This is a genomic window from Novimethylophilus kurashikiensis (genome assembly GCF_003112435.1).
In the GTDB taxonomy this organism is placed as follows: domain Bacteria; phylum Pseudomonadota; class Gammaproteobacteria; order Burkholderiales; family Methylophilaceae; genus Novimethylophilus; species Novimethylophilus kurashikiensis.
In genome coordinates this window covers 461372-514653 of sequence record NZ_BDOQ01000002.1, presented here as the reverse complement: position 1 = coordinate 514653, position 53282 = coordinate 461372, and the positions used below count along the sequence as shown (strand labels likewise).

Genomic DNA, 53282 nt, shown 5'->3' with positions numbered 1-53282 from the left:
GCGTCACTTCGCATAATGTATATTATGTTAAATAATGGATGCATGGAAAATAACTAGCATTCATTCCGGCGAATCAACACCCTCTCTTGTCTTTACGTCTAGCCAGTTGGGATATCAGGGGTTAGCCGGCTGCATCCCTTATAATGTCGATATCACTTCACCTTCGGCTTTATGCCGATTCATGGAAAATATCGCATGGCTACCCAGATTGAACGCTTCGACCAGTTGGACCTTTCCAGCGGGCTTCTAAAATCCCTGGAGGAAATCGGCTACGAGACGCCTTCGCCTATCCAGGCGGCTTGCATACCGCCGTTGATGGATGGTCGGGATATTCTGGGACAGGCGCAGACCGGTACTGGCAAGACGGCGGCTTTTGCGTTGCCCTTGCTTGAAAACCTTGATTTAAGCGATTTGCGCCCGCAAGTCCTGGTTCTGACACCTACACGGGAACTGGCAATTCAGGTGGCCGAAGCATTCCAGAGCTATGCGCGACATTTGCCCGGTTTTCACGTGCTGCCGATCTACGGCGGTCAGAGCATCTTCCTGCAATTGCGCCCCTTGCAGCGCGGCGTGCATGTCGTGATCGGGACCCCTGGCCGGGTTATGGATCATATTGAGCGCGGCAGCCTGCTACTTGAGCATTTGCGCACCCTCGTCCTGGACGAGGCTGATGAAATGCTGCGGATGGGTTTTATCGACGACGTGGAATGGATCCTCGAACATACGCCTTCGAGCCGTCAAACCGCCCTGTTCTCGGCCACCATGCCGGACCCGATCAGGCGTGTTGCACACAAGCATTTGCGCGACCCGCTGGAGGTCAAGATCAAGAGCGCCACCTCGACCGTCGAAGCCATTCGCCAGCGATATTGGCAAGTGAGCGGCCTGCATAAGCTGGATGTGTTGACGCGTATCCTGGAGGTGGAAAACGAATTCGAAGCGGCGATTATTTTCGTACGCACCAAAACTGCCACGGTCGAACTGGCTGAAAAACTGGAAGCCCGCGGTTATGGCGCAGCAGCATTGCATGGCGACATGACCCAGCCGCTACGCGAGCGCGTCATTGAGCAACTCAAGGAAGGCTCGCTGGATATCGTCGTGGCGACCGATGTGGCGGCGCGAGGCATCGACGTCTCGCGTATCACGCACGTCATTAATTACGACATTCCCTACGATACCGAATCTTATGTGCACCGTATCGGCCGTACGGGGCGCGCAGGCCGGACCGGCAACGCTATCTTGTTCGTTTCGCCACGCGAAATGCGCATGCTCAAGGCCATCGAGAAAGCCACCAAACAGAAAATCGAGCCTTTGGTACTGCCAACGCTGGAAGCCGTAGAGAACCGCCGCATTACACAGTTCAAGCAACAAGTGCTGGACGTGATCAATACGGAAGGCCTGGAATTCTTCGGCGAGGTTGTGGCTCAGATTGAGCAGGAACAGAACATCAGCGCCCATGAGATCGCCGCGGCGCTGGTGTGCATGGTGCAGAAAGAGCGCCCTTTGCAGCTGGTCGATAAAAAGGCGCCGAAGGCCGAATTTGCACCGGAGCCACGCGAAGAGAGAAAGGAAAGGTTCGATAAAAAACAGCGTACTAAAGGCGATTTTTCACAAGTCAAAATGGTGCTCTATCGCCTCGAAGTCGGCCGCAACCAGGATGCCAGCCCCAAAGATATCGTCGGCGCTATCGCCAACGAAGGCGGTATCGAAAGCAAGTATATTGGACGTATTGCCCTGTATGACGACTACAGTACGGTGGAACTACCCGACGGCATGCCCAAGGAAATCCTCATGCAACTCAAGAAGGCCCGCGTGCGGCAGCGACCGATGAACCTGAGCTTGGCGGAACAAAGCGGTGATTGGCGCGAGGAAAAACCGCGCAAGCAAAAATACGAAGGGCGCCGCGACGAGCAGCGCCCTGGAGCTGATACCCGAAAAACTTCTGACAAGAAGAAGTTTTCGGATAAGAAAAAATTCAATAAGCGCTGATTTACTGCTTCAATTCCAACGCGATCTGGTTGCCCAGCGCCTGGGCACCGATCTTGTTGGAAAGGCCGAGTGCGTTTTGCAACAAGGACTTCGCCTGTTCCGTATTGCCGCGAGCCCGTTCCATGCGGCTTTGATACAGCATGGTGCGCGCTTGCCAATAATCGCTGCCCGCCCCCTGCGCCAGCTTGAAGGTCTCGTTGAGTTCACGTTCGGCGCGGGCAAAATCCTTGGCCTTGGTGGCGATTGCCGCTAGTTCTACGCGAGCGTTGAGGTAGTGGTCGGCGTCCCCGCTTCGCTCTTCCATCAATACGCTCTTCAGTTGGTATTCGATAGCCTTGTCGTGCTCGCCTAATTCACTGTAGGCGGAAGCAATCAACTGATTGCATTCGGAGCGCTCATTATCGTTGGCAGCACTGGGGGCTGCTTTCAAGAAACGTTCCAGCGCTCCCTTGGTATCTCCTTTCGATTGAAGGAGTTGGCCGCCTTCATTCAGGTTAACCATGATGCCCTGCTGCTGCTTGATCTGCTGAGCAATTTGCAAGCTGCGGTCGTAACTGGCTAGGGCTTCATCGGCCTTTTCGGCACCTTGCAGTGCCCGTGCCTGGAAGGTCACGGCAAGCATCTGCTGAAAATCATCCTTGGTCGCCTTCTCGGCCTCGGCAAACGAGGTGACAGCGCGTATAAAATCATTGCTGGCGAGTTGAGCCTTGCCGCGGCACATCACGCCATCATAATCTTTGGCTTGTTTTCCAGCTTCAGCAGCGCGAGCGAAGTCCCCGGTGTTAAGCGCTTTCTGGCAAGCCTGACCAGCATCATCCGCCAGCACAATGTTAGGTAACGCTGCAAGAAAAATCAGCAATGCCTTGTTTTTAATCATAAGTATTGCGTCCAATCGTGGTCGCCCGACCCTACCGCAAAGAAATGCGGGTTGAGCAGCGACTCCTTCAGGTTGTATTTGAACGGCTGCCCATCCATGCCGACCAGCCTGCCGCCGGCTTCTTCCAGGACGCATTGCGCGGCCGCCGTGTCCCATTCCGAGGTCAGCCCCAGGCGGGGATACACGTCGGCGCGCCCTTCTGCGACCAGGCAGATTTTGAGCGAGCTTCCCATGCTGATGAGGATATGCGGGCCCATGCGGTCCAGAAACCGCAGCAACTCTTCGCTGGCATGCGAACGGCTACCAGCAACTGTCACCTGGTAGGACTCGAATTCGCGAGCCTTGATCGGCTGCGGCGGCTTGTGGCCGAACTGCCGGAACGCGCCGTATCCCTTGGCTGCATAAAACAGCAGGTTGAGGGCCGGGGCGTATACCACGCCCATCACCGGCTGGTGATGCTCGATCAGCGCAATATTGACCGTAAATTCGCCGTTTCGTTTAATGAATTCGCGCGTGCCATCCAGCGGATCGACCAGCCAGTATTTATCCCATTGCCGACGCGTGGCGAACGGAATGGCGGCCGACTCCTCGGAGAGCACGGGTAGATCGGGCACCAGGGCGGAAAGCCCGGCTTCGATGATCTTGTGCGCGGCCAGGTCGGCCTGGGTGAGCGGCGAATTGTCTTCCTTGCGCTGCACCTCGATGCCTGCCTGATAGTGCTGCATGATCGCCTCGCCTGCCTGTCGGGCAATGGCGATTACTTGTTCGATAGTCGTTTGCGGCATGGTCATGCGTTTCCCCCCAGCATTTCCAGCAATGCGGCTTCGTCGAGTATGGTAACGCCGAGCTCCTCTGCCTTGGCAAGCTTGCTGCCTGCCTCAGCCCCGGCCACCACGTAATCGGTTTTCTTGGATACGCTGCCCGCGACCTTACCGCCGGCGGCTTCGATTTTCTCCTTGGCCTCATCGCGAGACAAGGTCGGCAGCGTGCCGGTCAGGACCAGGGTTTTTCCGATGAAAACGCCGGATTGATTGGTCGCAGGCGCGCCCTCTTCCCAATGTACGCCCAGTTCGCGCAGTTGCCCGATGATGTCGCGGTTATGTGTTTCGGCGAAAAACTGCTGGATGGACTCGGCGACGATGGGTCCGACGTCCGACACTTGCTGCAAGGCCTCGATGTCAGCGTTCATGAGCGGTTCCAGCGCGCCGAAATGGCGAGCGAGATCCTTAGCCGTGGCTTCTCCCACGTTGCGGATACCCAGGGCATAAATAAATCGCGCCAGCGTAGTGCTGCGGCTTTTCTCGATGGCGTCGAGCAGATTCTGAGCGGACTTTTCGCCCATGCGCTCAAGACCGGCTAACGTAGGCAAGTCGAGGCGGTAAATATCCGAAAGCCGGTGAACATGGTCGTGATCGACCAGTTGCTCCACCAGTTTGTCGCCCAGTCCTTCGATATCCATCGCACGGCGGCCTGCAAAATGCAGGATGGCCTGCCGGCGTTGGGCGGCGCAGAACAACCCTCCGGTACAGCGCACGGCGGCCTCATCCGGCAGGCGAACGGCATGCGAACCGCACACTGGGCAGGCATGGCCGATGGCATCCAACAAATTGTAAGCCTGGGCATCATTCGGGCGTCGATTGAGGATGACCGAGACGACTTCTGGAATCACGTCCCCGGCGCGCCGTACGATGACCGTATCGCCGATTCGCACGTCCTTGCGGTCGATTTCGTCTTGATTGTGCAAAGTGGCGTTGGTGACGGTGACGCCGCCGACGAACACAGGCTGCAGTCGCGCCACCGGCGTAATGGCCCCGGTGCGGCCGACTTGAACGTCGATGTTTAGTACCGTCGTCATTTCTTCCTGCGCCGGGAACTTGTGCGCCACAGCCCAGTGCGGCTCGCGCGAGCGGAAGCCCAATTCGCGCTGCAACGCCAGGCTGTTAACCTTGTAGACCACGCCGTCAATGTCGTACGGTAGGCTGTCGCGTTTAGCCGCAACGGCTTCATGAAAAGCCACCAGGGCTTCCGGCCCCTTGCCTACGATGCGTTCCCGGCATACAGGAAAACCGAATGCCTGCAAGGCGTCCAGCAGTTCGCCGTGAGTGGCCGGGAGGTTCCAGCCCACGGTTTCGCCCAGCCCGTAGACGAAAAACGACAGCGGCCGCTGTGCTGCCAGTTTGGAATCGAGTTGGCGGATGCTGCCCGCCGCACCGTTGCGCGGATTGACCAGTGTCGCCTTGCCCTGTGCACGCTGGCGCTCGTTGTAGCGTTCGAAATCCGGGCGGCTCATGTAGACCTCGCCGCGTGCTTCCAGCACGGGGGGCACGTCGCCCTTCAAGCGCAGAGGAATCTGTCTAACGGTACGGATGTTGTGAGTGACGTCCTCCCCCACTTCGCCATCCCCACGCGTTGCGGCTTGGACCAGCAAGCCGTTTTCGTAGCGCAGGCTCATGGCCAAGCCATCGAACTTGAGTTCGGCCGCATACTCGATGGCCGGATCGGTTGGCTCAAGCCCGAGCTTCTTGCGAACCCGGAGATCGAAGGCACGTGCACCGTTCGCCGTGATGTCCGTCTCGGTCTCGATCGACAACATGGGCAACTTGTGGCGCACCGGTGTGAGCTCGGAAAGTACGGCACCCCCTACACGCTGGGTGGGCGAGTCCGTGGTTTGCAGTTCGGGATATTGCGCTTCCAGTGCTTGCAACTCGCGGAAGAGGCGATCGAATTCAGCATCCGGGATTTCGGGCGTATCCAGGACATAGTAGAGATAATTATGGCGCTCGATTTCCGCACGTAATTGCGCGGCTCGCTGCGCCGAGGCTTCAGGGACTGCCATGAGGCTCCGTCAGGTAAAAATCACGAGAATAAACGCAGTGCTGCCGAGCTGCCCGGTACGATATGGCGCGACAGCATGCGCGAATAGATGGCCTTGAGCTGCTGGCGAATCTTGTCGATTTCGCTGTCACCCAGCTGCTGTTGGTTCTCGTCGGTGAGCTTGGTCGCCAGCGCTGTTTCCAGCTTGCGCCCCAGCATCACCATCTGGTTGAACACTTCGATGCCGTTACCGACGCGCGGCACGTCCATCATGAGCATGACGCCGTTGAGCATCGAGGTACGCAGCGATTCCACGGTCAACGGGCGGCGATCCAGGCTGGCGAGCACGAAAAGCTCAGTGCCGTGCTCGTCAATGAAGTGGAAATAGCCGTCGTCCTTGAGCGTGAGGCCGCTCGCTTCTGCCAAGCCGCGCAGCTTTGTGCCGGCAAAAGGACCGCTGCCGCTGGAAAGCTGCAGGTTGATCATCACGTCCACGTCGATACAAAACTGGTCGAGGTCGCGCGCATATTGCAGCGGGTCGCCGTGCTCGCGCCATTCCAGCGCCCCGCCGACGCGTTCGGTGAGTTCTTCTACCTTTGCATGGAAATTGCGCAGGTCTTCGCCGTGTGCCGGACCGCCGCGATCAGCCAGTTGCAGCGCACAGATGATATGAGTGAATTCGGTCTGCTCGTGTTCCTTGGTCACGACATAAGCGTCGCCATTGGCGTCACGCCCCATCCAGCGCACGGATTTCTGAAATGCCGGTAGCGGCAGCAAGGCTTCGCGGATGGTCTGGCCGGTACAGATGCGGTTGGGCGTGATGATGGCGATGACGTCGATCTGCTCGTCTACATTGGACGGCAGCGCGATGTTTTGCACCGGCGGCGCTGTGGGGTTGCTGATCCAGGGATCGGGTTCGAGTTCGTCCGCGATGATTTCCGGTTCGGGGGCTGGGTCCAGCTTCAAGTCCAGTGGGGCTTCGTTCTCGATCTCTGTAATCACCGGTTCTTCGATGATCGCTTCCGGCACGACCTCTACTTTTACTGCAGAGATTTCTTCGTCCAACGCGCGAATCGCGGCGGGATCAATATGAAAGTCGTCGTCGAAATCTCGCTTGGATTTTTCAGCCACGACCCTGGGCTCGGTGGCCAGCTCATCCATGAGCACATCGTCGATAGGCCCTTCGAAACGGCGCACCATCTCGCGTTTGATGTTGCGCTCCTGCCACCAGTTGTACAGCAGCACCGCCAGGATTATAAGGGCACCGAAAGAGATCAGGCCGATTTGCAATTGACTCATGTTAAGGATTAACCCCGATTTTTTTGAGCAAAGCCATCATCAACAGATAGCACGCAAACATGATTGCCAGTGATATAGCCAAGCTCAACCAGAAGTTCATCCGCATGCGCAGCAGCCACGGCAATGCGATGAAAAACGAGAGCGACGGCAGCACCAGCCAGAAAATATCGATGGAAAGCGCGGCGATTTTTTGCGTGTCGCGCGTGTCCACATAAAGCCAGACTATAGCCAAGAGCGAGGTTAATGGCAAAGTTGCCAGCAAAGCGCTCATCCAGCCGCCGCGCTTGGCCAATTCGGAAATAAGCACGATCAGCCCAGCGGACATTAGTATTTTGACGAGAGTATACATCCTACGCGGCTTCGGCCATGCGCATGGCCTCCTCTACGTCGACTTCCACAACGCGCGAAACGCCGGACTCCTGCATGGTGACTCCCACTAGTTGCTGCGCCATTTCCATGGCGATCTTGTTGTGCGAAATGAAGACGAATTGGGTGAATTCGGACATTTTCTTCACCATCGCGCAAAAACGCTCGGTATTGCTGTCGTCCAAGGGCGCGTCCACTTCGTCCATCAGGCAGAACGGCGCCGGATTGAGGCGGAACAGCGCAAACACCAGGGCCAATGCCGTCAACGCCTTCTCGCCGCCGGAAAGCAGGTGGATGGTGCTGTTTTTCTTGCCGGGTGGCTGGGCGAAGACCTGGATGCCGGTATCGAGGATTTCATCTCCCAGCAGTTCCAGCCGCGCATTGCCGCCGTTGAAGAGGACAGTGAACAGCTCTGCGAAATTGCGGTTGACTTCTTCAAACGTGACTTGAAGGCGGCTGCGGGTTTCGCGGTCGATGCGACGGATGGCTTCTTCCAGCGTTTCGATGGCGGCGTTGAGGTCCTGAGCCTGCGCATCGAGATAACCGGCCCGCTCGCGTTCGCTGACCAGCTGTTCGATCGCAGCCAGGTTGACTGCGCCCAGCGCATCGATCTGGCGTTGCAGGTCTTCCGCTCGGCGCAGCATGTCCAAAGTCCGTGCGGCCTTGTCCAGCATGGGTTCCAAGGCCAATTCGTCCACGCCGCTCAATGCTTCTGCGCAGTGCTCGAAGTGCAGGCGAGCCTCCTGTTCGGCGAGGCGCGATTGCTCCAGCTTGTCGCGCAACGGATGCAGGGCATGCTCGGACTGCATGCGGCGGCGATCGACATCGAGCTGCTGGTTTTCAACGCCAGCCATCGCATTGCGCGCTTCAGCCAAGGATTCCTCGCGCTGTCGGCGAGTTTCCACGGCGCTTTCGAGCATGTGCTTCAATGCCACCAGATCGTGAGCGCCGCGCTGGGAAAGGGCTTCCTGCAATTGACTGTCCAGCCCGGATTTTTGTTCATTCAATACTTTTAAAGTATTTTTTATTTCATTGATTTTATTTATTATTGTGTTGCGTGAAAATTCTGCATCACGCGCATTGTGTTCGGCCTGACGCAAGACGTCGCGTGCTTGTGACAAGGTCCGATCCGCCTCGGTGAGTGCGTTGCGTTTCTCGTCGCGTTCCTGGCGGAGACGTCGCAGAGTTTCTTCCTGCTCGGCGTTGCCGGTTTGGGTTGCCAGCAGTTGTGCTTCGCCCTCCTCGATTTGCCCCGCAAGTTCCTGCAACTCTCGCGAAAACTGCATCAAACGTTCTTCGGCGTGCTGGCGCTGCTGACGTAGGCGCTGCACTTCCATGGTCAGGTTGTGTTGCTGCTGGCTGGCTTGCCTGTGCGACTGGCGTTGGTCGTTGAGGTCGCGGCGGGTTTGCGTGAGGCTGTCCTGCAAGGTCCTCAAGGCTTGTTCGGCTTCTGCGAGCGCCCCTTGTTGCGTGGGAAGCTGCTGTTCCAGCATCTCCAGTTCGCGCTGGCGTTCCAGCACGCCGCTCAAGGCCGAGCCCGGCGCATACAGCCGGGTGCTGGTACGGCTGACAAGATGGCCGTCGCGTGTCGCCAGCCATTCGCCGTCGCGCAGTTGGTCGCGGTGTTGCAGTGCTTCCAAATGACTGTCGCAGACATACACCCCGGCGAGCCAGTCGTGCACGATGACGCCGATATCGTCCGCGAGCGGTGTGACCAGCGTAGCCAGACGCGTCAGGCCATTGCCGTAATCATCGCGGGTCGCTGCCGGCGCCGGCGCGCAAAAAACAAATGGTGCGGGCGGCTGGCTTAAGTGTTCGATCTTCGCCAGCGTATCCAGCAGCAAGGCGTTGAGGCGTTCGCCCAGCACGCTTTCCACGGCGGTTTCCCAGCCGGATTCCACCCGGACGGATTGCCAGAAGCGCGAATGACGCGATAAATCGTGCCGGTTGAGCCAGTCGCCGAGCTTGGCATCGCCGCCGACCGCCTGCTGGATCTTGCGTAGCGTGCCGAGTTGGGCTTCCAGCTGGGCGATGCGGCGCGATTGCTCGTGCATGGCTTGCTGGGCTTGCTGCAACTGGGTTTGTGCATTGGATTCCTGCTCTTGCAGGGTGGCGATACTGGTTTCCAGTGCGGCGGCTTGCTGTTGCGCTTGTTGCAGCTGGTTTTCCTTGGCGGTCAGCATGCCGATATCGGGCAGCACAACGCTTCTTTTCTCGGTTTCGAGGCGTTGCTTGCGTTGCAGGTGCTGGTCCAGCTGGCGGCGTTGATGCTGCAGGTTGGCGAGGCCGACCTGCAAGGCCTGCTCGGCCTTGGCCAGCGAGGATTGGGCCGCGCCCATGGCTTGTTGTGCTGCGCGTTGTTGTGCTTCGCGCTCGGGCAGCGCCTGGCGGCTCGTTTCCAGGAATGCTTGGGTGGCGATGCAGCGCTGTTCGGCTTCTTGCTGCATGCTCTCCTGCCGGTGAAGTTCGGCTTCGCGTTCCTGTTCCTGGCCGGCGGCGCGTTCGCGTTGAGCGGAAAGATCGCGGTGCCGGGCATCGGCACGGTCCACGGTTTCCTGTGCATGGCGCAATTGCTGCTCGACGTTGCTGAGCGCGGCGCTGGCTTCGTACAACGCGACTTGCGCCTGCTGCAAGGTGTCGCTGTGTTCGGTGTGTTGCAGGCGGATTTGCTCCAGCTCGCGTTCGGCTTGGCGCAGCGCTGCGGTTTCCGCCTCGAGCTCGTTGACGCCGGCATCCACCCGGCGTTTGGCTTTTTCCCACTCCCCCGCGGCATGACGCTTCTTGAGCAGCCAGGTGAGCTGGTTGACGGTGTCGAGCTGTTGCTTGAGGGCATGGTAATGCTGGGCGACCTCGGCCTGCGATTCCAGCAGCGTGATCTGTTTTTCCAGCTCGCGCCGGATGTCATCGATGCGGACGAGATTTTCGCGGGTGTCGCGCAGTCGCAGCTCGGTTTCGCGGCGGCGTTCCTTGTATTTGGAAACGCCTGCGGCCTCTTCCAGGAACACGCGCATTTCTTCCGGCTTGGCTTCGACGATGCGTGAAATGGTGTTCTGGCCGATGATGGCGTAGGAAGCGCGAGTGCCGACGCCGGTGCCCATGAATAAATCGGTGATGTCGCGCCGACGGACCTGCTGGTTGTTGATGATGTAGCTGGAGTTGCCGTCGCGTTCGAGCACGCGCTTGACTACGATTTCGGCGTATTGCGACCATTGGCCTGCCGCGCCGCCCAGACTGTTGTCGAAGTGCAGCTCGACGCTGGCGCGGGAGACCGGCTTACGGTTGAGCGAGCCGTTGAAAATGACGTCCTGCATGGAATCGCCGCGCAGTTCTCGTGCGCTCGATTCGCCCAGCACCCAGCGAATGGCTTCCATCACGTTGGATTTGCCGCAGCCGTTGGGGCCGACAATGCCCACACGCTGTCCGTGCAGATGCAGCGTGGTGGGGTCGACAAAAGACTTGAACCCGGCGAGCTTGAGATGGGTGAGGCGCAAGGGCATTCCACGTGGGCAAGGATGCCGCATTTTAACGAAACCCTATGTGCGGGATCAAACGTTATTCCCGGAGGCCTTTTGGAAGAATAAACCGTTCGTGGATGACTTAAGGAGATGTGTCATGGCTCATGAACAATACGCGGCCTGTATAGAGGCATGCATTTTTTGTGCGGAAGCTTGCGAACGCTGTGTTTCTGCTTCTCGAAGCGATCCCAATCACCCCCAGATGACCCATTGCAACACGCTATGCATGGATTGCGCTGATCTATGCCGCATAACCTCCAACTATATGTCGCGGGACAGCGATTTCGTCGATCTGGTGTGCCAGGATTGTGCGGAAGTCGCCGAATCTTGCATGCAGGAATGCATGAAATTCGATACCGAATACTGCCGCGATTGCGCCGATGCCTGCCGTCATTGCATGGAGGAATGCCTCAGGATGGGGACCATGCCGTTCAAGCCGGCCTCATTGATGAACGGTCGTTCTTACAACCTCGTCATGTGACTTGGTTGGTTTTCATCGTATAGACTTTAATTGTATGGAGCCGCAGCGAAAATGCGGCTCTTTTTTTGCTCATTGATGGATTTGCTGATTCATATATGGGATGAATATGTCCTGAATTTAGAGTAATCTACAATTTTTATAAACATTCATTGAATATGAATCTTCTAAAAACCTTTACTGCCACGCCACACCGGATGTTCTTCTTCGGCGGCGTCATGCAGTCGGTGCTGATCATGCTATGGTGGCTGATCGATCTCGGCGGTCGTTACGGCGGATGGTATCCGCCAATCTCGTGGTCGGTAGCTCCACCCGATGCGCATGCGTTCCTGATGCTGTTCGGGTTCTTTCCGTTTTTCATGTTCGGCTTTCTCATGACGGTCTATCCGCGTTGGATGAACGGCGAGGAAGTCGAGCCGAAGCTGTATATCCGGGCTTTCGTATCGATGGCCTCGGGTATCGTGCTGTTTTATGCCGGCCTGGCGTTTAAACCCTTGCTGGCCTTGGCTGCTTTGCTGTTCCTTGGCGGCTGGATCGTCGGGTTGTATGCCTTGCTGCGTGTGTATTTTCGAGCCCAGCATCCCGACAAGCGCCATGCCAGCATTACTAGTGTGGTCCTGGGAGTCGGCTGGTTGCTGACATTGGCCTGGTTTGTCGGCGAACTGGGCGACCGCCCTGCCCTTGTCGCATTGGCTAAAACAGGCGGTGTATGGCTATTGCTGCTGCCCGTATTCTTTTCGGTGAGCCATCGCATGATTCCGTTTTTTAGCGGAAACGTCATTCCGAATTATCGAATCGTCCGTCCTTACTGGGCGCTTGGGCTGGTCGTGCTGGGCGCGTTGCTGCATGCAGTGATGGAGTTGAAGGGCGTCACGTCCTGGCTTTGGCTGGTTGATTTTCCCATGGCGGTAACGGTAATCTACCTCACAGTATCCTGGCGGCTGGTCGATAGCCTGAAGGTGCCGCTCCTCGGCATGCTGCACATCGGTTTCGCCTGGTTGGGCGTGGCCTTTGCGTTGTTCGGAGTGCAGAGCCTGGCATCGATGCTGGGCTATAGCATTCTTGGGAAAGCGCCGCTTCACGCGCTGGCTTTGGGCTATTACGCTTCGATGACCCTGGCGATGGTGACGCGTGTCACCTTGGGGCACTCGGGACGGCCGCTTGTAGCGGATCGCCTAGTATGGGGGATTTTCCTGGTGTTTCAGCTGGTCGTGCTACTGCGCGTGGCTGCAGAACTGCCTGGCGTGGGTTTTCTTGCACGCAGCCATCTCTTCCTGTGCGCGGCGGGCTTGTGGCTGGCTTGTTTCGGGCTTTGGGCAAGGCGATTTGCCATGATGTACTGGTTGCCGCGTAGCGACGGCAAGCCCGGATAACAAAAAGCCCGCCGAAGCGGGCTTTTTTTCTGGCTGGTGTTAGCGAATCCTGAACTGGGCAATGATGCGTTGCATGGTTGCAGCTAACTCATCGAGCTGATTCGCCGTATCGGCAGTCGCCTGGGAGGCGGCGCTGTTTTCTTCCGTCATCTGGGCAATGCGCTCGACCTGCTGGGCGATGCTCGTGCTGGCCGTGCTCTGTTCCTGCATCGCCAGCGCAATGTCGGACACCATCTGTACCGTTTGCTGCGCGCTTTCGCCGATTTCGTGCATGGCATGATTGGCCTCGTTGGCGCGTTCAACCCCGCTGTTGACGTGTAGCGCAACCGCTTGGGTGCCACTTACTGCGCGCTGGGCGCTAGCTTGCATCGCCGCAATACTCTTCGAAATTTCCTCGGTGGACTGCGCGGTGCGTTCTGCCAGCTTGCGTACTTCATCGGCCACGACTGCAAAACCACGCCCCTGTTCGCCGGCGCGTGCCGCTTCGATCGCTGCGTTGAGTGCCAGCAGATTGGTTTGCTCGGCCACTTCGCGGATGACCTGAATCACGGCGCTGATCTGCTCGCTGTTGGTTTCGAGTTGGTGAATCTCGTCGGAAGCCGATTTCATGGTTTCGGCGATCTTATGGATGTCCGCGACCGTTTCGCTAATCACTTGTTCGCCGTTGCGCGCCAGCATGCCGGATTTTTCCGCCAGTTGATTGGCTTCTCGCGTACGGTCGGCGATATGGCCGACGCCAACGGTCATTTGCTCTACCGTAGCCGCCATGCTTGAGGTCGACTCGCTTTGGCTGATGGCGCTTTGCGACAGCTGGTTGGCCGAAGTCGCAAGGCCTCCTGCCGATGAGGTCACACTGTCTGCGTTTTGCAAGATTTGAGCGAGGGTATCGCGCAATTTGGACGTTAATTTATTGAACGCCGTTACGGTCTCGCCTACTTCGTCCTGAATGATGACAGGTGCTTGGCGTGTGAGATCGAGATCGCGCTCGATGCTGCCGACAGTACGCTTGAGGTCGTTGAGCGGACCGATGATGCTCTTATAGATACGCCATCCCAGAACGATACCAAGCAAGCTTGCGATCAGGATAAGCGTTGGAACCAGCCAGAGCGCACGCGTGAAATTGTGTTTCGATTCGAGGTTGAACTGATCCGAAATCTTATGGTTGTATTCGATGACTGCTTCAACTTCCTTGCTGGCTTTTGCAAGCAAGGGCAGGTTCTTAACCATCTCATCTCGAGCCTCCGCCTTGCGGCCGGCACGTGAAATCGCCAGTACGTTATCGATGACACCCAAATACGTCTTGATGTCTCGATCCATTGTCGCCCATAGTTCCCTCTCGGGCCCTTCGCTGGCCATCTTTTTGCCGTAGACGTCGAGCTTTTGCAGCAATTCCTGCTTGTCGGATTGGATCTTGTGCTCGACTTCTTGCATCACGGCGGGATCGTCGAACAGCAGGTGTTTGAACGTCAGCGCGCGGGCATCCTGAAGATTGATCATCGTGCCGTAGATGTTCTGGTAGCTCGGTAAAGTATTTTCGGATAGGTATTCGCCGTTATCGCCTACCGCCTTGAGTTGGTACAGAGCGTACCCTCCAACCAGCACTAGGCATAACACGGAAGAAGAAATGAGGACTTGAAGGCGCGTTGAAATCGACATTCTGTTTATACCTTTTGACCCGAGAGCGCCATTCTATACTGACAATTTAAATCATTGAAAAATGATATCCGTAGTGACGTCGGCCTTATTAAGTATCGTTGCAGTGATAAAATATTGATTCTTCTTCTGCATTCTTTAATTCGCCTCATGTCTACCCTACCCAGCAAGTCGCTCGAAACTTTCGACAACCCGCAGCCGGAACGCGATTTCCACATCCATATGGAAATCCCTGAGTTCACCTGTTTGTGCCCGAAAACCGGCCAGCCGGATTTCGCTACCTTGATCCTGGATTACATCCCGGATCAAAAATGCGTCGAGCTTAAGAGCCTCAAGCTTTATATCTGGTCGTTCCGTGAAGAAGGTGCGTTCCACGAAGCCGTGACCAACCGCATCCTCGACGATCTGGTAGCAGCGACGCAGCCTCGCTTCATGCGCCTGACGGCCAAGTTCTTCGTGCGCGGCGGTATCTTCACTAACGTCGTGGCCGAGCATCGCCAGTCCGGTTGGCAGCCTTTGCCGCGCGTCGACCTCACGCAGTTTGAAACCCAATCCAATACTCGCGGCTGACGCCGTCTTTCTCGGCCTGGATTTCGGCACCAGCGGTGCCCGGCTGATTGCGCTGAATGCGGCGCTTCAGCCGATCTTCCAGGCGCAGCATCGTTTTACTGAAAACAACTGGCCGGAATGGCGCATCGCGCTACGCGGGCTCCTTTCTTCCATTCCTCTGCCGTTGCGGCAAGTCACGCAAAGCATCGCATTTTGCGGTACGTCGTCCACCTCTCTGATGTGCGGCGCACAAGGTACTCCGCTGTCCCCTGCCGTGCTTTATAACGAAACGCGGCAGGTGGCGTTGCCGCCAAAAGTGCCTCCACAGCATCTCGCTGCAAGCCCGAGTTCCAGCCTGACTAAATTGCTCTGGCTGGCTGAACGTCATCAAGATGCGCACTTTTTTATGCACCAGGCCGACTGGCTGGCTTTTCAGCTACATGGCCGGTTTGGGCTCAGCGATTATCACAATGCGCTCAAGCTAGGGTACGACGTCGAGCGGCTGGAATATCCTGCATGGTTAACAGAAATGCCGATCGCCCGGCTGTTGCCTTATGTATTGACCCCGGGAGCAGAGATGGGAGTCATACGGTCTAATTGGGTGGAGGATCTGGGTTTTTCCGCTCAATGTACAATCCGGGCAGGAACCACCGACAGCATTGCAGCCTTTTTTGCCAGCGGCGCACATCTGCCAGGCCAGGCCGTCACTTCGCTCGGGTCGACATTGGTGCTTAAGTTGCTGAGTAAAAATCGAGTCGAATCGGCGCAATACGGAATCTACAGCCATCGCTGCGGCGATTTGTGGCTGGCAGGCGGTGCTTCCAATTGCGGCGGGTTAGTCCTGGAGCGTATCTTCGGACGGGAGCGGTTAAATCAACTCAGCGCCGCTATCGATCCATCCCGGCCCAGCCCTTTGGAGTACTACCCGCTTCCCGGCATCGGCGAGCGGTTTCCAATTAGCGATCCGCAGAAACAGCCCGTTCTCGAGCCTCGCCCTGCGGACGATGTCGAATACCTCCATGGGCTGCTGGAAAGCCTGGCGCACGTTGAAGCGCAAGGTTATGCATTGCTGGAGTCCTTAGGGGCTACTCCGGTCAGTGAAGTTCTTACGGCGGGCGGCGGTGCGGCCAATCTTGCCTGGCAGATCATCCGCGAGCGTATCCTCGGCCGCTCCATCCGTCCCGCTCCTCATGCGGAAGCCGCAATGGGTGCGGCGCTGCTAGCGGCGCGTGGGACGCGGTTGCTATACTCGGCCGATCATTGAAAGGTTAGACAATGGCTGAACAATCCATGACTGACGGTATTTCCTTCGAAGCCACCTTGCCACTGGGGTGGGTGGCGGAAGATGTCGTGAGCCAGGCGCAAGCCGAGATGCGCAGTAATACTAACGCTGCATTGCTACGTGCGCTGGCGTCGCTGGAAGTACAGTCTGCGGAGCATGAGGGCGACAAGCAGGATGTTCTACAGAAGGCATTGGAACGAGTCGAATCCAAGCTAGACCTCGTGCTTGTGATGCTTGCCGGTGGCGTGCAAGGCTCATCCTTAATGCCTGCGGAAAAGCCGGTGACGCTTTATCCCCATGCCGCAAGATGGATGGAGTCTTCCGCGACGCTGCCGCAACCTGGGCAGCGCATTTTGTTGAGCATATACCTCAGTGCTCGCCTGCCCCAGCCGCTGCTCTTGTCAGCGGAGGTCAAAACCGTTGAAACAGGCAACGAAAAAAATGTTGTCACCGTGATATTTAGCGCATTGGACGAGGTTTCTGAAGAGTGGCTGACACGCACGATTTTCCGCTATCACAGAAGGGCCCTGCAGGCCCGCCGTCAGCCATGAAAGCGGAGTTTCATACAGAAAGTCGTTGACAAGGTAGGAAAGCATCTCTAATATGGCGGCTCTTTCGACGGGGGTATAGCTCAGCTGGGAGAGCGCTTGCATGGCATGCAAGAGGTCAGCGGTTCGATCCCGCTTACCTCCACCAACGAAAAAATGGTTCTTGGTCCCCATCGTCTAGAGGCCTAGGACATCACCCTTTCACGGTGAGTACCGGGGTTCGAATCCCCGTGGGGACGCCAAATTCTAGGGTTGCAGAAATGCAACCCTTAAATTTAGGTACAACACGCCATGTTTGTACCGAATTAGTTGTAGTAGCTGCGGAGTGGTAGTTCAGTTGGTTAGAATACCGGCCTGTCACGCCGGGGGTCGCGGGTTCGAGTCCCGTCCACTCCGCCAACTCCTGAGTGCATCACTGGATGCCTCGTTCTAGGGTCCCCATCGTCTAGAGGCCTAGGACATCACCCTTTCACGGTGAGTACCGGGGTTCGAATCCCCGTGGGGACGCCAATCATTCTTCTGGCAGTTTCTTCCGATTCCTCGCAGGAAAAGCCGGTTTCAATGGGTAACACGGTTGCCCCATGCGTTCCAACTGCGCATGTAAAAAGTCGTACCACAGCGGAGTGGTAGTTCAGTTGGTTAGAATACCGGCCTGTCACGCCGGGGGTCGCGGGTTCGAGTCCCGTCCACTCCGCCAACTCTTGAGCATCGCAGGATGCCTCGTTTCGGGTCCCCATCGTCTAGAGGCCTAGGACATCACCCTTTCACGGTGAGTACCGGGGTTCGAATCCCCGTGGGGACGCCACCTTAATTCCACGCGCACAAAAAACAGTTTCCCAGCCATTGCTGGCCGGGAATGTTCTTACTTTTTTTCTTCCGGGGTGACTTGTGTCGACGCAGCGGGCGGCGTCTGCCCCTTGTTCAGGGCCTCGATCTTCTTGTTCAGCATCAGCACTTCTGCCTGACTGATGTACGCCACTTCCTTGTTGCGCTGGATGCCGATCAGCGCAACCGCTAGCGCCAGCAATGCAAGGATGAATGTGGAAGCTACCCACAATCCCATCCGCTCCGGTTCGATAATGTGCTTGATGTCGGTCATTTTGATTGTCTCCTTAGGTTGACGAAAAAGTGCTGCGATAAAACGTATTGATGAATCACTTGAAATAATCCTGCCGATCGATCCAATCCTTCCCGATCAGCAGCCGTACCTTGATGTCGCTGCGTAAATCGTCGCGCTGGATCAGCGCCGGCTGGCCAGGCACCTTGGATTGCAGCAGCCGGGCATCGGCCTCGAAACCGCTTCGATACTGTATTTCCGATGTCTCACTATTGAACGGTTTCTGGTTGGTGATCCGCTGGGATGTATAACCGCCTTGCTTGAGATACCGACCTACGCGTTTTGCCATACCGGCCACGCCGTTGCCGTTGGAGATTTCGATGCGGATATCCCCGGCATTGGCCGCTTGAGGTGATTTAGCCTGGGGCAATGGTTCTGCCGGGCGCTGTTCGCGAATCTCGAATACTGCTGGGGCCACTTGAACGACTTCTACATTGCGTGTTTCCACACGAGTAATCTTGCCGGACACCATCTGTACCGGCGCGGAAGGCGCAGGCTCAGGTTGCGCCATGAGCGAGGCTTTTTCAGCGGGAACGACCACCGTCGCGGCCTCAGCCGATTTGCCGGCTTTTTCGTAGGCAAGCTTGAGATTACCCGCAGCACGGCGATTATCCGGATCGATCTCCACCGCCTGTTTCAGCGTGTCGATGCTTTCCTGGTAACGCCCTTGCAGGTAATAGGCATAGCCCAGATTGCTCAAAATATGAGCGGAACGCGGCGTCTGGACCAAGCCGTTCCTGAAAGCTTGTTCCGCCTCCTCGAAACGGCCTTGCTGTGAATAAATCACGCCCAACCCGTTATAAGCCTCGCTGTCGCTGGAGTCAGCGGCAATGGCTTTTTGATAAGCCGTAATAGCCTGGTCGTAACGGTTTTGGCCCTGGTAATAGCGTCCGAGTTGATAGAAGGAAGACGATGTGGCTGCATTCGATGTTGTCCCCACGGTCGGTTCGATGCGCAGATCGCTACCGTCCATGGGTTTGTTAGTTGCACAACCGCCCAGCAGTGCCAGGCAGCAAGCCATGGGAATGAGGTTGTTCTTTGCCATGATCCCCTCCTTTGCTAATGCCCGCCCAGTGTGGGCAGCAATACGCGGTAAATATTGATGAACGCCGGCCCAAGCAACACCAGGAGCAGCGATGGAAAAATGAAGAAAATCAGTGGGAACAGCAGCTTGAGCGGAATCTTGGCTGCCGATTCCTCGGCCCGAAGGCGACGTTTTGTGCGCAGGTTTTCCGAATGCACACGCAAAGAATCCGCAACGCTGGTCCCGAAACGGTCCGATTGCACCAGCATGGCGACCAGGGTGTCGATCTCTTCCACCCCGGTGCGCAAGGCCAGATTCCGCAACGCCCGTTCCCGGGTGCTTCCTGCGCGCAATTCCAGATTAACCAGATGCAGTTCTTCGCCCAGCACAGGGCTCTTGAAGCGCATTTCTTCCCCGACGCGCGCTAGTGCCGCATCCAATCCCAAACCTGCCTCCACGCACACCGTAGTGAGGTCCAGAGCATCCGGGAAACTGTCGAAAATCTCTCGCTTGCGGTTGGCGATGCGACGTTCCAGAACCACGTTGGGCAGGATGTACCCGACCAGCGCGCCGACCAGCGCCAGTCCGATCATCATGGGGTGCGCGAGCGTTTTTCCGGAGATATAGAGATAGAGCCCGATCACAACGGGAAGCAGGATCGCCAGCAGCGTCTTCGAGGCAAAGAACAGCACTGGTGCCGATGCCCCGCGGTAGCCGGCGTTCATGAAACGAATGCGCAGTTGCGAGTTTTCCCAGCCCTCCACAGGCAGCGTGATTTTGGCGAGCGGGCCGGTCAATTGAACGATCCTGGCCATCCACCCCGGTTCTTCGTTAGGCGCCTGCCCGCCTTCGGCCAGCTGCTGCAAGCGTGCCTGGATGGGACGCGGGCTGAGCTGGCTGATGATGACCAGGGCCACGATGAATACGGTGAGAAAAATCACCGCGAGATACAGAACTTGAATCATGGTTTCACCTTCATTCAGGCTAAACGCGAATCTTGATCACGCGCCACATCCAGAAAACGCCGAACAGCACCATTACCAGTGCGATCGTGATCATTTTCAGGCCGATGGGGTCTTGCCACAGCACGCGCATGAACTTCGGATTGATAACATTGACGACCACTGCCACAGCGAAAGGAAGCACGGTCAGGATCTTGGCCGATAAGCGCCCTTCCGCCGAAAGCACACGCACAGTCCCCATCAGCTTGAGTCGCTCGCGGATGAGCTTGCTGAGATTTCCAAGCAGTTCGGCAAGGTTGCCGCCGGTCTCGCGCTGGATCAGCACGGAGATCACGAAATAGCTGACATCGGTACTGGGCACCCGGGCTGCAAGGTTATTCAACGCGTCAGCCACGGAAATCCCGTAATTGATCTCGTCGAATACGATGCGAAACTCGCCCGAGACGGGCTCGGGCATCTCGTCGCCCACCATCTTGAGGGCGCTGGGAAAGGCATGACCCGCCAGCATGGCGCGCGCCATGAGATCGAGCGCTTCCGGCAATTGCTCCTCGATGGCCGTCTTGCGTTTCTGGGTAGCGCGCAGCACATACAGCCATGGCAGCACGGCGGCAACGATGCCGAGAAACAACGGCAAATGCAGCAACACCGCCACGGCCATGCCCCCCGCCAGGGCGAACAGCGTCAGGCCGAGAAAACGCGCTACGCTGAGTTCCAGCCCGGATTGCAACAGCATGCGGTCGAGATGATGGATGCGCGGGACGCTGAGCAATAGTTTTTCAAGCACCGGGGTGTCGGCGAGCAATCGTTGCTTGATCAGCTTGGATCCCGCATCGCCTGATGCCCCGGCCGACATGGCGCGCAGGCGCTTTTCAATGCGCTTGGCTTCCGGTCCCTGGTAGGCGTTCCAGGTCAGGTACGCACCTTCCAAAAACAGCACGACCGCGAGGAACCCGAGCACGATGAACAGATAAAAGGCGTAGTCCACAATGCGCTCCTATTCGTAAACCCGCGTCGGGTCGAAGAGGTCTTCCGGCAAAACAATGCCGTGTATCCGAAGGCGTTCGACGAATTTCGGGCGAATGCCGGTCGCGCGGAATCGACCCAACACCGTGCCGTCCTGGCCTACCCCTGTCTGCTCGAACACGAAGATTTCCTGCATGGTGATGATGTCACCTTCCATGCCGGTGATTTCCTGGATGCTGGTCACCTTGCGCTTGCCGTCGCTCATGCGGCTGATATGCACCACGACGTTGAGCGCAGAACTGATCTGCTGGCGCATGGTCTTGGGCGGCAGGTTGAGTCCGGCCATGCCGACCATGTTTTCGAGGCGGGTCAACGCATCGCGCGGGGTATTGGCGTGCAGCGTAGTCATCGAGCCTTCGTGGCCGGTGTTCATCGCTTGCAGCATGTCCAACGCCTCGGCACCGCGTACTTCGCCTACCAGGATGCGGTCCGGGCGCATGCGCAGGCTGTTGCGAACCAACATGCGCTGGGTGATTTCACCCTTGCCCTCGATGTTGGGCGGCCGGATTTCCAGACGCACGACGTGCGGCTGCTGCAATTGCAGTTCTGCCGCGTCTTCGATGGTGACGATACGCTCGCTTGTCGGGATATAGCCCGAGAGGATATTCAGTAGCGTGGTTTTACCGGTTCCGGTTCCCCCGGACAGCAGCAAGTTGAGCCTCGCCTTCACCAAACCTTCGAGGATGGCCGCCATTTCCGGCGTCAGGCTCTTATGCTGGATGAAGTCTTCCATCTTCATCGGCGTCACCGCGAAGCGGCGTATGGACAAGATGGCGCCATCGACCGAAACCGGCGGAATGATGGCGTTGACGCGGGAACCGTCCGGCAACCGCGCATCAACCATCGGGCTGGATTCATCCACGCGGCGGCCGATGCCCGAGACAATCTTGTCGATGATCTTGAGCAGATGGTTCTCGCTTTCGAAGCGCACGTCCGTCAGTTCAAGCTTGCCGCGGCGTTCCACGTAGACCTGCTTGTGGGTGTTGACCAGAATGTCCGAGATGGTCGGGTCGGCCATCAGCGTTTCCAGCGGCCCCAATCCCAGCACCTCGTGCTGGATATCCTGCACCAGCTTCTGGCGCTCGCTTTCGTTGATGGCGACGGTTTCCTCGCTCAGCAAACGCTCGACCAATGTCTTCAGTTCGTCGCGCAATTGCTCGGGCGGCATGCTTTCCATCATGATGAGATCGACGCGATCGAGCAGTTTCCGGTGGATGCGCGACTTCATTTCCTGATAGGCCTTGTTTTCCACAAAGCCTACCTGCTCCCCTACCGGCACTTGGGCCGTATCGTTCTTGATGTCTTCCAGTCTGTCACGCAGCGACATGATGCTGTTCCTTTCTCGAAAACCTTCTACTTAACCGGCGTGCAGCAAGTGCGAAAACCAGCCGCTTTTCTCGGCTTGGGGCACATCGGCCAGTTCATGAGCCATTTCTTCCAGCGCCTTGGTCACCTTGTCGTGACGGGAGATCTGGTAAATCGGGATACCCTGGTTGACCGAGGTAGACACCGCCTCGTAACTGTTGGGAACCGTCTTGAATACCTTGATCCCCAGCGCAGACTCCACGTCTTCCAGCAAGATGTCCCCACCCTTCATGTAGCGGTTGACGATGGGGTGGATCTTGGCCTTGCTGTAGCCCAGGGTTTGCAGGGTGTGGATCAGGCGCTTGCTGTCGCGGATGAACGGTAATGTCTCCTGCAGCACGGGGAAAATCATGTCGGCGCGATCCAGCGCCTTCACTGTCGCCGCGCTCAAGATGCGGCCGATATCCAGCACCACATAATCGAAATGCTCCACTGCAAGTTTCAGCAGCGCCTCGATATGCTCCGGGCCGATGCCGACCGCATGCTCCGGATCTTCCGGCGCGGCCAGAACGCCGAAATTGGGCAGTACGTGGGTCATCAAGGCTGTGAGCAGCGAGGCATCCAGGCGCCCGATGTTATTGGCGAGGTCGGTCAGCGTATTGCTCGGCATCTGGTCGGACACGAACAGCGCTGCATCGCCGAACTGCAGGTTGAGATCCAGCAGCGCCACGCGCTGCTTTTTCTCAGCCGCCAGCACATACGCCAGGTTGGATGCCAGGAACGTCGCCCCGCTGCCGCCTTTGCAGGCAATAAAGGCGATGACTTTGCCGGTGTTGCGGCGAGGTGTTTCTGCCGAACGCAACCGCTGTTCGATGCGCTTGATCGCCTGGATCAGCGATTGATCGTCCGCACCCGACGGCAGCACCTCCCGGATGCCCACTCGCATCGCATTCATCAAGAAGTCCGAGTTGGCGTTCTCGCACAATGCGATGAAATGGCACGCTGGATGGCTCACCGACCATGGTTCAATTTCATTTAACTGCACTGCCTCGCAGTGAGTCCCATCGAGAACGACGACATCCGGACCTGCAGCCATCATCGCTGCCAGCTGCTTCGTGGTGCTCTCGTTCACGACGACCTCATTGCTCTCCCCAATCGCCTTACATAAAGGGGCGAGGCGTTGAGCGTTATTGGTCAGGATCGCAATTTTCACTGTGATGCGCGCTCCATATTGGTTGAGCTTTTTCTCATATCCGATACCCCAGGCTTTCTGCCGGCATGATGACGGTCGAACGCGGAATATCGATGGCGAGGAACGGGAACAAGCCGATCAGCGGTTGATATGGCACCGGCGTGCAATCGCCGTCGTCCATGCACACGCTGGCCTCGACATAACGAATGCAACTGGCAGCGCGATCCACATCGAGGCAGGCCGCGATATTGTCTTCAGGGTTATCAGGCATCGGGGTCGCTGGAACACCATCAGCATTCAGGTAGCGGATGACGACATTGGTGCTGGCGATCTCAGGTCCGCCGGGCACGGCGACATCTCCGGTGGTGTCGGCACTGAAGATCGCTCCGCGCTGGATAGCATCGATGCTGTCGGCATCGAAATTCCTGACGGCGGCTTCACGCGCGGCATGCCGTGTGATTTCCTGCGTCGTATTCCAGACATACATGAAACGGCCGAATTCGATAATGCCGAGGCTCAGCAAGAACAACAGCGTGGCGATCAGGCCGAACTCCACGGCTGCAACGCCCGATTGCCTGGAACGCGGTTTTTGCATAAGGGGTGGAATATTCATGATCGCCCTCATGGCATGTACCGCATCGTGGTGTGAGGTGCCAGGGTGGGCTCCCAATCGGTAGCGGCTCCGGTGGAAAGCAGCAGCGGTATCCAACCACCAATCGTGACCTGAAAATCGACGATGGATACACGCACATTGGCCGGGGCACTGCCATCGACGCAATTCTCGATCTGGAAAGCAGCATTCAGGCAATCGACGACGACGTTTGCGCGGGTAAGTTGCGGCGTAACCCCGGCATTCGCAGCAGCTAGTATCGCCAAATCCTGCGCATCCCCGCTTGCTGTACTGGCGATGGTTTCCTTAGGTGCGAGCGAAATCATCCGTGCACTGTCTCGAGTCGCCTTGGTCAAGGCGTCGTAGTACCAGAACACGCGACCGAATTCGACGATGGCGCCCACGATCATCACCAGCAAGATGACGACCAATCCGAACTCGATGAGTGCGCCGCCGCGATGGGGATGTACAAGCCTGGCGTGGTGGTTGAGGTGTCGCATCGTGTTCGCTTATCGATAGAGCCGGATATTCGAAGGAGGCAACGTCGGTCCGAAAGTACCTGCGAACTCTCCGGTGATGTTGTTCGGCAGATTGGCTCTTCGCTGCATGAAGAACTTGCCGACGGCGACGACGGGCAAATGCATACGGCATTGCTGGCCGGGAATGCTGGTCACGCCTTCGCAATTGATGATCGCGATATTCAATACGCGACGATTCGGGCGCTTATAGAGGGCACCTGGGCCTGATGGAGGATCGATCCAGCTCAGGTAAGGTGACGAGGCTGGATAGTTTTCAGCCGTGCCGCCGTAAAGCGTGGGCCAGTCGGTAGTGCTGTATTCGGCATAAGGCCAAGTCGAGAAATCACGAACCTCGCGGCTATAGGACCAAAGTGCGCCATAACGGGAAAAATCGACAGCAGTCTCGGGCGAGGTTCTGGCTGGGTAATTGAACGGCTTGCCCTGCTTGGTCGAGCCCAGCGTTTCAATAGTTTGATGGTAGGGCAGCGTGGGCGTCGTATTGGCTGCGTCCATCCAGAACTGAGGTTGGTTGGCTCCTACCGACGTCGAGCAGAAGTTGTCGCGGTTCGGATTGGCTGCACGCGTACAAAAGAATTCCTTGACGTTGACATCCGGAGGCGCGGTCATCGGATTGCACGCATTGCCTCCCGAATAATTGTCCCCAAAGCGTGAATTCAGCGGCCCCGTCAAGGCGGATTGAGCTCCTGTATTCACCCAGACGTCGCCAGGAATGGACGTAATCGTCGAGGAGTGTCCGGTACAAGTAAAAGGAACCAGCGTAGGTGTGTTGCCGTGGTTGGGGTCGCAATTTCCGGGATAACTGTCCACGGGATTGATCCATATCGGATCGCCGTTATTGATCGGGTTGAGATCCGGCAGGTTGTAGGCTACGCCGCGCAAAAATCCCGCCTCCGGCCTTGTAGAATCGACGGCGCAAACGGCCATGGGTGTGACTTCCACCAGATACCGGCCCGCGACTGCCATCCCGAAAGTATCGACATGGTCGGTGCCTTCGTACTCGATCATCTGGAAAATACGCGCAAACCAGGGCTCGACATAACGCTGTCCCGTATCGACTTTCAAGAAGGTTTTGTCGCCTGCAAGCGCATCATCGGTAATGCTGTCCACGGGTTCCATCGTGCACGAGCCGTCATCAGGGCAGCTTCCGACGGTGATTTCCAACCCTCCATCGGCGGCATTCGTTGCGACCGGTTTTGAAAAATCGTAGGTGTTTTGCCTGGCGATCTCGATGGCTACTGTTCTCGCGGCCTGAACACCGTCATACGTTCCGTTGAGTTCTTTTGCACCGGCCAATGCCGCGGCGTCTGCCCCGTTTTGCAGGCCGCTCTTGGCGAGGTAGGCATGGCCCAAGTCGATCGCCAGCGCAAGCGTTGCAACCAGGATGACGAGGATGAACCCCATCAGGATTGCAACGGCTCCTCGCTGATCCTTGCGCATGGCGATGTTTCCGGGCATGGCTTGCGACCTCAGCGGCCGCCTCCCGAAGACGAGGAGTTGCTCGTCCCTACCCCGATATTGAAGATATTCTCGGTGGGCTGGGGTTTCTCGAACGTCTTCTCATAACGGTCCACCGCCGAATTGGCCGCCTTGCCGTCCATGCCCGTCACCGGGGCCGTGTTTTGCGAGGCGTCCGGATTCAGCGTCTGCTGGGCTTTGGCTGCGTTGACTGCGTCGCCGAAATGGCTGTCCAGCTCCGGGGTCGGGGTGGCGCATGCAGAGAGCGTTGTCAGCAACGCGAAGGCGAAGTAAATCTTGTTGGTGTGCATGGCGTGCTCCTTTTATTTCATCTCGAAGCCGGTGGAATCGCTGGGCGCGGCTGGCGCTGCGGCCTCCGGCTGTTCCTTGGCCGATTTGTCCGGTTCGGCTGCAGCGTTTTCAGGCGCAGCAGGCTTGTTTTCCAGCTTGCCGTTCAGGAAAAACTCGGCAGGCGTCGGTGCCTTGAAGCTGTCGGTCGGCAGCGCATAGTTGGGCGGCAGCGGCTTGACCAGGCGCGGCGTAATTACAAACAGCAGCTCGGTCTTGTCATGCTGGAATTCGCTGCTGCGGAACAACGTACCCAGCACCGGGATATCGCCCAACAACGGGAAGCGGCGGATGGATTCGGTCACGTTGCTCTTGATCAAGCCTGCGATGGCGAAACTCTGGCCGTCACGCAACTGCACCGTAGTGCTGGCACGGCGCGTGGTGAACGAGGGCAGTACGCTGGAGTTGCTGCCGATGGAGACAGCGGTGCCGGTTTGAGACAGCTCGGAGACCTCCGGCGCGACGCGCAGGTTGATGACGTCGCCTTCCAGCACGGTCGGCGTGAACTTGAGGCCTACGCCGAATTCCTTTTCTTCCAGGGTGATGGAAGAAGAGCCGGACGCAGCGGTTTGGGCCACCGGGATCAATACCTTGCCGCCGGCGAGGAAACTGCCCTCCTGCCCGCTGATGGCCATGATGTTGGGCTCGGCGAGGATCTTGACGACGCCATCCTTGTTTTCGGCATCGATCTTGATGGTGTTCTTGCCGTCGGTGATGGTGATCAGGCCGCCGGGGGACAAGGGGTTTGCCCCGGTCAGGCTGAGGAACCCAGCGGTGAGCAGGTAGTGGACGCCCCCGGTCTTGGCCGTGGCTCCCAGCTGCGCACCCAGCTTATCCAGCAGGTTCTTGGAAACCTCCGCCATTTTTACTTCCAGCATGACCTGTTGAGGACCGGCCACTTTCAGCATGTTGACGACCTTCTTGCCAGCATAGGCTTCGGCGATCATCAAGGCCTTATCCGCGCCCATGCTGTCGCCGACGGTGCCGGATAGCACCAGCGAATCGCCCGCAGTACTGACCTGGATGCCTTTTTCGCGAGGCAAGAGCTGCGTGAGCTTATTTTGCAGCGCTCCGCTATCCATGCCGACCAGGATATCGACGATGGTGCTCTGCCCGCCTTTGCCCCAGACGATCAGGTTGGTGGCACCCAGTTTCTTGCCCAAAAGATAGATTTCCTTGGGGTTGATGAGGATGACATCGGCTACTTCCTTGTCGCCGACCGACACCCGTGCGGCCGGAGCAGGCAGACGCAGCAGCGTCGATTTTCCGAGCGTGGCGTTGACCTGCGGCGCCAGTTCGACGGTATTCGCATCGGCAGCTTCGGCCTGCGCGTATTGCGGTGCCGCGGCGAGCATCGCCAGCGTCATGCCTAGCGCCGACAGCAGCGCTTTGGCGGCCGGCCACCGGCGTTGGCCTTGGTGATGTTTGTTCATGACTTTCCCCTCTCAGCGTTCAAACCAGTTTTCGTTCGTTTCACTCAAGCCGCTCAAAATGCCTGGGTCGACTTTTCCACGCCCTTGATGACCTCGACCTGTTCCTTGGGTGCCTCTTCCTTGGCGGGTTGCTTCTTCTCCGGCGCCTTGCGGGTCACATAGACCTTCTTCACCACCGTTTTCACCTCGGCCTTGGCTTCGGGCTGGGTGGCGGCAATGGGCATCGCCAACAGTTCTTCCTTGCGGTTCAGCATGTCTTTCTTGGTGGTACCGGTGGTCGTCACGGCGCTGGTATCCATCTGGTTGCGCAAGACCAGCGATAACTGGCCAACGCTGCGTGCCAGGTCGAGTTTCTCGGCCTGCTCCGGCGTCACTTCCAGCGTCACGGCGTTGACCACTTTGGGCTTGGTCTCGTCGCGTGAGGATTCCTGCGCGACGGCCAGCACCAGGATGTGTTCGAGCACGATCTTGGAAATGCTCTTGTTGCGGTCCGATTTAGTAGATTCGTCCTCGGTGTTGACGACGATATCTACGTAGTTGCCCGGTAGTGCGAAACCCGCCACGCCGACCACGTCGTTGACCCGTACCGTCATCGCGCGCTTTCCTTCGCCGATGACGGCCGACAGGCCGCCGGTCGTGCCTACCGGTGCCAGCTTGGATTCCAGCACCGGCTCGCCAGAAAGCAGACTGGTCTTGACCACGCGATCCTTGAGCTTTTCCGGATCGCTGGCGGAGCCTTCCGGCACGCTGTTGCTCGGCCAATCGGCTACCTTGAGCATTTGCGGCGTCAGCCGCGTGCCGAGGTTGATATCGGAACGCGCCACGACCACCTGGTTAGTCGCAACCTTGGTCTTGTCCTTGACCCACTGCGAGGCGAGCAGCACCGCCGCAATCGCCACAGCGATGGATACGACGATCATCAGAACAGCTCTTGGGTTTTTCATTGAAAGTCTCCTTCGTTATCTTTTCCGGCCCCGGTCAGTCGTGGGTAAAGTAGTTGTTCCAAGCCCAATCCAGCATGTCTCGGTTCAATTCCGGCGCTACCCCCTCGTAGCGCGCGATATCCCGCAACTGCTGGATGATGTCTCGGGGAATGCAGGCGTACAGCGGCCGGCCTTCCTTGAAGTGGCGTTCGTAAAGCAAGTAGTCGACGCCTGTTTCGCTGTAAGGCACATCCAGCTCATCGCACACCTGGCGGGCGATGGTGCGGTATTCGTGTTCGCTGATGGCGCCCACGTAGATCTTGTAGCCGAGACGGCGCAGAAAGGCCTCATCGGCGAGCTTGCTGGGCGGCATATTGGTGGAGAACACCACGATGACGTCGAACGGCAGCATGAATTTCTTGCCCGTATGCAGCGCGAGATAGTCCACGCGGCGATCCAGCGGGACGATCCAGCGGTTCATGATGTCGATGGCGGGTGCCAATTGGCGGCCTAGGTCGTCGATGATAAGCAGCCCGTTGTTGGCGCGGACCTGTGGCGGTGCCTGGTAGAAGCGCGAGCCCATGTCGAAATCGAGGTCAAGCATGGAAAGCGTGAGTTCGCCGCCGGTCTTGACCACCGGGCGGTGGCACATCACCCAGCGATCGTCACTGGAGCGGCGGCGGTCGAGTTCCAGCCCCAGGCTATTGCCGTTGGTCGGCGGCAAAATGGGCTGGTGGATGAGCGGATCGAACACCTGGATGACTTCGTTATCGATGACGATGGCATGCGGGACTGCGACGTTGCCGCTTAGCAGTCCGGCCAGATGTTCCGCCATGAAAGTCTTGCCGCTGCCCGCTGGGCCGTAGACGAAAATGGCGCGCCCGGAATTCATGGCGGCACCGAATTGCTTGAGGATGCCTTCGTTGATAACGATGCCCGAAAATGCTTGTGCCAGCTTGTCGCGTGTGACGCCCATCGTTGCGACGGACTGTTTGTGCACCTGCTCCACATAATCGTGCAGGCTGACCGGAGCCGGGCCCACGTACTGGCTTTTTTGCAGGAACTCCTCGGCGCGATCGCGGCCGAGATCGGTCAAATTGTACGAGATGGAAGTCTCGGCCCCGCCGCTGCGGACGGCTTCGCACATGCGCTCGCTGCGCATGAAGGAAAGCAGCGGTTCCAGCACGGTGACTGGCAAGCGAGCGTAATCCACGAGGTCCAGCAAGCGCATTTGCCCGCGCAGATAAAGCTCCTTGGTCAGCAACTCCACCAGAAAACGGAAGCTGAGGCCGGTTTCCTCGATGGTACGAGGCTGCTGCGGCATCTGCGATGCGCGCCGCTCGATCTTGAGCGCTGGAGGTTGTTCGCTCACGCTGGTTTCCACGATCTTGCACTTTCCCTGTTTAGGCACGTGCAAATGGAAAACACGTGCTGTTTGTTTATTCGAGTGCCTTGTTATTCTTATCCACGCCCAGGTGGCTCCCAGGTTTTGTTGTTATTTCTTCATTCGGCCAATTCAGACCGACTGAAGCACTATCCCGACATTCGTTGCCATGCCAGCCACCACAAGGTGCCTAGTGAAATGGCCAGGGCATAAGGCAACTTGATCTGCGATGTAGCGGTGCCTTCGCTCATGTTGGTGATTTGCCCTGTACTACTTTTCATCATGAAACCGAACAATGCCCATCGAACGTTCTCAAGCACGCGATTGAGTTCGCCGGACCTGGCCGCAACCACGAGGGCCATGATTCCGCCAATCACAAACGTCGAAACGACAACGCCGATGACCGTTCCCGGTCCGACATAGGCGCCGACCATCGCCATGAGTTTCACGTCCCCTGCTCCCATGGCGCGCAGCACGTAGAACGGAAGCATCATCATCAGACCGTAGCCCATGCCCTTGAACGCCATCCACCAGCCCAGCCCGCCTGGCAGCACTTCGCTGTTGAAACCGAATCCAGCCGGTGCCAGGCCGTTTCCCAATACACCGATCAGAATCCCCAAGAGGACGAGCGCATTGGGAATGCGATGGCTTTTGAGATCGATCCAGGTGGCGATGAACAACAACAACCCTAGTGAGGCGAGAAGCGCCGCAGCAAGTTGTTGTGCAATGGCATAGTCCATGGTTTCTCCCTGCAAACTCGAACCCCGGCCAAGGATGATTGACCGGGGTCGAAGCCTGTTAGGCTCCTGCTCCGCCGCCGCAGTTGAGCGCACCGCAACCTGCATTGGTCAAGCAGTTGGCGATGTGGTTGAACACGCAGTCCAGGCGATTCCCAACCAGTGCTGCCGACACAATGATCACGACTGCGATCAATGCGGCAATCAACCCGTATTCGATGGCGGTAACGCCCTCTTCGTCTTTCAGGAATCCCACGATGAACTTGAAAATGCTTGGCATGATTTCCGCTCCTTTTTTGATAAACATTGATGAGTAGCGCCTGTGCCGAATACTCCAGCCTCGCTGCGGCTGTGCTAGTTCGACGCATCTCTACGGCACAACTCGCGTATTCAAGTTACTCAAGCACATCTTTTGTGCCTATACGGGCGAGCGCGTATTGAAAAACGGATTGATTCTTCTGAATCCCGTGTATTGGGGATTACTGATGGATTAGGATCAATGGGCACGGCGTCGCTAGTGCCTTCTGAAACACTTCAAATATGCAGAGATATTTGGATGGGAATGAGATTCATGCCCGGATGTGAATTATTTGTTTCAGATGTAAAGACAACAGGCGGGATAAAGTGCTGGAGCTGCGAGAAAAAGAAGTGCTATTCCAGGAAAGCTAATTGCCGATTTTTGGTTGAGAAGTTTGCTGGCAATACTCGAGCGAAGTCCCTCTACCCCCATATTCCAGGGTAATTTCGTCGGTTTTAGACCAGATGATCTTGTTGATCCAGAAAGCGGAAAATAATTTCTCGTGGGTTTCGGTGGTTTCCGGGCCGTAGGTCGATTCCAAACGGTTGCGTATGGTTTTCAGTGAGGCGTCTTTTTCCGGAATCAGCCTGACGCACATCAATGCATCTGTTTTCGGATCGAAGTAAAACCAGGTATCGAACGCAATGCCGTCCATCGAGAAAGGCGCGTAGGCCTTGGCAGCCCGAACTACCTGATCGTACTGTTTTAGAGTGTTGGTCTTGATTTCTTCCTCGGTTGCCAGCCGTGCCTTGCCGGCAGACGCCGCAACCACCTGCTCTGGACGCATGCCCCATGTTGTCCATTCCCAATCGGCATGGGCCGCGACCGTGTAGCTCATGAGCATCGGCATCAGCACTTGAATTGTCTTTGCAAGATTCATCCGTTTTTCCTAGGCATTGGCAAGATCGATCCGGACTGGAATCCTACCACTGGAGTCTTACGCCCACATCCTATCTGGCCAACTTGCTTCGTCATATCCAGCCCTGTAGTATCGGCGACCGTTTTATCCCGCCGCATAGGCACTTTCTCCGCACATGTCTGTTGAAGCTCCTGCCCGCGCCTGCGGCATCGATTTCGGTACGTCCAACTCCACGGCGGGATGGCTGCACCCCGGCCTGTCGCCCTTGCTGCCTTTGGAGGACGGCAAGATCACCCTGCCTTCCGTCATCTTTTTTAATGCAGACGAAAATACCGTTAGTGTCGGCCGCGCCGGGCTCAACGAATATCTGGAGGGCTACGAAGGCCGCTTGATGCGCGCCTTGAAAAGCCTGCTCGGCAGCAACTTGATGGACGGTCACACCGAAGTTAACGGACGGCCGCTACCTTACAAGGAGTTGTTGTCGCAGTTCATCGCAGAACTCAAGCACCGCGCCGAAACGTCGGCAGGACGTTCTTTCGACCAAGCCGTATTCGGACGCCCGGTGTTTTTTGTAGACGACGATACCGAGGCCGACAGCAAGGCTGAAGCCACGCTCGAAGCCATCGCGCGAGCCACTGGTTTCCGCGAGGTAAGCTTCCAATACGAACCCATCGCGGCGGCGTATCACTACGAGCAACAGATTGACCGCGAGGAACTCGTGCTGATCGCCGATATCGGCGGCGGGACTTCCGACTTTTCCCTGATCCGCCTCTCGCCGGAGAGAGCAAAAGCCACCGACCGTCGCGACGACCTGCTGGCCAACGGCGGCGTGCATATCGGCGGGACCAATTTCGACAAGCAGCTCAGCCTGGCTGGCGTCATGCCGCTGCTGGGCTATCGCAGCAAGCTCAAGCGCGGCCTGGAAATGCCCTCCAGCGTCTATATGAACCTCTCCACCTGGCACGCCATCAACCAGGTCTACACCCGCCGCACTTGGACCGATCTGCAACAGCTGTACCCGGCTTCGGAATCGCCAGAAATCCTGGACCGCCTGTTCAAACTCATCAGCGAACGCACCGGCCATTGGCTCGCCATGCAAGTGGAAGACGCCAAGATCACGCTATCCGCGGCTGATAGCGCATCCCTCAATCTTGACCGGCTAGAGCCCGGCCTCAGCCCCACATTGACCAGAGCCGAGTTCGAGCAAGCGTCGGAAGTATTGGTGGCGCAAATCGCCGATACCTTGAGTGCCTTGCTTAAAAAGGCCGGCGTACAGCGTGAAGCGGTGGATACGGTGTTTTTCACCGGCGGCGCCAGCGGCGTACCTATGCTACGCGATCGTATTGCCGCCTTCCTGCCTCATGCGAGGCGGATGGAGGGCGATTTGTTTGGGAGTATTGGGGCTGGACTTGCGGTTGAGGCGTGGCGGCGATATGAATGATTTAGCTGAAATTCATCAATTCAGTGAAATTAAATTGATCAATAAAACTTGGCTCAATTTAATTAAATTGGTATTTACTGAAACAATAACAATTCCTTAGAAACTATGCTTACTCCACTTTGTGGATTCTCAGTGCAAATGTCGTCAAAGTATTTAGCAAGCCATTGATATTTAGAATAAATATTTTTATCGTTTCGATGCCTTGAGACTTGATCGATTATTAGAGTCCTAATTGGAATTAACTGACTTTGCCATAACTCTGAATTATCTTTTAAGAATTGGTTGTTATAAAAAGGTGGTAAAAAGTTAAAAAACGTTAATCCATCCGAGTCTTTTCTCCAAGGCTGATCAATGACTCCTCTCCAACCTTCAGTTTCCTGCGACAATTCTGGCGAGAGAATAATTCGTGGATAGAACGCAATATCCTTCTCCAGTAGATGAGCTTCAATAAATGCTGGGCCAAAAATTATCCCATTTCGATGATAAACATCACCTCGAGCAATTCCTCCACGTAACAAAAAACCATGCCGGATCATACTGGCCGAAAGGGCATGCAATGCTTGAAGAAGGTGTTGCCTACCGATGACATCATCTTTGACTGTCAAAACCACTGAGTCTGAGAAATGACTCATAACCGGATCACCGGGCCATCCGGTTTCGGGCATTATGGATTCCAGAGTTCCGATGAAATTAGTAAAAGCCTTGAGTGGAATTAGAGCTTGACCTAGTGCCTTTACTGTATCTGCCCCATTTTTTGCCGATGAGTTAACCGCTTTAGACCAACCTAAAATGTCAATGAAAGCTACTAGCCTTGAATCATAGCGAAGCGAGTCAAGAAATCTTTCTTGTTCTTCCGCCTCTTTTCTTTCTCGCTCAGTCCGCTCTTGCTCACCAGTATCCCATGCCTCTTTGTCTGCCTGTTGCTGAGCCATTTCTTCTTCTGTCAGTTCAATAATTCGAACCATCCCAGTAGCAACGTCGCAGACAGTCTTATGTGGCCTTTTCAAATCTTGCAAGGATATCTGCACTTCCTTACCATCAACCACACGAAACACTGGATATTTATCGTTCATAGCTGTCTTTAGAGAAGTTCTTACTCGCTCTGAATTTAAAAAAACTATTTAAAACCCTTCCGGCCCCAGCACCCCCGCCGAAATCGGATCTTCCTCCGGCACCCCATCCGTCCCCGCTCCCCCCCGTTCCGCATAGTAATCCCTCATGATCTCAATAAACTTCTGCGCCTGCGGCGAAATGTATTTTCCCCGCCGCTGTACGATGCCGTAGCTGCGTCTCGGGAAGTATTTATTCAGCGGCATTTTGGCGACTTTTTCCTGGCCGGTGAGGCAGATGTCCGTGACGATGGAGATGCCCATTCCTAGCTCCACGTATTTCTTAATGACTTCCCAGCCACCGGCTTCCAGCGTGACGTTGTAGCTCAATCCGCGTTGCTGAAATGCGTAGTCGACGATACGCCAGGTGGAGAGGTGGCGCGGCGGCAGAATTAATCCATAAGGGCTGATATCCGCCAGAGTCACGTCTTCCTTTCCGGCCAGCGGATGATCCATCGGCGTGATGAGCATGGGGTCGTAGGTGACGACGGGTTCGTACTGGATGTCGTCGGCACCTTCGAGCATTGAGCCGACTGCAAAGTCGATTTCGTCAGCGCGCAGCATGCGCAGGCCGTCGCGGCCGGTGACGTTTTGCATCTTGAGACGGACGTTGGGGTGGGCTCTGGTAAAGCGCCGTACCGGCTCGGGCATGATGTAGAGGATGGTGGATTCGCCTGCTCCGATGTTGATCTCACCGGAATCGATGTGGCCGAAGGCGGCGGCGAAGGTTTCTTCGAGCTGATCTATGCCTTCCACCAGCGGCTGGGCAATCTGATAAAGCACTTCTCCTTGCGGCGTAAGCTTCATGCTCGATCCCAGCCGCTCGAACAGCGTTACTCCTAATTCCCGCTCCAGCGCCTGAAGCTGCAAAGACACTGAAGGTTGGCTCAGGAAAAGCTTTTCCGCAGCCAACGTCACGCTACCGCTGCGGGCCACTTGCTGGAATGCGCGCAGCTGTTTCAACCGGTTTTTCTTGTAATAAAAATTCTGATTCTCAGCCACTTGAAACTCCTAAATTAAGTTTTTTAATACTATGGATTGAAACAATTGTATCGTCAAATAGTGAAACTTTATTTAGCCTGCGCTCGTAACAAGGATGAAAAAGTCTGATTAAAACACTCAGGTATTTCAACAGGATAAAGCGGTATGGCAACAATCTTGATCGCAGGTACTTTTATGGCGGTGCTGGGCATTGCCCTGGCAGCCTTGCTGGCATTCGCCAGCCGCAGGCTTTACGTCTACGAAAATCCTCAGATCGGCGAGGTCGAGGAAATGCTGCCCCATTCCAACTGCGGGGCATGCGGAACAGCCGGCTGCCGCAACTTTGCCGAGAAGGTGGTGGAAGGCGAATTGAATCCAGCCAAGTGCACGGTAAACGCACCCGACCAGAACCTTGCGATCGCCAAGTTTTTGGGCATGGAACTCGCCGACGAGGAAAAACGCATAGCTCGTCTGGCCTGCGCCGGCGGCAAGCACGTGGCCACCATGCGCGCCCATTACGAAGGCCTGTCATCCTGCCGTGCCGCAGCTGTGGCCGGTGGCGGCGGCAAGGCTTGTGCCTGGGGTTGCCTTGGCTTGGCCGACTGCGCCGATGTGTGCGAGTTCGACGCCATCCATATGAACGAATTCGGCTTGCCGGTGGTAGACGCCGCCAAGTGCACGGCCTGCAACGATTGCGTAGACATCTGCCCCAAGGGCCTGTTCTCCATCCAACCCGTTTCACATCACCTGTGGGTGGCCTGCAAGAGCTTGGCCGAAGGTGATATCGCCGAAAACTATTGCGAAGTGGCCTGCACCGCTTGCGGCCGCTGCGTGGCTGACGCCGAACCCGGCCTTATTAGCCTCGTTAATAACTTGGCCGTTATCGATTACGAAAAGAATGATTTATCGACCCGCAAGCCCATCGAACGCTGTCCCACCGGGGCCATCGTCTGGGTGGACGACATGAGGGGCGCGCTCAAGGGGGCGGCCGCTAAGAAGATCGTGCGTCGCGAAGCGCTGCCGATCGCTACCGAACACATTTAAAACTAGAGGAGATAGCCATGCTGAAGTACCTGAAGGAGTTCCACCTGCTAGAGCCGGGAAGCGGTTCCAAATCTGAAACGCGCAGCTTCAAGTATCCCGGCGTCCGGGACGCCATTGACGGCAACACCGCCGTGATACTGGTAGAACGTGAAGCTTCCGATGCGGCAGGCGCCTACCCTATTACGCCCTCCACACAGATGGGCGAATACTGGTCTGAAGCTGCTTCCAATGGCTATGTGAACGCCTCCGGCCGTCCGCTGATCTTCGTGGAGCCAGAATCCGAACACGCAGCAGCCGGTGTGACGGCGGGTATGTCCATGACTGGCTTGCGCGCAGTGAACTTCACCTCGTCGCAAGGCGCGGCTTTCATGCATGAATCGCTCTACGCTGCCGTGGGCAAGCGTCTGCCTTATGTGTTGAATGTGGGCTGCCGAGCCATTACCAAGGCATCCCTCAACGTACATTGCTCGCACGACGATTACCACTGCCTGGACGATACGGGTTTCATTCAAGTGTTCGGACGCAGCGCGCAGGAAGCCTGCGACCTCAACCTGATCGCCCGCAAGACGGCTGAATTGTCTTTGACCCCGGCGATCAACGCCATGGACGGCTTCCTCACCACGCACTTGATCGAGCCTGTGCTCGTGCCGGAGAAAGAACTGGTGGCCGAATACCTGGGTCGCCCGGACGACATTATCGATACGCCGACGCCCTCCCAACGCCTGCTCTACGGCGAGCGCCGTCGCCGTATTCCGGCTTCCTTCGACGTGGATAACCCCATGACGACCGGCGGGGTGCAGAACCAGGACGCTTACATGCAGGCCGTGGCCGCACAGCGCCCCTACTTCTTCGACCACATCGAAGATATTTTCGAGCGCAACGCCCAGGAGTACTACGACTTGACCGGCCGCCGCTATGCCCGCGTGATGAGCTACGGTATGAAAGACGCCGATTACGTAATCGTTGGTCAAGGCAGCATGTGCATTCAGGCCCAGGCTGTGGCCGACTATCTTCGCGAAACGCGCAAGATCAAGGTAGGCGTAGTCTCCATCATCATGTTCCGCCCCTTCCCCGGCGACCTGCTCGGCGCCTTGCTCAAGGGCCGCAAGGGCGTGGCTGTGCTGGAGCGTACCGACCAGCCGCTGGCGGAAGACTTGCCGCTCATGCGCGAAACCCGCGCCACCATGAGCAAGTGCCTGGAAAACGGTTTGTATAAGGATTCCGAAAAGCCCTACCCGACCTACGCAAGCTGCACCGCCGATGAAATGCCGCGCCTGTACTCCGGCTGTTTCGGCCTGGGCTCGCGCGATTTTCAGCCGGAATCCATCATCGCTGCCGTGGAAAACATGATGCCGGGAGGCCAGCATCGCAAGTTCTTCTACCTAGGCATCGAGTTCGTACGCGACGAACCGGCCAACCCCAAGCAGGAAATCGCCCAGCAGAACCTGCTGGACGCTTATCCGCGCATTGGCGAGCTGTCGATCAAGGGCTCCGAGAATCCCAACCTGCTGCCCAAGGGTGCTATCGCAGTCAGAATGCACTCCATCGGCGGCTGGGGTGCAGTGACCACCGGCAAGAACCTGGCGATCACGCTGTTCGACCTGCTGGGCTGGGATATCAAGGCTAACCCCAAGTACGGTTCCGAAAAGAAAGGCCAGCCGACGACCTACTACCTCTCGGCCGCGCCGGAACCCATCCGCATTAACTGCGAATACAAGAACGTGGACGTGGTGCTCTCGCCCGACCCCAACGTGTTCAGCCATACCAACGCGCTGGCCGGTCTCAAAAAAGGCGGCACCTTCATCATCCAGAGCAACCTGGCAACGCCGGAAGAGGTCTGGGCAAGCTTCCCCATCACCGCCCAGAAGTACATCGCCGACAACGAAATCCGCGTGTTCTACCTGGACGCTTTCAAGATCGCTCGCGAAGAGGCCAGCAACCCGGATCTCCAATTGCGTATGCAGGGCAACGTGTTCCAGGGTGCGTTCTTCGCCGCCAGCCCGGTGATGCAGAACGCCAACCTGACCGAAGAACAACTGTTCGCCGCGATTGAAAACCAGCTCGAATCCAAGTTCGGCAAGAAGGGCAAGCGCGTGGTGGAAGACAATCTGCGCGTGGTGCGCCGCGGTTTCGTGGAGTCGCACGAAATCACCGGCCAGCAAGTGGGTGCCACCCGCCGCTCGCTGGCTTCCAAGGAATCCGGCCTGCCCATTATGTTGAAGACCATGCCGGAAGGCGACGGCGGTATCGGCGACGTGCATCGTTTCTGGGAAAGTACGGGCAACTTCTACATCAGCGGCAAAGGCAACGATAACTTGGCAGACCCGTTCATCGGGTTGTCCGTAATCCCCGCCTCTACCGGCGTGTTCCGCGATATGACGCAGATTCGTTTCGAGCATCCGGTATGGATCGCCGAAAACTGCACGGCCTGCGGCAATTGCTATACCGAGTGCCCGGACATGGCGATTCCCGGTCTGGTGAATACCGTGCAGCAAGTGTTCGAGACGGCAATCTCCAACGTGGAACGCCGTCGTCCGACGCGCTTCCTGCGCAAGGCCAGCCGCACCGTGGAGAAGAAGCTGCGCATGCTCGTTGAGCACGACGGTGAAGCCACCGATGTGCGCAAGCAACTGGACTTGGCAATTACGGCCACCATTGCCGAAGCTCCGGAGGAAGAGCGCGAAAAACTCGCTGCCGAATTCGGCCTATTCCGCGAGACTATTGGCGACTTCCAGTTCTCGATCACCAAGCCTTACTACACCAACAAGGAAAAGAAGGCCAAGGGTTCCGGCGGCCTGTTCTCCATCACCATCAACCCCTATGCCTGCAAGAGCTGCGAGCTGTGCGTGCAAGTGTGCGAGGACGATGCGTTGAAGATGGTGACGCAGACCGAAGAATCGACCGAGAAACTCCGCCGCGAGTGGGATTTCTGGACCGAACTGCCCACTACGCCGCAGGAATATTCGCGCATCGACAACCTCGACGAGAAGATCGGCGCGCTGGAAACCCTGCTACTCGACAAGCACAACTACGGCTCCATGGTGGGCGGCGACGGCGCCTGCCTGGGTTGCGGCGAGAAGACCGCGATCCACCTATTCACTTCCACCGTGTCGGCGCTCATGCAGCCGCGTGTCGAGAAGCATATGGAAAAGGTGGATGAACTGATCGCTCGCCTGGAAAAGCATATCCGCATGAAGGTGACGGAATCAGTGGACTTTTCCGATACCGATGGCCTGATGCGCGCCATGCAAACGGCCCAGGGCGATATCACGCTGGCTTCGTTGTCTGCCAACCTGACTGAAGGCAAGGCCAGCCAACCGCTAGATCCTGATTGGTTGCGCCGCGTATCGCAACTGCTGGATCGCCTGCGTCACTTGAAGCAAAGCTACACCGCCGGTGCACAAGGCCATGCACGTTCCGACATGGGCGTGGTGAACTCGACGGGTTGTACCTCAGTGTGGGCTTCGACCTTCCCGTTCAACCCCTATCCGTTCCCCTGGACTTCGCATCTGTTCCAGGATGCGCCTTCCGTGGCGATGGGCCTGTTCGAAGGCCATATGGTGAAGATGGCGGACGGCTTCAAGGCCGTGCGTGCAGCCGAGCTGGAGCTGGAGGGCGAATACAAGCCGGATGAGCACGATGCTTTCCTCACGCATTTCAACTGGCGTCAGTTCAGCGATGAGGAATGGCTGCTATGCCCGCCTATCGTAGCGATTGGTGGCGACGGCGCGATGTACGACATCGGCTTCCAGAACCTGTCTCGCATGCTGATGTCCGGCGCGCCGATCAAGGTGCTGGTGGTGGATACGCAGGTGTATTCCAATACCGGCGGCCAGGCTTGTACCTCGGGCTTCATCAGCCAGGTGGCCGACATGAGCCCGTTCGGCAAGGCCAGCCAAGGCAAGCAGGAAATCCGCAAGGAAATCTCCCTGCTGGGCCTGGCGCACCGTAGCAGCTTCGTGCTGCAAAGCGCGATTTCCAACGTAACGCACTTGCTTGAAGGCTATATCGACGGCCTCAACAGCCGCCGTCCGGCGCTGCTCAACGTGTATGCCGTTTGCCCGCCGGAGCACGGCGTGGCCGACGACCTTGCGGTGGCGCAATCCAAACTCGCCGTGGAATCGCGTGCTTATCCGCTGTTCCGCTACGACCCGGACAAGGGGGCAGCCTATTCCGAAAGCGTGAGCCTCGAAGGCAACCCGGCGATGGAACAAGATTGGCCGACCTACACGCTCACCTATAAGGACGAGACCGGCGCCGAGGCCAAGCTGACAGTGCCCATGACCTTCGCCGATTTCGCCGTGACCGAAGGCCGCTTCGCCAAGCACTTCAAGAAGGCGCCGCCGGAAACATGGAACGACGATATGGTGCAGCTCGCAGACTTCCTCAAGCTTGAAAAAGACGACCGCGAAGGCAAGCTGCCCTTCATCTGGGGCGTGGATGCCAAGCAGCGCCTGATTCGTCTCTTGGTGACGCAAGATGTGGTGAACTCCTGCCAGGAGCGCCTGGATTACTGGCATCAGTTGAAGAGCATCGCCGGCCTGGATCGTGCGGCAGTGGACGAGCAAGCTATCGCCGACAAGGCGCGTGCCGACCTGATCCAGAAACTGAGCGCCAGCCTTGCTACGCTTGGCATCTCGGCCGATCTGCCTCAGCCTGCAGCCACGGTCGATGCTGCTCCCGCAGCGACGCAGCAGCCGGCAGCCAATGCTGACGGCTACGAAGCCGCGTGGATCGAAACGCCCGAGTGCACGGCTTGCGACGAGTGCATGAATATCAACGCCAAGATCTTCGCCTACAACGACCAGAAAAAGGCCATCGTCATCAATCCGCAAGGCGGCAAATTTGCCGACATCGTGAAGGCTGCGGAGAAGTGCACGGCTGGCTGTATTCATCCTGGAACGCCTTGGAACATGAGCGAGCCGGGCGTGGAAAAGCTGGTTCAGCGGGCTGCGAAGTTCAACTGACAGGTTCAATTGAGCATGCGCAGCCAAGGCAACAGCTCGAACGCATCATCTCGGCGCAGGCCGGAATCCAGTCCCACCTTTACACCAGGGGCGACTGGATTCCGGACCAAGTCAGGAATGACGGCGGACTCAGGGCTGCCGTTGCAGTCGGTCGGCTTGCAGAAAATGCGAGCTTGCTGGCGATAAAAGGAATATTCATGATTCTCGATTTTCTATTCAAACCGAGCTTCGAACGCGGCGTACATCCGCCGCAGTTCAAGGAGACAGGACGCACGCCCATCCGGCGAATGCCGTTCGCCTCGAGGTACACGCTGCCCTTGTCGCAGAGTGTAGGACGTGCTGCCAAGCCCATCGTGACGGTGGGCCAGGAAGTGTTGCGCGGCCAGCCAATTGCGGAAACCGCGGGATATGTTTCCGTACCCTTGCATTCGCCTGTCACCGGCATCGTTGAAGATATCGGCCTGCACCCCACGCTGAGCGGCGAATGGCAGGAGTCTATCGTCATCCGTGCGTTCGAAGGCGCTTCGCAGGAAGTGCTGTACGGCGACCCGGTAGACGTGGATGCGCTGACGCCGGAACAAATTATTAACGCAGTTCAAGCCACTGGCATGGTGGGGCTGGGCGGTGCTGCATTCCCGACGCACGCAAAATTAGCAGCCCCAAAGGAATGGCCGATCGAGCATCTACTGGTCAACGGCTGCGAATGCGAGCCATTTCTAACCGCCGATCACCGCATGATGGTGGAATGGCCGCAGCACCTGATCACCGGCACCAAGTTCGCCATGAAGGCCTGCGGTGCCAAGCGTGCCTTGATCGGCGTGGAAGACAACAAGCCGGATGCGATTGCCGCGATTGAGAAGGTATTGCCGGATGACGGCAGCATCACTGTACACGCCGTTAAAACCAAATACCCGCAAGGGGCCGCTGAAATGTTAGTAAAGGCGCTGCTGGGCCGCGAAGTGCCCGCCGGCGCACGTTCCTACCAGATCGGCGTAGTGATGCAAAACGTGGGCACGCTGGCTGAGTTGGGACGTTTGATCCCGCGCGGCCAGGGCTTTATCGAGCGCGTGGTAACCATCGCCGGCCCCGGCGTTTCCAAGCCCGGCAATTATCTGGTGCCCATCGGTACGCCGCTGCGGTTCGTGCTGGAACAAGCAGGTGCACCGCGCGATGCCGTGGAAGTCATTCTCGGCGGCCCCATGATGGGCGCGGCGATTGCCTCGCTCGACGTACCGGTGACCAAGGCAATTTCCGGCATTCTGGTATTCGACCGCTCGGCCATGCAGAAGGAACGCGGCAAGACGCATCCCTGCATCAAATGCGGCGAATGCGTAAACGTCTGCCCAAAGGGCTTGAACCCATCCACCCTGGGCATGCTGGCCGCCAAGCGCGAATACGACCTCATGGCCGAGCGCTACCACTTGGATGGTTGTTTTGAATGCGGCTGCTGCAGCTATGTGTGTCCCTCCAATATCCCCTTGGTTCAGCAATTCCGCGTAGCCAAGGAAATCGTGCGTGAAAGGCAAGCAGCATGAGCAAAATAGAATTGCGCGCCGCTCCCCACGTCCACGCACCGCGCAGCGTGGAAAACATCATGTTCAACGTCGTGCTGGCGTTGATGCCTATTTGCATTTTCTCGGTTTGGCAGTACGGGTTGTCCTCCGCCGTCCTGATCGTGACCGTCACCGCGACTTGTCTTGCGACGGAGCGGTTTTTTTCCAAGGCGTCCGGCAAGGGCAACACGCTTGCGGACTGGAGCGCGACCATTACCGGCCTCTTGCTTGCGCTCACGCTGCCGCCCTCATTCCCGCTGTGGATGGGGGCTGTAGCGGGTTTTGCTGCCATCGCTCTGGGCAAGGCCTTGTTCGGCGGATTGGGCTTTAACCCGTTCAACCCGGCTTTGGTCGGCCGAGCCTTCGTGCAGGCGGCGTTTCCTTCCACCATCGCATCCTTCGTCCCGGCATTTGCGCAGCAGCGGTTCACGAGCTTCGTGCCCTCCACCTGGACGGCGCCGCTGATGATACCGACGGACAACACCGGCTGGATCAAGGATGCAGCGGTAGACGCCTTTACCGGGGCCACGCCGCTGGGGCGCTGGAAGTTCGAGAACTTCACCTACACCACGCATGACTTTTTGAGCGGGGCAGTGACGGCCTCGGCGGGCGAAACCTCCGCAATCCTCATCCTGTTGTGCGGCGGCTATCTGGCACTGCGCAAATTCATGGATTGGCGCATCCCCGTGGCCGTGGTCGGCAGCGCTGCCCTGCTCGCCTGGATATTGCACCTTGCTGTGCCGGGACGATATCCGGAGCCCTTGTTCGTGGTGCTTTCGGGCGGTCTCATGCTGGGCGCTGTGTTCATGGCGACCGACATGGCGACTTCGCCGGTGACACCGCTGGGTATCTGGATTTACGGGGCTCTGATCGGCGTGCTCACGGTAGTGATCCGTTATTTTGGCGGACTTACCGAGGGAGTCATGTACGCCATTCTTATTGCTAACGCTGCGTCTCCGCTGATCGAACAATTCACGCAGCCGCGGGCTTACGGGACGGCTAAAACAGATACTGCCGGAGGCGCAAAATGACCGAACAAACACAAGCCGCACCGGTGTTTACCTCCACGGCCTCGATGATCCGGGCGTTGGGACTGATCGCAACCATTTGCGGCGTCATCATCGTGGGCGTTTACGAATCGACGCTGACACCCGTGGCCGCCAACAAGAAACTGGCCTTGGAACGCCAGGTGTTCAAGGTGCTGCCCGGCGCCAAGCATGTGACCGAGTATTTCGCTACTGCAAGCGGCATTACACCCACCGAAGGCCATACCGTACCTGCCGATGCTGTCCGGTTCTATGCGGTTTACGGTGCCGATAAGAAATTGGCCGGCATCGCCGCAGAAGGCTCTTCTGCAGGTTATGCCGATCAAGTGCGCGTGCTGTACGGCTATGACGTCACCAAACAGGCCATCGTGGGCATCGGCGTAGTTTCCATGCGCGAAACTCCCGGTATCGGCGACAAGATTCTGACCGATGAAGACTTCCTCAAGAACTTCAAGGAACTGGACGTACGCTTGGCCGGCGATATGCAGGCGTTGGCGAATGCGGTGAAAACCGTGAAGCACGGCACCAAGAAGAATGCTTGGGAAATCGACGCCATTTCGGGCGCGACTGTGACCTCCAAAGCCGTCGGACGCGGCATCAACCAATCCGCACAAGCGCTGCTGCCCAAGCTTGTGCCCCACATCGACCAATTGAGGAGTCAACCATGAGCACGCCCGAGAAAAAGGCGCCGTCCAATATGGATGAATTGCTGGACGGTTTGTGGAAACAGAACCCGATTTTCGTGATGGTGCTGGGCATGTGCCCGACGCTGGCTGTCACGGTATCGGCGATCAATTCCATCTCCATGGGATTGGCAACGACATTCGTGCTTGCCGCCTCGTGCCTGCTGGTTTCGCTGTTGAGAAATGCTATTCCCAAAGAAGTTCGCATTGCCAGCTTCATCGTCATCATCGCCACCTTCGTGACGGTGGTGGATTATGCGATCCAGGCCATCAGTCTGGATCTGTATGAAGCGCTGGGCGCCTACATCAAGCTCATCGTGGCCAACTGTATCCTGCTGGGCCGCGCGGAAGCCCATGCAGCCAAGACGCCGCCGATCCCCGCGACGCTCAACGCCTTCGGCATGGGTATCGGCTTCACCATCGGCTTGCTGGCGATCGGCGGCGTGCGCGAGATTCTGGGTGCTGGCAAATTGTTCGGTATCTCGTTGTTCGGCCCGCATTTCCAACCTTGGGTGGTGATGGTGCTGCCGCCCGGCGGTTTCTTCGTACTGGCCTGCTGGCTCATCGTGTTTGCCTGGTTCAAGCAGAACAAGGCGAATAAATCCAAGCCGCAGCAAGGCTGTCATACCACCCCAACCACCGAGGGATCACGCGCATGAACCACGACACCGTTTGGCAGATATTGCTCAATACCGTCCTGCCCGGTAACTTCGTGCTGGCCATGTTTCTCGGCATGTGCCCCTTCCTGGGCGTATCGCAAAAGCTCAGTACAGCCTTTCCCATGGGCTTGGCGACCGCGTTCGTCATCATGGTGGCCTCGCTCTCGGCTTATTTTCTCAACATCTTGCTAGTGCATTTCCACCTCGAGTTCCTCAGCGTAATCACCTTCATCACGGTGATCGCAGGCGCGGTGCAATTGGTGGAAATGTTCGTGAAAAAGTATTTCCCGGTGTTGTTCCGCGCACTGGGGATTTACCTTCCGCTCATCACAACCAACTGTGCCGTGCTCGGCGTGGCGCTCTTTCAAACGGCGCGCCAGTACGACTTCGTGCAATCGGTGGCTTATAGCGCCGGGGGCGGCGCGGGTTTCACACTGGCGCTGATTCTGATGGCCGGCTTGCGCGAACGCTTGCAGCTGGCCGATGTGCCTCAGCTGGTTCAGGGCGCGGCGCTCAGCCTGATGCTGGGTGGCTTGCTGTCGCTGGCTTTCATGGGATTTGCCGGAATCGGAGGTGGAGAATGATTTACGCGATCAGTATTGTTCTGCTGGTTTTGATGATGCTGCTATGGATTACGGTCCAGGCGGCGGCTCGGCGCTTTGCCGAGCGCCATCCCGAGTTCGGCCCTGCAAGAGAGATGGGACACGGCTGCGGCGCTTGTATTGATGGTGGGTGTGCAGGAAAATGCGAGGAAGACCATTAAAACAATAAACTGCAGTGATATTTTAATAAATCACTTGCAGTTTATTTGACTTTAAATATCTTCGTTGGAAGTGGCTTAGGCCGTTGCCAATCGCCAGAGCGAAGTCACTTCGGCTTTTCTCGCTGCATGCAGAGGATCGTTCTCGTCGGTCGCCTTACCATGTCGTGGACGGATATCGATACGTGCCAGCACTTTCAATCCTGCTTTGGCGATCATCTCCGGCAGGGCCTCCTTGGGTCGCAAGCCGAGATGCTCAGCGATATCGGACATGATGAGCCAGCCTTCCCCGCCCGGTTCGAGATGGTTCGCCAAACCGTTTAGAAAGCCGCTCAACATCTGGCTTTCGGGGTCGTAAATAGCGCGTTCGATGGCAGCGCTTGGGCGTGCTGGAATCCACGGCGGATTGCACACGATCAAAGGCGCCTTGCCTGGCGGAAACAGGTCGGCCTCAACGACCTCGACCTGGTTTTGCAAGCCTAGTCGATCGATGTTTTCCCGGGCACAGGCCAAGGCCCGCGCATCTTGCTCGGTTGCAATAATCTTCTTGACCCCGCGCTTGGCCAGCATGGCCGCCAGCACACTGGTACCGGTACCGATATCGAACGCCAGTTCAGTCGACGGCAACGGCGCCTGGGCGACCAGGTCGACGTATTCGCCCCGAACTGGTGAAAACACGCCGTAGTACGGATGGATGCGCTCCCCAAGCGACGGGATTTCCACCCCCTTCTTGCGCCATTCGTGCGCGCCGATCAGGCCCAGCAACTCACGCAAGGACGCTACGAACGGACCTTGCGACGGCCCGTAGGCTTCTTCGCAGGCGTCTTTAACGTCCGGTGCGCGGCGCAGTGGGATCCGGTATTCGTCTTCGAACGGGATCAGCAGCATGCCCAGGGTGCGGGCTTTTTGCGATTGGGCGAGGCGATGCAGATGGAATGCCTCGGCCGGATTCACCGTTTTTTCCTTGGCCTTGCGCGGTTTACGTTCGATGCGGCGTGCCATGGCTTGCAGCAATTGACGAGCGTTCTGAAAATCGCCGCGCCACAGCAGGGCTGTGCCCTCGCAGGCATAGCGATAGGCGGTATCGGCATTGATCGTGTCGTCGGTGACGACAACTCTTTTCGGCGGCGGATTGCCGCTCTCGGAACGCCAAAGGGCGGTTTTCGTAGTGCCGGCTTCAATCCAGCCGAGGGTGGGAGTTTCGCTCATGGGGAGACGGACGCGACCGGGTTAATAAGGTAAGATTGCCCCGCTATTGTAGCGCAGGCGCTGTGCCTGCATTTCCTGCCCGACCAAGAATAAAGGCCTTTTCATGACCCATCATCTGATTCAGTTGCTCATCCACTGGGGCGTCATCGTGTTTTCGCTCTGGGTGGCGAGCGCCCTGTTCCAGGGATTGAAGTTTTCCAACGCCCAAGCGCTGTTCGTTTCCGCCCTGCTGCTCGGCGTTGCCAATGCCTTTGTGCGCCCTATCCTGGTGTTTTTCACGTTGCCGTTGACTGTGCTGACGCTGGGTTTGTTCTTGCTGGTCATCAACGCACTCATGATCATGCTGGTATCGGCCGTAGTACACGGATTCCGGGTTTCCGGCTTCTGGACGGCCTTTTTCGCCAGTATCTTTATTTCGGTCTTCAGCTTCATCGTCGAGAAATTCATTCCCGGCGGCGGCATGGTATTCGTCCCCATTCACCCCGGTGCGCCCATGACGATGATCTAAAGTGATCGGGATATAAAAAAGGCGCCTCATGGCGCCTTTTTTGTTGTCGCATATTCCGTTACCGCTTCTTGATATTGGCCTGCATGTCGTCGAGCACGCGGGCCGCTTTATCCCTTCCCCCCAACCCGAAGGCAATCGCCAGCGCCAGGAACACTGCGCCAAACACGATCACGAACAGTGCCGTCAACAATTGCGTGCCGATGTTGAGCTGCTCCAGCGCCACGAATAGCGCAAAAAGCTGGATCGCGTACTCCGCCGAGGTACTGATAGCGAGCGCGCCTTCGAACTTGATGCCGTAGAGCCAGGCGAACATCAGTCGGTTGATGAAACGTGCCAGCAGCGTGCCGAAGATCATCACGAAAATCGCGCCGATGATCCGCGGCAAATAGTTCGCCACGGTATTGAGCATGTCGGCCACTTCGCGCATGCCCAAGGTATTGGCGCTAGTGATGATGAAGAGCAGGATCACCATCCAGTACACCACCTCGCTGATGATGCCGGCCAGCGTGAGATCGATTCCGCCGTCTTTCAAAAAGGCTTCCAGCCCCGACTTGTTGGCAAGATTGTCGAAGCGGGTCAGTTGCAGCAGCCGTTTGATGCCGATACGGGCTGCCATGGCGATGCCCCATCCGATGAAAAGAATGACGATGACGGCGAGCAGCTTGGGCAAAAAGGCTGCGGCTTGTACCCAGAAATCGTTGAGGGAAGCGAGGAAGATGTCGATTTGAGCCTGCACTTGTTTCTCCTTTATCGAAAATAAAGCGAGGGAGCGGCGTCCGCAAGCAGAGCGCCCAAGGGGAAGAAAACAGCAGGCGCGCTGGCGGCACGAGGCAATGCAACGCTGCATTTTTGCACAGCGCCCCACCTGCGGCAAGTTAGCTTCTAACCGTCTTAAGCCGTTGAGGTGAAAGCGCTTTCATGAGTTTATCCGGCAGCGGCGCAGGCTCGTTTTCAAGTTGTGCCGCCAATGCCTCGGCCGCCAGCATCGCCGTGATGAGCCCGCGCGAGCCGTGTCCGATATTGAGGCTGAGCCCCGGCCATTGCGGTGAAACCTCGCCTACCAGCGGCAGGTAATCCGCCACGTTGCAACGGCAGGATGCACGGCCTGCGAGCATGTCGGGTTGCAGTGCGTTCCCCCCCAGCATCCCGTAAAACTGCGGCGACAATTGTGCCAGCATGGCGAGGTTCTCTATGTTATCTACCGCACGGACGTCGATATCTTCTTCCAGGTTGCCGTAGGTAGCGCCAACCGTATGGACGCCGTTTCTAACCGGCGCGGCATAGCCTTCGGTGCAAAGCACGGTCTTGAGCGACTGGCTCTCTGCAGTGGCCGGTAAATGAGTGATCTGGCCGCGAATGGAGCGCAAGGGCAACTGTGAAGTCTGTGCAAAACGCCGGGTATGCGCTGCACACGCGACCACTACGACGGGCGCTTCGGCGATGACGCCCTCTTCGCCCACCGCTTGCCAACGCCCATCATGCTGGCGAAGCTCCAGAACTTCTTGCTGCAAATGCAATGCAATGCCTGAGGCGGAAGCCAGGGCTTTGCACAGCGCAGGCGGATGCACCCAACCGCTGCCGGGGAAAAACAGACCGCCGAACGGGAGATCGACACCGGCGATCTCGCTGGCTTGTACCTGGTTGACCGGATGGAACAAGGTGGCGGGCAAGCCGAGGGCGGCAATGCCTTGCAACCGGCTCGCCTCGTGCTCGTCAAACGCCAATTGCAGCAAGCCGCAACGCTGCCAGCGGTTTTCGCCTTCGGGCATCAAGCGGTTCAGCTGGCGTAAGGTGTATTGGTAGCCAGATAACGTTAATTCACTCAGCTGGCTCATGCGTGGCGACAGGCGTGCGTAGAGAATGCCCTGGTGATTGCCGGAAGCCTCTGATGCGATCTCGGTGTGCCGTTCGATCAGCGTGACCTTCCAGCCGCGCTGCGCCAGGCTGAATGCCGTAGCACTCCCCGCCATGCCGGCGCCGATGACGATGGCTTCGCGCTGGCTTGGGCTGGGCAATCGCTCAACGTTGCCTTGGAATTTCCCCCGTAAAATTTCCCGTTTTTTTCCGTAGCCCGGCACTTTTTCGACTTGGAAGCCTACCGATTGCAAGCTGCGTCGCACTTCACCGGCACTGGTAAAGGTGGCAAACGTCGCATGTGGTGCCGAAAGCTTCGCCATCGTCTGGTAAAGATCGGTATTCCACATATCCGGGTTCTTGGCGGGCGCGAACCCGTCGAGAAACCAGGCATCCACCTGTGCCTGAAGTTGCGGCAGCGTGTCGGCTACATCGCCAATGAGCAGTGTCAGCACTAGGCGGCCTTGCGCGAAAGTCAGGCGGTGCCAGCCGCGTGCCATCTCGCTGTATTGGTCGAGGAGTTCTCCCGATAACGAAGCCAATTCCGGCCATAGGGCCAGGGCGCGGCGAAGTTCTTCAGGCGCAATCGGGTGCAGTTCGCAACTGACGAAGTGAAGCGTGGCCTTCGGCGGCGCAATTTGTTGCCATAACTGCCACGCGCAGAGAAAGTTGAGCCCGGTGCCGAAGCCGGTTTCGCCGACGACGAAACGCTCGCCCGGCTGCAATTGGCGCCAGCGCTCCGCCAGGGAATTTTGTTCGAGAAAGACATGCCGCGTTTCGGCGATGCCGGATTCGCGAGAAAAATAAATGTCCTGATATTGCGTGGAAAACGGCTGGCCGTCTTGCCAGTCCAGGGTGGGGGTACTCATTCCGCTATTTTACCGGCGTTCTGCTTTACAATCGCGGTACACATCAAACGGGGGAAGTTCATGGCCGCGCTCGATATCAAACCGGTACTCAAGTTCATGGAAGAAAAAGGCGGCTCCGACCTTTTCTTCAGCACGGGCGCACCGATCAATATTGAGATTGAAGGCAAGGTCATGCCGGTCAATAGCCAGATCATGCTGCCCGGCATGATCAAGGAAATCGCCTATTCGCTTATGTCGCCTGCGCAAATCCAGGAATTCGAGGAAACTCTGGAAATGAACTTCGCGTTGAGCCTGCCGGGAATCGGCCGTTTTCGCGTCAATGTGTTCAAGCAGCGCGGCGAAGTGTCGATGGTGATCCGCTTTATCAAAAACGTCATTCCCTCGTTCGAGACCCTGGGCCTGCCGCCGGTGCTGAAGGACATCATCATGCGTCAGCGCGGCTTGGTGCTTGTGGTCGGTGCGACAGGTTCGGGTAAATCCACCACGCTGGCCTCGATGATCGATTACCGCAACGAAAATGCCAGCGGGCATATCCTGACCTTGGAAGACCCGATCGAATTTATCCACGACCATAAGAAGTCCGTGGTAGACCAGCGCGAGGTCGGCATCGATACGCATTCATTCGAGAGCGGCCTCAAGAACGCCATGCGTCAGGCCCCCGACGTGATCCTGATCGGCGAAGTGCGCGACCGGCACGGCATGGAGCACGCCATGGCCTATGCCGAAACCGGGCATTTGTGCTTGGCGACCTTGCACGCCAACAATGCCAACCAGGCCATCGAGCGCATTATTTCCTTCTTCCCCAACGATGCGCACGCCGGGCTGCTTCTCGGGTTGTCGCTCAACCTGGTATCGATTATTTCGCAGCGCCTGGTGCCGGGCACCCAAACCAAGCGCGTTGCCGCCATGGAAGTGCTGCTCAACACGCCTTACATTTCCGACCTGATCACCAAGCAGAAGCTGAGCGAAATCAAGGAAATCATGGCCAACAATACCGATATCGGCATGTGCACTTTCGATCAGTCGCTGTTCAAACTGGTCATGAACAACCGTATCGCAACGGAAGAAGCGCTCAACAATGCCGATTCTCGCAACGACTTGTCGCTGAAGTTGCGCCTGGAAGCCGAAGGTGCGCGCGGCGGAGGTGCTTTCCCCTCGTTGAACGTTTAGGCCTTAAAGATTTAGCCAGACCTCCCTCGCAAAACGCCGGCTCTGCCGGCGTTTTTGTTTAGTGGACAGTGGTACCGATCGTTGCGCTTGCCGGTTCCTGGCTCAACATCGCCATCGCCGAAATATTGATATCGGCGACCAGCACGCCCTCCAGCATTCCGGCCGCGTCCAGGATCGGCAGCGAGAGGGTCAGGCAGAAATCCTCGGTTGCCGTCGACAGATAGATGCTCGACAAATAAGGCTGGCGTCGTTTTGCGACCTCGATGTAGTACTCCTGCTGGCTGCGGTCCATCCCGGCGCCTCCTGCCTTGATCTTGCCGTACATGTTGGGGTTGATCCAATTGGGATAGCGCTGGCGGCCGTCGGCTTCGAGTTCGAACACGACCTCGAAAAACGGATGGTGCCGAAATTCGCCGTCGAGCACGTGCGGGTCGGCGGAACGCTTAGCCCGTAGCAGCGATTGGAGCGCTGCAATGGCTCGCGATTGCCACTCGGAATAAAACTCCTGCATGGGCTGCACCAGTTGCGGCGGATCGCCCTCGACCACGATGATGCTGCCGATGGCCGATTTGCCGATTTTCTTGAGGATGGCGGCACGTTCGGCAGCTGCGACGCTATTGCTGAGTTCGCCCTGGCTGCCGTTGACGACAGCGATGGAAACGCTGGCAACCGGATGCTCCTTGCCGTCTTCCGTGGTGAAAAATCCTCGCTCCAGGTCGGCACTATCGTAAAGATGCGTCGCCAGCGTGTAGAAACGACTGATGACATTCAGCAGCGACGGTAATAGGCTGGCGCGGGCCTGGTCGAGGATGACCACGAAATCGTCCCCGCCGATATGCCCCAGCAGCAAGCCCCCCTGCCCGTTGAACACATGCCGTAATATCTCTGCGAGCAAGCGAATCATGGCGTCGCCACGGATGAAGCCGTAGCGATCGTTATAGGCCTTGAAATGGTCGAGGTCGATGTAGACCAGTTGCGTCGAAGGGTTGTTGCGCAGGCTGATGTCAAGCGATTGCCGCAAAACCGGGCCGGTCGTGAGGTGGCTCAATGGATGCAGGCTGCTGCCGACATTGGCCTTGCGGGCGATCAGCTGCGACATGACTTCCATCGGCAACAACACGCCGAGATAACTTCCCTCTTCGTTCACCATTACCCAAGGCTCCATTTCGGTACGGTCGAGGTAAAGGCTGCGCGCCAAAAATTCCGGCGGCGTATGGTGGCGGATGAGTTTGGGCAAGGGGTCGCAGCAGGCGCCGAGCGACAGTTGACGGAACGAAAACACCTTGCCGCGCCGCAGCACGCCCAAAGGACGGTAGCGATCCAGCACCACGGCCATGGGTGCGTCCGGGTTCTGGCGGAACATCTGGCGTGCTTCGGCGATGCTGGCGTTGATGTCGATAGTCAACCCGGGCGTGATGAATTCGGCGATGCGGAATTCGTCCGGCACATGCGATCGATGCGCTTCGTCGCGCTTGGGCAA

The 53282-nt window shown here is 57.5% G+C and carries 46 protein-coding genes and 6 tRNA genes (1 of these 52 cut by a window edge); 23 read left to right on the top strand and 29 right to left on the bottom strand.

What is annotated here, in order from left to right:
• Window positions 1-195: 195 nt before the first annotated feature.
• The gene (locus NMK_RS03580; RefSeq protein WP_109014367.1) at window positions 196-1986 is read left to right on the top strand and encodes a DEAD/DEAH box helicase; all 1791 of its coding nucleotides are present in this window, start codon (window positions 196-198) and stop codon (window positions 1984-1986) included.
• A gap of 1 nt (window position 1987) precedes the next feature.
• On the opposite strand, the gene NMK_RS03575 is transcribed toward NMK_RS03580, so the two are convergent.
• Genes NMK_RS03575 through smc form a run of 6 tightly spaced genes read right to left on the bottom strand, consistent with a single transcriptional unit; the run spans window position 1988 to window position 10833 of the window.
• On the bottom strand, window positions 1988-2863 hold the full coding sequence (locus tag NMK_RS03575; RefSeq protein ID WP_109014366.1) for a tetratricopeptide repeat protein: 876 nt from the start codon (window positions 2861-2863) through the stop codon (window positions 1988-1990).
• Window positions 2860-3648, bottom strand: coding sequence for a 3'(2'),5'-bisphosphate nucleotidase CysQ (gene cysQ / locus NMK_RS03570; RefSeq protein WP_370848366.1), 789 nt, complete (start codon window positions 3646-3648; stop codon window positions 2860-2862). The genes NMK_RS03575 and cysQ overlap by 4 nt, the downstream gene beginning before the upstream one ends.
• Window positions 3649-3650: 2 nt before the next feature.
• Window positions 3651-5699 carry an NAD-dependent DNA ligase LigA gene (gene ligA, locus NMK_RS03565; protein WP_109014364.1) on the bottom strand — a complete coding sequence of 683 codons (2049 nt, stop codon included), beginning with the start codon at window positions 5697-5699 and terminating at the stop codon, window positions 3651-3653.
• A 20-nt stretch (window positions 5700-5719) separates the two neighbouring features.
• Window positions 5720-6976: a cell division protein ZipA C-terminal FtsZ-binding domain-containing protein gene (locus NMK_RS03560; protein WP_109014363.1), complete on the bottom strand. Its 1257-nt coding sequence runs from the start codon at window positions 6974-6976 to the stop codon at window positions 5720-5722.
• A gap of 1 nt (window position 6977) precedes the next feature.
• The gene (locus tag NMK_RS03555; RefSeq protein ID WP_109014362.1) at window positions 6978-7325 is read right to left on the bottom strand and encodes a DUF3147 family protein; all 348 of its coding nucleotides are present in this window, start codon (window positions 7323-7325) and stop codon (window positions 6978-6980) included.
• Window position 7326: 1 nt separating this feature from the next.
• Entirely contained in the window at window positions 7327-10833 is a 3507-nt protein-coding gene (smc, locus tag NMK_RS03550) for a chromosome segregation protein SMC (RefSeq protein ID WP_109014406.1), read from the bottom strand.
• A gap of 121 nt (window positions 10834-10954) precedes the next feature.
• On the opposite strand from smc, the gene NMK_RS03545 reads away from it, so the two are divergent.
• Both NMK_RS03545 and NMK_RS03540 read left to right on the top strand, forming a co-directional pair.
• Window positions 10955-11338: a four-helix bundle copper-binding protein gene (locus NMK_RS03545; RefSeq protein WP_109014361.1), complete on the top strand. Its 384-nt coding sequence runs from the start codon at window positions 10955-10957 to the stop codon at window positions 11336-11338.
• A 155-nt stretch (window positions 11339-11493) separates the two neighbouring features.
• Window positions 11494-12708 carry an NnrS family protein gene (locus NMK_RS03540; protein ID WP_109014360.1) on the top strand — a complete coding sequence of 405 codons (1215 nt, stop codon included), beginning with the start codon at window positions 11494-11496 and terminating at the stop codon, window positions 12706-12708.
• Window positions 12709-12747: 39 nt separating this feature from the next.
• Here the strand turns inward: NMK_RS03540 and NMK_RS03535 are convergent, their stop codons facing one another.
• On the bottom strand, window positions 12748-14364 hold the full coding sequence (locus tag NMK_RS03535) for a methyl-accepting chemotaxis protein (RefSeq protein ID WP_109014359.1): 1617 nt from the start codon (window positions 14362-14364) through the stop codon (window positions 12748-12750).
• Window positions 14365-14511: 147 nt separating this feature from the next.
• On the opposite strand from NMK_RS03535, the gene queF reads away from it, so the two are divergent.
• From queF to NMK_RS03490, 9 genes are all read left to right on the top strand, one after another.
• A complete protein-coding gene (queF, locus tag NMK_RS03530; protein ID WP_109014358.1) occupies window positions 14512-14931 on the top strand; it encodes a preQ(1) synthase in 420 nt (139 codons plus the stop codon).
• The gene (locus NMK_RS03525) at window positions 14903-16174 is read left to right on the top strand and encodes an FGGY-family carbohydrate kinase (protein ID WP_227871339.1); all 1272 of its coding nucleotides are present in this window, start codon (window positions 14903-14905) and stop codon (window positions 16172-16174) included. Before queF ends, NMK_RS03525 begins: the two co-directional genes overlap by 29 nt.
• An 11-nt stretch (window positions 16175-16185) precedes the next feature.
• On the top strand, window positions 16186-16743 hold the full coding sequence (locus NMK_RS03520) for a PilZ domain-containing protein (protein ID WP_109014357.1): 558 nt from the start codon (window positions 16186-16188) through the stop codon (window positions 16741-16743).
• A gap of 69 nt (window positions 16744-16812) precedes the next feature.
• Window positions 16813-16888 (top strand) — tRNA-Ala (locus NMK_RS03515).
• Window positions 16889-16906: 18 nt separating this feature from the next.
• Window positions 16907-16982 (top strand) — tRNA-Glu (locus NMK_RS03510).
• A gap of 80 nt (window positions 16983-17062) precedes the next feature.
• Window positions 17063-17139 (top strand) — tRNA-Asp (locus tag NMK_RS03505).
• Window positions 17140-17174: 35 nt separating this feature from the next.
• Window positions 17175-17250, top strand: a tRNA-Glu gene (locus NMK_RS03500).
• Window positions 17251-17360: 110 nt separating this feature from the next.
• Window positions 17361-17437 (top strand) — tRNA-Asp (locus tag NMK_RS03495).
• A gap of 32 nt (window positions 17438-17469) precedes the next feature.
• Window positions 17470-17545: transfer RNA gene (locus tag NMK_RS03490), tRNA-Glu, on the top strand.
• Between the two features lie 57 nt (window positions 17546-17602).
• On the opposite strand, the gene NMK_RS03485 is transcribed toward NMK_RS03490, so the two are convergent.
• The 16 genes from NMK_RS03485 to NMK_RS03410 all read right to left on the bottom strand — a co-directional run bounded on the left by NMK_RS03485 (window position 17603) and on the right by NMK_RS03410 (window position 31970).
• Window positions 17603-17839, bottom strand: a complete 237-nt coding sequence (locus NMK_RS03485) for a hypothetical protein (RefSeq protein ID WP_109014356.1) — start codon at window positions 17837-17839, stop codon at window positions 17603-17605.
• A 55-nt stretch (window positions 17840-17894) separates the two neighbouring features.
• Window positions 17895-18902 carry a LytR C-terminal domain-containing protein gene (locus tag NMK_RS03480; protein ID WP_109014355.1) on the bottom strand — a complete coding sequence of 336 codons (1008 nt, stop codon included), beginning with the start codon at window positions 18900-18902 and terminating at the stop codon, window positions 17895-17897.
• A 14-nt stretch (window positions 18903-18916) separates the two neighbouring features.
• Window positions 18917-19846 (bottom strand): type II secretion system F family protein, encoded by a 930-nt coding sequence (locus tag NMK_RS03475; protein ID WP_109014354.1) that lies wholly within the window; start codon window positions 19844-19846, stop codon window positions 18917-18919.
• Window positions 19847-19865: 19 nt separating this feature from the next.
• Window positions 19866-20828: a type II secretion system F family protein gene (locus NMK_RS03470; RefSeq protein ID WP_109014353.1), complete on the bottom strand. Its 963-nt coding sequence runs from the start codon at window positions 20826-20828 to the stop codon at window positions 19866-19868.
• 9 nt (window positions 20829-20837) lie between these two features.
• Window positions 20838-22193, bottom strand: a complete 1356-nt coding sequence (locus NMK_RS03465; protein ID WP_109014352.1) for a TadA family conjugal transfer-associated ATPase — start codon at window positions 22191-22193, stop codon at window positions 20838-20840.
• 30 nt (window positions 22194-22223) lie between these two features.
• Window positions 22224-23384 (bottom strand): CpaE/TadZ family protein, encoded by a 1161-nt coding sequence (locus tag NMK_RS03460; protein ID WP_109014351.1) that lies wholly within the window; start codon window positions 23382-23384, stop codon window positions 22224-22226.
• A gap of 34 nt (window positions 23385-23418) precedes the next feature.
• On the bottom strand, window positions 23419-23976 hold the full coding sequence (locus tag NMK_RS03455) for a TadE/TadG family type IV pilus assembly protein (protein ID WP_181376154.1): 558 nt from the start codon (window positions 23974-23976) through the stop codon (window positions 23419-23421).
• Window positions 23977-23984: 8 nt separating this feature from the next.
• Entirely contained in the window at window positions 23985-24473 is a 489-nt protein-coding gene (locus tag NMK_RS03450) for a TadE/TadG family type IV pilus assembly protein (RefSeq protein ID WP_109014349.1), read from the bottom strand.
• 9 nt (window positions 24474-24482) lie between these two features.
• Window positions 24483-25967, bottom strand: a complete 1485-nt coding sequence (locus NMK_RS03445; protein WP_109014348.1) for a TadE/TadG family type IV pilus assembly protein — start codon at window positions 25965-25967, stop codon at window positions 24483-24485.
• Window positions 25968-25978: 11 nt separating this feature from the next.
• Window positions 25979-26278 carry a hypothetical protein gene (locus NMK_RS03440; RefSeq protein ID WP_109014347.1) on the bottom strand — a complete coding sequence of 100 codons (300 nt, stop codon included), beginning with the start codon at window positions 26276-26278 and terminating at the stop codon, window positions 25979-25981.
• 12 nt (window positions 26279-26290) lie between these two features.
• Complete coding sequence (locus NMK_RS03435; protein WP_109014346.1) at window positions 26291-27748, bottom strand: type II and III secretion system protein family protein; 1458 nt, start codon at window positions 27746-27748, stop codon at window positions 26291-26293.
• 53 nt (window positions 27749-27801) lie between these two features.
• Window positions 27802-28692 (bottom strand): Flp pilus assembly protein CpaB, encoded by an 891-nt coding sequence (gene cpaB / locus NMK_RS03430; protein WP_109014345.1) that lies wholly within the window; start codon window positions 28690-28692, stop codon window positions 27802-27804.
• Window positions 28693-28726: 34 nt separating this feature from the next.
• Window positions 28727-30043 (bottom strand): DUF8689 domain-containing protein, encoded by a 1317-nt coding sequence (locus NMK_RS03425; RefSeq protein ID WP_227871338.1) that lies wholly within the window; start codon window positions 30041-30043, stop codon window positions 28727-28729.
• A gap of 161 nt (window positions 30044-30204) precedes the next feature.
• The gene (locus NMK_RS03420; protein ID WP_181376153.1) at window positions 30205-30795 is read right to left on the bottom strand and encodes an A24 family peptidase; all 591 of its coding nucleotides are present in this window, start codon (window positions 30793-30795) and stop codon (window positions 30205-30207) included.
• 58 nt (window positions 30796-30853) lie between these two features.
• Complete coding sequence (locus NMK_RS03415) at window positions 30854-31072, bottom strand: Flp family type IVb pilin (RefSeq protein ID WP_109014403.1); 219 nt, start codon at window positions 31070-31072, stop codon at window positions 30854-30856.
• Window positions 31073-31457: 385 nt separating this feature from the next.
• Window positions 31458-31970 carry a hypothetical protein gene (locus NMK_RS03410; RefSeq protein WP_109014343.1) on the bottom strand — a complete coding sequence of 171 codons (513 nt, stop codon included), beginning with the start codon at window positions 31968-31970 and terminating at the stop codon, window positions 31458-31460.
• 154 nt (window positions 31971-32124) lie between these two features.
• Between NMK_RS03410 and NMK_RS03405 the strand changes: the two genes are divergently transcribed.
• Window positions 32125-33390, top strand: a complete 1266-nt coding sequence (locus tag NMK_RS03405; protein WP_109014342.1) for an Hsp70 family protein — start codon at window positions 32125-32127, stop codon at window positions 33388-33390.
• 74 nt (window positions 33391-33464) lie between these two features.
• Here NMK_RS03405 and NMK_RS03400 read toward each other — a convergent pair whose 3' ends face one another.
• Window positions 33465-34463, bottom strand: coding sequence for a hypothetical protein (locus NMK_RS03400; RefSeq protein WP_109014341.1), 999 nt, complete (start codon window positions 34461-34463; stop codon window positions 33465-33467).
• A 48-nt stretch (window positions 34464-34511) separates the two neighbouring features.
• Window positions 34512-35501, bottom strand: coding sequence for a LysR family transcriptional regulator (locus tag NMK_RS03395; protein WP_109014340.1), 990 nt, complete (start codon window positions 35499-35501; stop codon window positions 34512-34514).
• Between the two features lie 144 nt (window positions 35502-35645).
• On the opposite strand from NMK_RS03395, the gene NMK_RS03390 reads away from it, so the two are divergent.
• From NMK_RS03390 to NMK_RS03355, 8 genes are all read left to right on the top strand, one after another.
• Window positions 35646-36524 carry an RnfABCDGE type electron transport complex subunit B gene (locus NMK_RS03390; RefSeq protein ID WP_109014339.1) on the top strand — a complete coding sequence of 293 codons (879 nt, stop codon included), beginning with the start codon at window positions 35646-35648 and terminating at the stop codon, window positions 36522-36524.
• A 17-nt stretch (window positions 36525-36541) separates the two neighbouring features.
• The gene (locus tag NMK_RS03385) at window positions 36542-41491 is read left to right on the top strand and encodes a 2-oxoacid:acceptor oxidoreductase family protein (protein ID WP_109014338.1); all 4950 of its coding nucleotides are present in this window, start codon (window positions 36542-36544) and stop codon (window positions 41489-41491) included.
• Between the two features lie 197 nt (window positions 41492-41688).
• On the top strand, window positions 41689-43026 hold the full coding sequence (gene rsxC / locus NMK_RS03380) for an electron transport complex subunit RsxC (protein WP_109014337.1): 1338 nt from the start codon (window positions 41689-41691) through the stop codon (window positions 43024-43026).
• On the top strand, window positions 43023-44075 hold the full coding sequence (locus NMK_RS03375; RefSeq protein ID WP_109014336.1) for an RnfABCDGE type electron transport complex subunit D: 1053 nt from the start codon (window positions 43023-43025) through the stop codon (window positions 44073-44075). The genes rsxC and NMK_RS03375 overlap by 4 nt, the downstream gene beginning before the upstream one ends.
• A complete protein-coding gene (locus tag NMK_RS03370) occupies window positions 44072-44758 on the top strand; it encodes an RnfABCDGE type electron transport complex subunit G (protein ID WP_227871337.1) in 687 nt (228 codons plus the stop codon). The genes NMK_RS03375 and NMK_RS03370 overlap by 4 nt, the downstream gene beginning before the upstream one ends.
• Window positions 44755-45432 carry an electron transport complex subunit RsxE gene (gene rsxE / locus NMK_RS03365; protein ID WP_181376152.1) on the top strand — a complete coding sequence of 226 codons (678 nt, stop codon included), beginning with the start codon at window positions 44755-44757 and terminating at the stop codon, window positions 45430-45432. Before NMK_RS03370 ends, rsxE begins: the two co-directional genes overlap by 4 nt.
• Window positions 45429-46016, top strand: coding sequence for an electron transport complex protein RnfA (locus NMK_RS03360; RefSeq protein ID WP_109014335.1), 588 nt, complete (start codon window positions 45429-45431; stop codon window positions 46014-46016). The genes rsxE and NMK_RS03360 overlap by 4 nt, the downstream gene beginning before the upstream one ends.
• The gene (locus NMK_RS03355; protein WP_109014334.1) at window positions 46013-46195 is read left to right on the top strand and encodes a chemotaxis protein; all 183 of its coding nucleotides are present in this window, start codon (window positions 46013-46015) and stop codon (window positions 46193-46195) included. Before NMK_RS03360 ends, NMK_RS03355 begins: the two co-directional genes overlap by 4 nt.
• 75 nt (window positions 46196-46270) lie before the next feature.
• On the opposite strand, the gene NMK_RS03350 is transcribed toward NMK_RS03355, so the two are convergent.
• A complete protein-coding gene (locus NMK_RS03350; RefSeq protein WP_109014333.1) occupies window positions 46271-47401 on the bottom strand; it encodes a methyltransferase in 1131 nt (376 codons plus the stop codon).
• 103 nt (window positions 47402-47504) lie between these two features.
• On the opposite strand from NMK_RS03350, the gene NMK_RS03345 reads away from it, so the two are divergent.
• On the top strand, window positions 47505-47909 hold the full coding sequence (locus NMK_RS03345; RefSeq protein ID WP_109014332.1) for a phage holin family protein: 405 nt from the start codon (window positions 47505-47507) through the stop codon (window positions 47907-47909).
• Window positions 47910-47967: 58 nt separating this feature from the next.
• On the opposite strand, the gene NMK_RS03340 is transcribed toward NMK_RS03345, so the two are convergent.
• Together NMK_RS03340 and mnmC are read right to left on the bottom strand one after the other, a co-directional pair.
• Complete coding sequence (locus NMK_RS03340) at window positions 47968-48645, bottom strand: mechanosensitive ion channel family protein (RefSeq protein ID WP_109014331.1); 678 nt, start codon at window positions 48643-48645, stop codon at window positions 47968-47970.
• Between the two features lie 139 nt (window positions 48646-48784).
• Complete coding sequence (mnmC, locus tag NMK_RS03335) at window positions 48785-50632, bottom strand: bifunctional tRNA (5-methylaminomethyl-2-thiouridine)(34)-methyltransferase MnmC2/FAD-dependent 5-carboxymethylaminomethyl-2-thiouridine(34) oxidoreductase MnmC1 (RefSeq protein ID WP_109014330.1); 1848 nt, start codon at window positions 50630-50632, stop codon at window positions 48785-48787.
• A gap of 60 nt (window positions 50633-50692) precedes the next feature.
• On the opposite strand from mnmC, the gene NMK_RS03330 reads away from it, so the two are divergent.
• Window positions 50693-51802, top strand: coding sequence for a PilT/PilU family type 4a pilus ATPase (locus tag NMK_RS03330; protein ID WP_109014329.1), 1110 nt, complete (start codon window positions 50693-50695; stop codon window positions 51800-51802).
• A gap of 58 nt (window positions 51803-51860) precedes the next feature.
• Here the strand turns inward: NMK_RS03330 and NMK_RS03325 are convergent, their stop codons facing one another.
• Window positions 51861-53282 carry the 3' portion of an EAL domain-containing protein gene (locus tag NMK_RS03325; RefSeq protein WP_227871336.1) on the bottom strand. Its footprint extends 999 nt past the window's final position, so only the last 1422 of its 2421 coding nucleotides appear in the window; the start codon falls outside the window, past its right edge; the stop codon is at window positions 51861-51863.

Excerpts from the sequence above, each read along its gene's own strand:
- NMK_RS03580 (WP_109014367.1), top strand. The coding sequence starts at position 196 with ATGGCTACCCAGATTGAACGCTTCGACCAGTTGGACCTTTCCAGCGGG.
- NMK_RS03575 (WP_109014366.1), bottom strand. The coding sequence starts at position 2,863 with ATGATTAAAAACAAGGCATTGCTGATTTTTCTTGCAGCGTTACCTAAC.
- cysQ (WP_370848366.1), bottom strand. The coding sequence starts at position 3,648 with ATGCCGCAAACGACTATCGAACAAGTAATCGCCATTGCCCGACAGGCA.
- ligA (WP_109014364.1), bottom strand. The coding sequence starts at position 5,699 with ATGGCAGTCCCTGAAGCCTCGGCGCAGCGAGCCGCGCAATTACGTGCG.
- NMK_RS03560 (WP_109014363.1), bottom strand. The coding sequence starts at position 6,976 with ATGAGTCAATTGCAAATCGGCCTGATCTCTTTCGGTGCCCTTATAATC.
- NMK_RS03555 (WP_109014362.1), bottom strand. The coding sequence starts at position 7,325 with ATGTATACTCTCGTCAAAATACTAATGTCCGCTGGGCTGATCGTGCTT.
- NMK_RS03545 (WP_109014361.1), top strand. The coding sequence starts at position 10,955 with ATGGCTCATGAACAATACGCGGCCTGTATAGAGGCATGCATTTTTTGT.
- NMK_RS03540 (WP_109014360.1), top strand. The coding sequence starts at position 11,494 with ATGAATCTTCTAAAAACCTTTACTGCCACGCCACACCGGATGTTCTTC.
- NMK_RS03535 (WP_109014359.1), bottom strand. The coding sequence starts at position 14,364 with ATGTCGATTTCAACGCGCCTTCAAGTCCTCATTTCTTCTTCCGTGTTA.
- queF (WP_109014358.1), top strand. The coding sequence starts at position 14,512 with ATGTCTACCCTACCCAGCAAGTCGCTCGAAACTTTCGACAACCCGCAG.
- NMK_RS03520 (WP_109014357.1), top strand. The coding sequence starts at position 16,186 with ATGGCTGAACAATCCATGACTGACGGTATTTCCTTCGAAGCCACCTTG.
- NMK_RS03485 (WP_109014356.1), bottom strand. The coding sequence starts at position 17,839 with ATGACCGACATCAAGCACATTATCGAACCGGAGCGGATGGGATTGTGG.
- NMK_RS03480 (WP_109014355.1), bottom strand. The coding sequence starts at position 18,902 with ATGGCAAAGAACAACCTCATTCCCATGGCTTGCTGCCTGGCACTGCTG.
- NMK_RS03475 (WP_109014354.1), bottom strand. The coding sequence starts at position 19,846 with ATGATTCAAGTTCTGTATCTCGCGGTGATTTTTCTCACCGTATTCATC.
- NMK_RS03465 (WP_109014352.1), bottom strand. The coding sequence starts at position 22,193 with ATGTCGCTGCGTGACAGACTGGAAGACATCAAGAACGATACGGCCCAA.
- NMK_RS03455 (WP_181376154.1), bottom strand. The coding sequence starts at position 23,976 with ATGAATATTCCACCCCTTATGCAAAAACCGCGTTCCAGGCAATCGGGC.
- NMK_RS03450 (WP_109014349.1), bottom strand. The coding sequence starts at position 24,473 with ATGCGACACCTCAACCACCACGCCAGGCTTGTACATCCCCATCGCGGC.
- NMK_RS03445 (WP_109014348.1), bottom strand. The coding sequence starts at position 25,967 with ATGCCCGGAAACATCGCCATGCGCAAGGATCAGCGAGGAGCCGTTGCA.
- NMK_RS03440 (WP_109014347.1), bottom strand. The coding sequence starts at position 26,278 with ATGCACACCAACAAGATTTACTTCGCCTTCGCGTTGCTGACAACGCTC.
- NMK_RS03435 (WP_109014346.1), bottom strand. The coding sequence starts at position 27,748 with ATGAACAAACATCACCAAGGCCAACGCCGGTGGCCGGCCGCCAAAGCG.
- cpaB (WP_109014345.1), bottom strand. The coding sequence starts at position 28,692 with ATGAAAAACCCAAGAGCTGTTCTGATGATCGTCGTATCCATCGCTGTG.
- NMK_RS03420 (WP_181376153.1), bottom strand. The coding sequence starts at position 30,795 with ATGGACTATGCCATTGCACAACAACTTGCTGCGGCGCTTCTCGCCTCA.
- NMK_RS03415 (WP_109014403.1), bottom strand. The coding sequence starts at position 31,072 with ATGCCAAGCATTTTCAAGTTCATCGTGGGATTCCTGAAAGACGAAGAG.
- NMK_RS03410 (WP_109014343.1), bottom strand. The coding sequence starts at position 31,970 with ATGAATCTTGCAAAGACAATTCAAGTGCTGATGCCGATGCTCATGAGC.
- NMK_RS03405 (WP_109014342.1), top strand. The coding sequence starts at position 32,125 with ATGTCTGTTGAAGCTCCTGCCCGCGCCTGCGGCATCGATTTCGGTACG.
- NMK_RS03400 (WP_109014341.1), bottom strand. The coding sequence starts at position 34,463 with ATGAACGATAAATATCCAGTGTTTCGTGTGGTTGATGGTAAGGAAGTG.
- NMK_RS03390 (WP_109014339.1), top strand. The coding sequence starts at position 35,646 with ATGGCAACAATCTTGATCGCAGGTACTTTTATGGCGGTGCTGGGCATT.
- NMK_RS03385 (WP_109014338.1), top strand. The coding sequence starts at position 36,542 with ATGCTGAAGTACCTGAAGGAGTTCCACCTGCTAGAGCCGGGAAGCGGT.
- rsxC (WP_109014337.1), top strand. The coding sequence starts at position 41,689 with ATGATTCTCGATTTTCTATTCAAACCGAGCTTCGAACGCGGCGTACAT.
- NMK_RS03375 (WP_109014336.1), top strand. The coding sequence starts at position 43,023 with ATGAGCAAAATAGAATTGCGCGCCGCTCCCCACGTCCACGCACCGCGC.
- NMK_RS03370 (WP_227871337.1), top strand. The coding sequence starts at position 44,072 with ATGACCGAACAAACACAAGCCGCACCGGTGTTTACCTCCACGGCCTCG.
- rsxE (WP_181376152.1), top strand. The coding sequence starts at position 44,755 with ATGAGCACGCCCGAGAAAAAGGCGCCGTCCAATATGGATGAATTGCTG.
- NMK_RS03360 (WP_109014335.1), top strand. The coding sequence starts at position 45,429 with ATGAACCACGACACCGTTTGGCAGATATTGCTCAATACCGTCCTGCCC.
- NMK_RS03355 (WP_109014334.1), top strand. The coding sequence starts at position 46,013 with ATGATTTACGCGATCAGTATTGTTCTGCTGGTTTTGATGATGCTGCTA.
- NMK_RS03350 (WP_109014333.1), bottom strand. The coding sequence starts at position 47,401 with ATGAGCGAAACTCCCACCCTCGGCTGGATTGAAGCCGGCACTACGAAA.
- NMK_RS03345 (WP_109014332.1), top strand. The coding sequence starts at position 47,505 with ATGACCCATCATCTGATTCAGTTGCTCATCCACTGGGGCGTCATCGTG.
- mnmC (WP_109014330.1), bottom strand. The coding sequence starts at position 50,632 with ATGAGTACCCCCACCCTGGACTGGCAAGACGGCCAGCCGTTTTCCACG.
- NMK_RS03330 (WP_109014329.1), top strand. The coding sequence starts at position 50,693 with ATGGCCGCGCTCGATATCAAACCGGTACTCAAGTTCATGGAAGAAAAA.